Raw genomic sequence first — 57671 nt, 5'->3', positions numbered from 1 at the left:
GCGAAGGATATTTCAAATGATTATTGCCTCAAACGCCTGCGGACCGGATTATCCAACACGAACGGCTGATGTTTCATAATGACCGGCATGCCTCGTCTTTATGACATGCGCCGTCAGACGAATTTAAGACAAGCCGTGACACACAAGGACATCACCTCGCCCCGTCATGATAATTGTGCATGATTATATATGGGGTAGATTCACGAAAATTGAAACGCCCATTAATGTTCAGACCTTTCTGCCGATACCCACAAGGCATCCGACCTGATCCGGATCGATGCCCAAATACCGGTCATGGACAGGATGAGGACAGAACAACCGAACCAAAGCCCATGCAAAAAGCCGACATATGTCAGCAGGGTTTGCGGCCTGTCTTTCCAAACAGATACGCCGAAAAACCCTAAAGACCGCAATCACGCCATTGCAATTTTAAGCGCCCGGACACATTCGATATCGGTTGCAACCCGCCCGGCAGCATATCCCCGTCCGGTCACGACGATTTTACAAGACGCATGCAGCCCGCCTGCCCCGGTTTGGTTTAAAATCTGCACCGCATTATCCGCAGTAACACCTGCACCGGGCAAGATTTCCAGCCGCCCGGCGGATTTTTCAATCAATTCACCTATTAAACGGCTTCCCGCCAGGGCATCATCGCGCTGCCCCGATGTCAAAATACGATCAAAACCAAGATCTATTGCGGTGTCGAGTGCCTCAAAAGGATCAGGCGTTGCATCAAACACACGGTGCAACGTGGTTTGCACCCCGGCACAAACCGACAGCAAATCCGCCAAAGCATCCCGATCCAGCGTTCCATCGGGTTTCGCAGCCCCAATGACGATACCCGCAGCACCACAGTCGTGCGCAAATTCGATTTCGCGCTTCATGATTTCAATTTCGGTTCCGTCAAAAATAAAATGCCCCGGTCGCGGCCGGATCATCACCATACAAGGTGCCGATATTTCACGCAGGCGCATCAGCGCCCCCGGTGTTGGCGTTAATCCACCAACCGCCAATGCCGAACAATATTCAATGCGATCCGCCCCGCCTGCGATGGCCACCAAGGCATCGTCAAAGCTTTCAACACAAACTTCCAAAAGCGGTCGCGCACGAGATCGTGCAAGCGGTCGTGACCGGGCCGTCATACGCCAGCCCTGTCATCAAGCAGATGCAACATCGCCGCCCCGCGCAGGCCGCCATCGCGGTGATAGCGTCCTGGCATTACCAATGGCGCGTCATAGCGCCCCAGAACCCGGTCACGGACCTGATCATCAATCATTGTGATCAACCGCCCCTCGGATGCCAATCCCCCGCCAACCGGCACGCAATCAGGATCAAGCACATTGACCATCAACGCCAGTTCACCGGCAATCAGATCAACAAAGATTTCAACCGCGTGGGTTGCGATGGCATCACCATTTTGCCAGCCATCGGTAATGTCATAACTGGGGCGGCCCTGCCCCGATATCTGAGCATAAATGCGTTCAAGGCCACGTGCCCCGCCCCATGCGTCAAGGCACCCGGTCCGCCCGCAACCACATCGCACCGCCGCCAGCCCATGACGGATCAACGCGCCTGAAACATCATTACCATGGCCCCATTCACCGCGAATGCCGCTGCGCCCGCCAATGAATTGCCCATCAACCACAATGCCGCCGCCAACACCGGTCCCCAGAATAATCGCAAATACCGTGCGTGCATCCTTTGCCGCCCCGCTTCGGGCCTCGGCCAGGGCAAAGCAATCGGCATCATTGGCCACCCGGACCCGACGATTGAGGATTTTTGAAAGTTCGGGGGCAAACGGCCATCCCTTGATCGCCGGAATATTGGCCGAAATCACCGCCCCGGTTTGCGGATCAAGCCCCCCGGCAAAACTGATACCGATATCAGAAGCCGCACCAAACTCAGCATCGGCATCGCCAATCACCCCGGCAATGACCGCGACAAAAGCATCACGATCATCGGCCGGTGTCGGCACTTTGATGTGGGACTGGATATCACCCGCCGCGTCAAACGCCCCGAATTCGATTTTCGATCCGCCAATGTCAAATGCGTAATGCATGTCGTGATTTGCCTCACCTGATACCTGTCCTAACCGGATACACCAACGATTTCCTTCCGGCAAAAGAAACAACGCACGCCCTGTACAATGACCGCCCAACTTGGCGAACAAATATCGACCGACCATGCACCAAAATTCCCCCGTTCGATATGGCCGCAAACTCCGACTTTCATAGATCAGAATATACACAAAAAGCACGGATACCGGCCCCAAACGACCAATCTGACGCCCGACAAAGCTTGGCCAAGCCGGAAAACTGCAACCAAACTTTTATAAAACCGTCAGCTCAGTGACTTTTTAGGCGGTTAAAAACACATCAATTGCACACGTGTGCAAAACCACCGGCCTGCTTTTCCCATTGCCTGTCGCACCCGCCTAATCAAAGGAGATCCGCATGAACCGTACCCAGCTATACAGCTCGGCCATTGCAGCAGCCATGCTGTCGCTCGCCGCCGCCCCGGCCTTTGCTGAAGATTACACGATCAGCGTCTGGGCGGGTGGTACCAACCCACCTGATGCTTACCGCCTCGAGGCCATCGAAATGGCTGCCGACATGCTCGAACGCGAATACGCTCTTGAGGGTAAAGAACTGAACATCCAGGTGGAAAAACGCCGGGACTTTGGTGGATGGGATCAGTTCAAGCAGGCCTTCACACTGGCCGCCGAGGCCGGTAAAGCCCCGAATATTGCCGTAACCAGTCATCTCGACATCGCGCCCTGGGCCCAAGCTGGTTATATCGTGCCAATCGAGGATTATATCGACATCGATTCCTGGCCGACCAACAATATATACCCCAACCTTATCAGCATCGCCCGTCTGGGAAATGTGCAGTGGGGCATCCCACAGGATTCAGAAAGCCGCCCGATGTTTTTCTGGCGCGATACGATGCGCAAAATCGGATATAGCGACGCGCAAATTGATGCCCTGCCAGAACGGGTTGCAACTGGTGACTACACCCTTCACGACGTTCTGGAAGACGCCAAAAAAGCCGTTAACGCAGGCATTGTCGAAAAAGGCTATGGCTTCTATCCCCGTGTTTCCAATGGGCCGGATTATGCCCAGTTCTATCAATCCTTTGGCGGCAAACTGGTCGATCCCGAAACCGGCAAGCTGCTGCTTGACCGCAAAAGCATGACTGATTTCTACCAGTTCTTTGTTGATTGTGTGAATGCCGGGGTAACCCGCAGGAACCACATCGGAACAGAATGGAACCAATGGTACAATGAAGTCTCCCACGGCAAGGCCGCTATCTGGCACGGGGGAACTTGGCATTACGCGCGCTATATAAAGGAAGGCAACGAGGATTTCTTTGGCACGATCCAGTTCTCCTTAATACCCAAGGGTAACAAGGATGAAGGGCGTCCGAACACCATCACCCATCCGCTGGTATATCTGTTAGCCAAGCAGGGGGATGAAGATACACTGGAAATTGCTGCCAAACTTATCAAGATTGCCAGCGAACCCCGTATCAACGCATTGCATGCCATCAAATCCGCACATCTGGGCATCAGCCCGCTGGAGCAGGATATTGATTTCTATGCAAATGACCGCTGGGCCCGCGAAGCGACCGCACGCCTGCTGCCTTATGCCAACGCCCAACCGAACAATCAGAAATATGGTCAGTTCTCGCAGATCATGTGGAAGGGCCTTGAAGCCGCCTGGGGCGGTATCAAAAGTCCTGAAGACGCCGTTGCCGAGGTGGAACAGGAAATGAAAGCCGCACTTGGCGACGACCTGATCATCCGATAACGCCTATTCCGATTTTTACAGGGCAAGGGAAGTCTATTTCCTTTGCCCTGTTCCTCGGCATCAAAAAGTAAGATTGTCATGAAACATATCAGTTGGCTGGGCGTGGGATTTTTAACACCCGCACTGTTAATCGTCGGGTTCCTTTTTTTTGCCCCCGTCGTGATGACTGCCGTTTTTTCATTTACCAATATGAGTACCGCAACCGGTATTTCCGGGGGTGATTACCTATTATCGCCCAACAACCTTGACGAAATGCAGGCGCACGGTGTTTCCCAAAAAACGCTGGATGCCCTGGCCGATACCACCTATCAGGTCGACGACCACGGCCTGTTGCTGCTGGCACAGGAATTCGGCACCGAAATCGCCAATGAGCTAAAGGAACGCCACAACAACGACATCTTCAAAAATCGTGGCGAACTTGAACGTGCCCTAAAGGACATGAAACACCGCATTCGGTCCCCCCGTGATCGCAAAAAGGCCGCCGATCTTTTCGGCACCTCGATCCTGAATCAGCGTTTCACCAGCAAAGTCGATTTCATCACGGCTGTAATACAAACCGGCGCCGTACAGGCCGATATTCCTGCGGTAACCTCGGTCGCCTATACCGGCTGGCAATGGACAACCAATAATTTCAAACGCCTGTTTTCATTACCGGCCACTTGGCGCTACGCGCTGAATACGTTGGCTTATGTGACCTTAACGCTTGTATTCAATATTGGTTTTGGCTTGTTTCTGGCGATTTCAACGTTTTACATGCCAGAAGGATTTGCAAATACATTTCGCACCATCTGGTTCCTGCCACGGATACTGCCCCCCGTTCTCTATGTCCTGATGTGGAAATGGTTCACCTGGGATACGGGATTTCTATCCACTATCCTCGCCCCGCTGGGCATTCCGGCACAAAACTGGATGATGCAGACGTCAACCCACGCCTGGGTCACGATCATCCTGATCAACGGATCCGTCGGTGCATCTTTGGGCATGATCCTGTTTTCAAGCGCCATTCGATCAATCCCGGCATCAATGCTCCATGCCAGCGAAGTCGATGGCGCATCACGATTCCAACAGATCCGGCACATTATTTTACCGCAACTTCGATGGCCAATTCTGTTTCTTACCTCCTATGAAACACTGTCGTTACTGGCATCGTTTGAACACATCCTGCTGACCACGGATGGCGGACCGGGCAAAAGCACCGAAGTCTGGGCGCTGGCGGCCTTTCATACTGCACTGAGAAACTATAGCGGCAATTTGCAGTACGGCTATGGCGCAGCATTCGCCCTGATACTTGTCGCCATCGGGATCGCAGCAAGCCTTGTCTATATGAGGCTGTTCAATTTCCGCGACCTTGTAAGTAAACCGCGGATCGAACGATAGGAGGCAGGCATGCCAATACAAAGCAGAAATTTCAAAGCTGCGCCGATGATCATTCTGTTATCCCTGCTTTCGCTACCATTACTGATCATGTGTTTTTATCTGATCGTCGACACCATCACCAACACACAACCGGGAACTCTGATCCCCGACGAGATCACCTTCGAACACTGGCGTTTTCTATGGCAAACCACAGAAAACAGCAGCGCCAATATCTGGCGGGTTACGCTGAACACTTTTGTGTTCTCCATCACCACAGCCACGACCATTCTGGCGATCTCTCTGACGGCGGGTTATGCGCTTTCGCGGCTCAACATCCCGTTTCGCCGGTTTTTTCTTAGCGGGCTGATCATGCTGCATGCCTTTCCGACAATCACATTGATCATCGCCATTTTTCTGATCCTGCAAACGCTCGGCCTCTATGACAGCCTGATCGGCGTCATCATGGTTAAAAGCGCACTTGAGCTTCCCTTTGGGATCTGGATCATGAAGGGGTTTTACGACAATGTTCCCTGGGAAATCGAAATGGCCGGCGTACAGGACGGTGCCAGCCGATTTACCGTATGGCGCAAACTTGTCCTTCCACAGGTCCAACCCGGAATGATGGCGCTGCTGGTTTTTTCCTTCCTGACAGCATGGAGCGAGCTTGTCTTGCCGCTGGTTTTGGCACCGGGCAATAAGTCACAGGTACTGTCGGTCTATCTTGCCACAATGCTCGCGGACGAAAGCTCCATCGACTTCAACCTGATGAAATCGGTCGGCTTGTTCTATGTCATTCCGGTCATCATCACCTACATGATTTTCCAAAGAAAACTTATGAACATCTACGGCGGAGGCACGAAAGGCTGATGAAAATCGAGCTGCGCAATTTCACCAAACGTTTTGACGGACAAGCCGTTGTCGACAATGTCTCGCTGACAATAGAAAGCGGCGAAATGATCGCGCTTCTTGGCCCTTCGGGTTGCGGCAAATCAACCAGTCTTTTTTCAATTTGCGGCATCCACCGCATGGACGAAGGACAGTTGCTGTTCGGCGACAAGGACGTAACCAATCTGCCGTCGCAAAAACGCAATGTCGGCGTGGTGTTCCAAAACTACGCCTTGTACCCACACATGAGCATCTTTGAAAATATTGCCTTCCCCCTTGTCGTGCAAAAGGCCGACCGGGCAACAATTCGTCGCAAGGTTGCCGACATTGCCGAACTTGTGCAGATCAGTGATTTACTTGAACGCAAACCGGCCAATATTTCCGGGGGACAACAACAGCGCACGGCCCTTGCCCGGGCCTTAATCCGGCGCCCCGACGTTCTGCTGCTTGATGAACCGCTTGCTAATCTGGATGCCAAACTGCGGCTGGAAATGCGTTCGGAAATTCGGCGAATTCAGTCGGAAACCGGAATCACCGCCATCCTTGTTACCCATGATCAGGTCGAGGCAATGTCGATTTGTGATCGTATTGCCCTGATGCAAAAGGGCAAAGTTGTTCAGCTCGACAAACCCAGGGAAATGTATGCCAACCCGGCCAATATGTTTGTTGCTGAATTCTTGGGGAATCCCCCGATCCGTTTCATGCCTGCCGAACTTCACGAAAATCAAATGATTGCTGGCGGTGCGGCTTTACCACGCCCCCAACACCTGAAACAATCGAACCTGCCAGACAAAATAAACTTGGGCATACGCCCCGAGCATTTTGGCCCGCAATTTGGCAACGAAATTTCCGGACATATTCTGGCCATCGAAACTCAGGGGCGGGAAAATCTGTATGATGTCGCCTTGTCCGATGGCGGGGTTTTGTGCTCGATCCAGCCCGCAAATGATCATTTGAACCCTGGTGATACGATTCAGTGGGGAATAGCAAGCCAGCATCTTCTGGCCTTTGACGGACAGGGAGAACGCATTTGACCGGCTCCCGCAAAACCGTCCGCCCCTGGATGTCACCAGACCGGCCCTATTCCATCGCTCATCGTGGGGCCAGCGATTATGCACCGGACAACACGTTGGCATCTTTTGAACTGGCGCACGCATTGGGGGCCGATTTCTTTGAAGTCGACTTACGTCTCAGCCGGGATGGAATTGTCGTTGTCTGGCATGATCCCGAAATCATTGATGATGATGGTGGTAAACGGCAAATCGCCAATATGACTTTTGACGAAATCACCCTTGCCTCAAAGGATGCAGGCTATCCCATTGCGCGCTTTAGCGATGTTCTGGCCCTGGCACAACGGAACGATATCGGTATCTATGCTGATATAAAAGCATATGACGCTGCCCACCCTGTTCTGGAGCAGCTCCGTGCCGCGCATATCGAAAAAGCCATTCTCGGAGCATTTGATCGCGATATTCTTATCGATCTCGGAAAAACCGATTGTCCATATCCGCGGGCAACACTGATCCGGGCCGACGCGGACCCTTTCGAGGGAACCGAGAATTTCGACATCCTGCATTTATGCTGGGAAAATATGACATCCCGTCCCGACTGCCTTGTTACGCCCGACCTGATCGCCAAGGCGCAATCACAAGGACAGCAAATCGTTCTATGGCACGAAGAACGGCCCGACATCATGGCCCGACTTCGCGCATTGCCGGTTCTGGGCATTTGCAGCAACAAGCCAGAACTGGTCAATCCGTTTCGACCAAATGCCGACTGGCCGGTCAAAATCGTCTGTCATCGCGGGGCTGAGCGCCTTTTGCCCGAAAACACGACTGCCAGCATGCATTGTGCATTTGCGGCCGGTTTTTCGCATGTCGAATGCGATATTCGCAGCAGTAGCGATGAAATGCCGATCATCATGCATGATGCCGATCTGGCCCGAACCACCAACGGCCAGGGAATGGTCGCCACCAAAAGTCTGGCGGATCTGCGCAAACTTGATGCCGGCAAATGGTTCGCGCGGGCTTTTGCCGGGTTAGCCATTCCGCAAATCGACGACGTTCTCGATATTGCACGGATATATGACGGTCATCTGTATCTGGAACTCAAAACCGGGCCTGTCGAACCTATTCTGAAAGCCGTAGATATCGCAGACTGCCTTGACAGGTGTTTCTTCTGGTCCTTTGACCGTCAGATTCTCGGCAACTTGCGTCAGCTTTGCAAAACAGCCAAAATCATGACACGCCGACAGGATTACAGCAGCCTTGACGAGGCAATTGCCGATCTTGGTGCGGCGATCATTGAATTCACACCTGACGAAGATATGGATGACATAGCACAATGCCAAAAACACGGCGTTGCCAGCATGATTGCCTATATGGGAACGGACATTGCCACATTCGAGAAAATCATTCTTCACCGCCCCGATTACGTAAATCTATCCGATGCCTTCGGGTTTCGGCGTTGCTATGAACGGTTTTTCGCATGACACCGCCTTTAGGCAAAGCGGCGACCTCCTATGATGTTGCAATCCTCGCCGGGGTTTCACGTTCGGCCGTATCACGCGCCTTTACTGACGGTGCCAGCATTTCCACCGAAACCCGAAAACGGGTCATGGCTGCGGCCAAAGAGCTGGGTTATCACGTCAATTTTCTGGCCCGCAGTCTGCAAAGCCGCAGATCCAGTCTGGTCGGGGTCGTGGCTTCTGCAGCGGAATCGCCGTTCCGCGCCAAGCAGATCAAAATCACCGCAGCCGAACTTGTTCGCCGAGGCTATTGCCCAATCCTTCTAAGTGCTGAAACCCCGGACGATATCGACAATCTGACATCCTCATTGTTCAGCTACAACGTAGCGGGCATGATCATTACCTCTGGCACACCACCGGAAAGCATCATTGCTGAATGTAATCGTCTGAGCATCCCCGTCGTCCTCGTCAATCGCGAGGCCAATGTGACGGGTGCCGACCAAGTCAGTATGGATATAAACCAAGGCGGACAACTTGCTTTCGACTTACTGAAATCGGCCGGTGTTCAGAAGTTTTGCGCAATATCCCCCCGAATACCGACATATTCGGTAAATGGCCGGATAGATGCATATGTAAGTCGCTGCCAAAAGGAAAATGTCCCTTTACAAATGGTCGAAATCGACGGTCAATCCTATGCATCGGGCTTGCATGCCGCCGATCAGATTGCCGCACATCTTGACAAGATCGACGGTGTATTTTGCGGTACCGACCTGATCGGACTGGGTGTGATGGATGGTTTGCGCTACCGGCATGGATTGCGCATCCCCGAAGATATTCAAATACTCGGATTTGACGATATCGATCAGACCGGATGGCTGTCCTACAACCTCTCAACCATTCGCCAGAACGCGGGCAAACTGGTCAAGGCGGCGGTCGATGCCATGCAACAGCGTCTCGAAGCCCCGGCCTCTGCATATCAGCAACACATCATTGCCGTAGAACCGGTGTTGCGTGCAACGACACGCAAATAAAAAAGGCCACGTCAAATTTTTGACGTGGCCTTAAAAAACAAATCCTAAATCAGACGCGCAAGCGTGCTGACAGATCATCATAACCCGGCATGTCTTTTACCGGGCCAAGGGCGGTAATCGTCGGCGTCCCGGTTAGCAATGCCTTGCCGGCCTCGCGGACGCGTTCCAAATCAACCGCTTCGACCCTGGCGATGATTTCTTCCATGGTTTGCGGACCACCGAAAATCTGAATCTGTCGCGCCAGTGATTCACAACGCCCGGAATTGCTTTCCATCGCCATCACAACCGATGCCTTAAGCTGGGCACGGGCACGCATGACTTCTTCTTCGCTCAGATCAACCGTTGCCCGAACCAGTTCGTCACACATCACGGGCATCAATTCGCCAATGTCATTCGGGCCGGTCCCGGCATAGATCGAAAACAGCCCGCCATCGACATAATGCGACGAGAAACTGTACACCGAATACACCAGACCGCGCTTTTCACGAATTTCCTGGAACAAACGCGACGACATGCCGCCACCCAAAAGCGTGTTGAACACCTGAAGATCATAGAAACTGTCATGGGTGTAAGACACCGTCGGCAGGCCAAAAATCACATGAACCTGTTCAAGGTCACGCTGTTCGATGCGGCTGCCGCCCTCATAACGAAGGGCTTCCATTTCATGGTCTTCGTGGTTCGGAAGGTTATCGAACTTTTCGGCAACCATATCGACCACGCGTTGATGTTCGACTTTACCCGACGCCGAAAACACCATGCGTTTCGGGCTGTAACGCCGCGACATAAAATCAAACAGATCATCACGCGACAGCGACGATACATTTTCCGGACTGCCCAGGATCGACCGACCCAATGCCTGATTTGGCAGGGCCGTTTCCTGAAAATAGTCAAAAACAATATCGTCGGGCGTATCATTGGCCTGACCGATTTCCTGCAAAATCACCTGACGTTCGCGTTCAAGTTCTTTCTCGTCAAGGGTCGAGTTCTGCAAAATATCGGCAATCACATCAATCGCCAGTTCCTGATCTTCGTGCAGGACCTTGCAATAATAGGCCGTATTCTCGCGCGAGGTATAGGCATTCATCTGCCCGCCAACATTTTCAATTTCTTCGGAAATCTGCAATGCGGTGCGACGTTTTGTGCCCTTAAAGGCCATATGTTCAAGCATATGGGAGATGCCGTTGATATCGGGCGTCTCGTTGCGTGCGCCAACATCGACCCACGCCCCAAGCGCCACCGACTGCACATGATCAAGGCGGTCAGTTGCGACAATCATCCCATTGTCAAGCTGGGTGAGCTCGACTGTCATATAGATATACTCCTGTGTTTCAATTCATATCCTGACGTCATATGCATCTCAGGCCGCACGCCGATTATTGCGGACATGCGCCATCAAGGCGCTCACATCATTGGACATGGGTTCGACCTTCTCAGGCCGGTCATATAGATCAGACAGGCGCGGGGGCAAGTCCGGATAAATACCCGATGCCTGTTTAACAGCGTCCGGGAACTTCGCCGGATGGGCCGTCGCCAAGGCAATCATCGGCACCGATGTATCACGGTTGCATTTGCGCCCGGCCACAATGCCAATCACCGAATGCGGATCAACCAGTTCACCCGTGGTCGCCAGCACATCCTTGATCGCCGCCCGGGTTTCATCGTCGCTCAGGCGGTACCCGTCAAAATGTTCCCGTGCGCGGGCAAACTGGCCCTGCGACATTTCCATAACCCCGGTTTCACGGAATTTGGTCAGCATCTCGGCGATTGCAAGGCCATTGCGGTCATAAAGGTCAAACATCAACCGTTCAAAATTCGAACTGACCTGAATATCCATCGATGGGCTGATCGACGGCTCAACGCCTTCCATCTTCATCACGCCGGTTTCGAAAAAGCGGGCCAGAATGTCATTGCGATTGGCCCCGACAACAAACTGTTTGATCGGAAGCCCCATCTGCATCGCGGCGTAACCGGCATAGACATTGCCAAAGTTCCCCGACGGCACCGAGAACGATATTTCACGATCTGGCGATCCCATCTGCGCCCCGGCCCAGAAATAATAGGCGATCTGGCACATGATGCGCGCCCAGTTGATCGAATTGACCGCCGACAGATTAACATCGTCACGGAACCCATGATCGTTAAACAGCGCCTTGACCAGATCCTGACAATCATCAAACGATCCTTCGACCGCAAGGTTATGCACATTGTCTGACAGGATGGTCGTCATCTGACGACGCTGAACTTCGGAAACGCGGCCTTTCGGATGCAGGATGAAAATATCGATATTGTCCCGATCGCGGCAGGCCTCAATCGCGGCCGACCCGGTATCACCCGACGTCGCGCCGACAATCGTGATGCGTTCCCCGCGTTTGGCCAAAACATGATCAAACAAGCGGCCAACCACCTGAAGCGCATAGTCCTTAAACGCCAGCGTCGGACCATGGAAAAGTTCCATCACCCAATCATTGGCACCAAGCTGTTTAAGCGGCGCCACCGCTTTGTGATCAAACCCGGCATAGGTATCTTCAAGGATGGCTTTAAGCGCATCATCATCAACCGATCCGGTGGTAAACGGCTGAATTACTTTATAAGCAACTTCGGCATAGGTCAGCGTTCGCAGCGCACGAATGTCATCCGCGGTGAACGTCGGCCAGGATTCAGGCACATACAATCCACCATCGCGGGCCAGGCCAGCTAAAAGGACATCATCAAACTGCAAAACGGGGGCGGTTCCCCGCGTGCTGACATAACGCACGACGCTTGCTCCTGAATTGGGCTTTATCACAACATTCAGGCAACTTTATCCCCTACGGACAAAGTCATCCAAACCCCGAGTTTTTGAGGGGAACAGCCGCCATAGTCAAGGGCCAATCGGACAGATCAAATATGCCTTGCCCAATATCACGCAAAGCCATGCGATCCATGCCTAATCGTCAAGCTCGATCCCATGTTCCTTAAGCTTGGCCTCGGCGCGGGCCGCCCGACGAACCACCGTGCGATAGTTGTTAAGCAGAATCCGCAGAATCGCCTTGATGAAACGATCCGATGCCGCCATCTTTTTTTCGAACGTCTGGCGATTGATCGCAATTAAAACAGTACGTTCGCATGCACGCGCCGATGCCATACGCGGCTGATTATCAACAAGCGCCAGCTCGCCAAAAAGGCCCCCGGCCTCGATCGAGCCAAGAACGACTTCTTCATCGCCATTTATGGTCTTATAGATTTCGACCCGGCCTTCCTGCACGACATAGGCCGCACTTCCCGGTTTTCCTTCCCGAAAAATGACCTGATCGGCGATATAAACCTGCCGATCCATGACTTTCTTGTTGCCGTCGGTTATTCCCATGACACATCCGGGAAAAAGGAAAAGAAAATCAGGCTGTATGCCTTTGCCTAACCGCGCCTATCTACGCGCAAAGCAGCATGAATGCTAGCAGATAAGCCCGGCCATTCAATCAGTTTTAGCCAATCAGTTTCAGCGGCCATACCTGTCTTGCACATGCGCCTTAAACGCCGCCACACCCAAAGGTTTGCCGGTTGCCTCGATCAAAATTTCGTCGGTTGATTTGCTTGATGCCTTGGCGTGAATATTCTTGCCAAGCCAGGTCATCAACGGTGCGAAATCACCCTGCGCCAACGCCCCCGGAATTTCCGGCTGCGCCTTTTTGGCAGCGGCAAAAATCTGGGCTGCGGCCATCGCCCCCATTGTATAGGTCGGGAAATACCCCCACGACCCTGATGGCCAGTGGATATCCTGCAAACAGCCGTTCGCGTCATCTGGCGGCGTAATGCCCAAAAGTTTCCCCATCATCTCGTTCCAGGCGCCTGGCAGATCGGCAAGCTTCATATCGCCTTCGATCAAGGCCCGTTCCAGACGATAGCGCAAGATCACATGCGCCGGATAGGTCACCTCGTCGGCGTCAACGCGAATAAGCCCCGGTTCGACACGGGTATAAAGACGATGCAGGTTCTGCGCGTTCCATGCACTGTCATCACCGCCAAAGGCCGCCTTGAAAACCGGCCCGGCATAGGTCAGAAATTCTTCCGAACGGCTGGCCTGCATTTCCACCAGCAAGGACTGGCTTTCATGCATTGTCATACCGCGCGCCTTGCCGACCGGCTGATTACGCCAATCCGTCGGCAGCCCGCGTTCATACATGGCATGTCCGGTTTCATGCAGAACCCCCATGATCGCCGAGGTAAAATCAGCCTCGTCATAACGCGTCGTGATGCGCACATCATCGGGGATACCGCCACAGAACGGATGGTGCGAGATATCCAGACGGCCATGGTTAAAATCAAAACCAACCGCCTTCATCAGATCAAGGCCAACCTTGTTCTGAACCGAAATCGGAAACGGTCCATTTGGCGCGACCGGGGCCTTTTCGGCCTTTTGGCGTTCGATCACATCGCGGGTAAAGGACGGCAGGAAAGCTTCAAGTTCCGCAAACAAACTATCAACCCGCTCTGATCGCATCATCGGATCATATTGATCCAGCAACGCATCATAAACCGATGTGCCCAATGCGTCGGCTTTGGCCTTGCCGGTCTCGATCGACAAATCAAGCACGGTCTGAAGTTTGGGCAAAAGACCGGCAAAATCATTATCAGCCCGCGCACCACGCCAGGCCACCTCGCACGAGGTCGCGGCAAGCGACATCTTTTCCACCAGATCGGATGGCACCGCCGTGCCATGCACCCAGTTGCGTTTCATTTCCGCCAGATTGGCCGCCTGCCAGTCATCCAGGCTTTCGCCTTCGGCCGCTTTGATCAGATCGCCGATATCAGGCGCATTGACCAATTCATTGGCCATAACGTCAAGGGCGGCAAGCTGTTCTGACCGCGCATTTGCCCCGCCATTTGGCATCATCGACGCCATGTCCCAATGCAACATCTCGCCAATACCGGACAATGTGTTGATCCGGCGAAAACGGGATTCAAGTGATTTATAGGCGTCGGTCATGGGAACTCCTGTTCGATGGAACCGGAAAACGGGGAAACACGAAACGCGCGCCATCCGGCAAGGTTTCGAAAAGGAAAAATATCATCGCACCGCATCCCCCAACACATCGGGAGTGCGATGATCAGCTATGAGCTGGCGACATCGTCCTTCGGGCGGCGATGATAAAGAACAAAGATCACAATCAGCGACAGCGCCAAGCTGTACCATGTGATCGCATATTGAAGATGGCTGTTGGGCAAATCAACTTTTGCCTGCCCGCCAATCGGCAATCCGCCGGGTACTGGGGTCTCGTCAAGTTCAAGATAGTACCGGGTGGCAAGTTCGGTGCCGCTGTCTTCGGCCATGGCATCGACATCGACAAAGAACCACTGGTTTTTCAACGGCTCGTTTTCAGGCTGCACCCAATGTTTAACCTGTGGCAGGCGCAACACACCGGTAACACGCACGACATCTTCAATCACGCTTTCGGGGCGGGTGGCCGGATCACGATAATCCTGGGGCACCCAACCACGATTGATCAAAATGACACTGCCATCCGCCTGTTCAAGCGGGGTGATCAAATGAAAACCAACATTGCCACGCCGTGTGCGCGCCATCAGATGCATTTCCTGATCGTTCAGGAAGCGCCCCTCGGCAAAGGCCGAACGAAACGCCATCGCCGGGTCCGGGGTCTGTGTTAACGGCACCGCAATCGGCGGCTTTTCTGCCTGGGTATGACGTTCATTGATCAGGTTCTGTTTCCAGAACAATCGGTCAACCTGCCAGGATCCAAGCCCAATAAGAATAACAAGGGCAAGGCTAACAGAGATTTTCATCGCGATACTGGGGCGTGTCGTCAGAAGGGGCATCTTAATCAGTTCAATCCTGTTCGGAGGTCGGCCGGTGGCGATATTGCAGCGCCACCATGAGGCCTTTTAGCGGCCGCAGCAAGGCAAGTGTTACCCCCATGATGGTCGGAAACCACAGCACAGCATGCAGCCATAAAGGCGGCATATAGGTCATTTCGACCCACAAGGCCAGCGGCACCACCACAAAACCAAGAATGAAGATGATGAAAATAGCCGGACCATCACCCGCGTCATGACCGCGCAGCTCAAGTCCGCAATGATCGCAGGTCTCACGCACGGTAAGAAAGCCTGAAAACAGCTTTCCCCCGCCGCAACGGGGGCATTTGCATGCCAACCCGGTGCGGATGGGGGAAAGTGCTGGATAGTAATCCATGGTCATTGGTTGACCGGGTCCTTTTTATTCGCCGCCCCAGATATAAACGGCAAAGAACAGGAACAACCAGACAACGTCAACAAAGTGCCAATACCAGGCTGCCGCTTCGAGGCCAAAGTGATGATCCGGTTTGAAACCGCCCTTGATCGCCCGCCCAAGGCAAACAGCCAGGAACACCGTACCGACAAAAACATGGAAGCCGTGGAAACCGGTCGCCATATAGAAAGTCGATGAATAGATGCCATCGGCAAAACCGAATGCAGCGTGGCTGTATTCATAAGCCTGCAGGCACAGGAAGATGACGCCAAGACCAACCGTGATGGCAAGCCCCAGAACCAGATCCTTTTTCTTGCCTTCGATGCAGGCATGATGCGCCCAGGTAAGGGTACAGCCCGACAACAGCAAGATCAGGGTATTGATAAACGGCAAATCCCACGGATCAAGAACTTCAACACCGGCTGGCGGCCATTCGGTCACCCCCGGGCTAAAGACCACAAACGCGTTGTGGAAAAACGCCCAGAAGAAGGCGACAAAGAACATCACCTCTGATGCGATGAACAACGACATGCCATAGCGCAATCCGATCTGCACAACCTTGTTGTGATAGATACTGGACTCACTGATAACGTTGCTCCACCAACGGAACATCACAAACAGGATCCCCGCCAGGCCAAGTCCGGCCAGCCAGAAATCCGTCGGCGCACGATCCGAATGCATGAACATAACCATGCCACCGGTAAACAGACCTGCCGACGTCGCAGCCACCAACGGCCACGGGCTCGGGTCTACCAGATGGAATGGATGTTTCTGAGCGTGATCACTCATTCCTCGCCCCCCTCAATCCTCACAAATGAAACCTTTAAAGCTCTCTTCATTAGAAACACGGGAAAAATCCCTAGCCTCCCTGTCTTTCGTCGCTGTCCGGACCTTCGACCGATGCTTCAGCCCGATAGAAGGTATAGGACAGGGTAATGGTCTTAACGTCCTGGGTATTCAAATCCTCGGCAATCGCCGGATCGACATAGAAACTGACCGGCATATCAACACGCTGACCGGGTTGCAGTGTCTGTTCATCAAAACAGAAACAGGCAATTTTACTAAAATACTGCCCGGCTTTCAGCGGCGTAACATTGTAAACCGCCTGACCGGTGATCGGTTTAACCGACATGTTTTCAGCCGTATAATGCGCAAGGTTATCCTGCCCCAGATGCACCGTCATTTCGCGCTGTTCAGGCTTGAACTGCCAGGGAAGCTTGGAATTCACATCGGCATTGAACCGAATTTTGATGGTTTTCTCAGACACATCCACCGGGGCCTCGGTTGCCACCTGTGTGGTGCCGCCATATCCGGTCACCTGACAAAACAATGCGTAAAGCGGAACCGACGCATAAGACAAACCAATCATGCCGCCCACAACGGCGACACAGCCCAGCAACACACGCGTGTTACGTACCTTGGTTTTGTCCGTATGCTTCTGATCAGCCATATGTGCCCTAGCTCATCTTAAGAATGGTGATGGCAAAAAACAGAACCGACAAACCGCCAAGAATAACCAGAAACACCCAGTTCTTTTTGCGGCGTTTGGCGTAAAATACGTCAAGTTCGGCTTTGGTCATTTTAGGATCGCTCATACCAGATACCCCTTGATCCAGATATCGGCGACCATCGCGCCAAACAGGACAAACAGATATAAGATCGAATAGCCAAACATCTTCTGCGGGGCTTTTTCCTCGGCATTGCGCAGCACGCGAATGGCATGGCGCAAGAACCAAAGCCCGGTCAAAACGGCGGTAACACCATAAAAAACACCCAGCAATCCGGTCGCAACCGGCACCAGGGTGATCGGCACCAGCAAAACCGTATAGATCAGCATCTGTTTTTTAGTGGCCGCTTCACCGGCCACAACCGGCATCATCGGCACGCCGACCTTGGCATAATCACCACAGCGGAACAAAGCCAGCGCCCAGAAATGCGGCGGCGTCCACATAAAGATAATCAAAAACAGCGCAATCGAATTGATATCAATCCCGCCGGTTACCGACGCCCAGCCGATCATCGGGGGAAATGCCCCGGCGGCACCGCCAATAACAATATTCTGTGGTGTGCTGCGTTTAAGCCACATCGTGTAAACGAAAACGTAAAACGCAATCGACAGTGCCAAAAGGGCCGCTGCCGCAAAATTGATGGCAACCGCCATCACGGTCACGGAAACGATGGATAACGCAATCCCCAGCGAAAGCGCCTCGTCGGCGGGCACTCGGCCTGCCGGGATCGGGCGGTTCTGGGTGCGTTTCATGTGGATATCAATATCGCGGTCGTACCACATATTGATCGATGCCGCGGCACCACTGGCCACCGCAATACAGGCAATCGCAACCAGCGCCAAAAACGGGTGAATATACCCCGGTGCGATCAAAAGACCCACTGCACCAGTAAAGACCACAAGGGACATCACACCGGGTTTAAGCAATGCAATATAGTCGCGCACTTCCGATACCGGCAATGCAGCAACACGATCAATTGCAAGAGTCTGTTGGGCGGCCTGCTTGGTCATAAAATTCTGGTCTTCTCTCTCTCGGGGCGGTCGTATGTTCCCCGCCGGAAATACCGGCGGGGAACGCAAGATCAGATCAATTACTTGATGCGCGGCAGTTCGTCAAAGGTATGGAACGGCGGCGGCGAGCTGACGGTCCATTCCAACGTATCCGCACCTTCCCCATATGGGTTTGCTTCGGCCTTCTTGCCACGGATAAAGGCATGCGCCACTACCCCGATAAAGAAGATCGTTGCTGCGAAGGAAAGATACGCACCATAGGATGAAACCAGGTTCCAGCCTGCAAACGCATCCGGGTAATCGGCATACCGACGCGGCATACCGGCCAAGCCCAGGAAGTGTTGCGGGAAGAACGTCAGGTTCACACCGATAAAGAACAGCCAAAAGTGAATTTTGGCGCCAAGATCGGAAATCTCGTAACCCGACATTTTGCCAAACCAGTAATAGAACCCGGCAAAGATCGAGAACAAGGCCCCCAGCGACAGAACATAGTGGAAATGCGCGACGACAAAATAGGTATCGTGCAACGGCAAATCCATGCCCGAATTGGCCAAAATCACACCGGTCACACCACCAACGGTGAACAGGAAGATAAAGCCAATCGCCCAAAGCATCGGTGCGCGCAGGGTGATGGAACCACCCCACATGGTCGCAATCCACGAAAAGATTTTAACCCCGGTCGGCACCGCAATCACCATCGTCGCCGCGGTGAAATACGCCCGGGTGTCAACATCAAGACCAACGGTATACATGTGATGTGCCCACACGATGAAACCGACAACACCAATCGCAACCATCGCATAGGCCATGCCCAGATAACCAAACACCGGCTTGCGCGAGAAGGTCGAAATAATGTGGCTGACGATGCCAAAGCCCGGCAAAATCATGATGTAAACTTCTGGATGACCAAAGAACCAGAACAGATGCTGATACAGGATCGGGTCCCCACCGCCAGCCGGATTAAAGAAATCCGTGCCAAAATTACGGTCGGTCAGCAGCATGGTGATCGCGCCACCAAGAACCGGCACCGCCAGCAAAAGCAGGAACGCCGTTACCAGCATTGACCAGGCAAACAACGGCATTTTGTGCAGGGTCATCCCCGGCGCACGCATGTTGAAGATGGTGGTGATAAAGTTCACCGCGCCCAGGATCGAACTGGCACCGGCAAGGTGCAGCGCAAAGATGGCCATATCAACAGATGCATCCGGATGCCCGATCACGCTCGAAAGCGGCGGATAAACCGTCCAGCCGGTCCCAGCACCACTGCCGACAACCGCCGACAGCAACAACAGGATGAACGCCGGAACGAGCAGCCAGAAAGAAATGTTATTCAGACGCGGGAACGCCATATCCGGCGCACCGATCATGATCGGCACGAACCAGTTGCCAAAACCGCCGATCATCGCGGGCATCACCACGAAGAACACCATGATCATGCCATGCGCGGTGACAAGCACGTTAAAGAACTGGTGATCCTCGATGATCTGGGTCCCCGGATGGGCCAGTTCCATACGGAACCAAACCGAAAACGCCCCCCCGATCAAACCGGCAAATATCGAAAAGATCAGATACAGCGTACCGATATCCTTGTGGTTGGTAGAAAGGAACCAACGCGCAAAGAAACCGGGCATGTGATCATCATGCGAATGGGTGTCAGCGTGAGCCATAAATCTCTCCCTCACTCTGCCGAAGCTACGGAAACCGACGACGGCAAATCAACCGACGCAAATTTCTCCTGGGCCGTGGCGACCCATGCTTCATATTCTTCCATGGTTACGGCCTTGACCGATATCGGCATGTAGGCGTGATTAACACCGCACAATTCCGAACACTGACCATAGAAAGTGGTGCCTGCATACTCACCTGGAATGCGGGTCCAGGTTTCGTTCAGGCGGCCGGGCACTGCATCAAGCTTGATAAACAGCGACGGCATGGCCCAGTTATGGATCACATCGTCTGATGTCATGATCAGGCGGATATTGGTGTCAACCGGCAATACAACAGGGTTGTCCACATCCAAAAGGCGCATCTTGCCTTCGGCAACGGCGGTTTCCTCGTCGATCATAAGAGAATCGAACGTGAAATTGCCACTGTCGGGATATTCATAGGTCCAATACCACTGCTTGCCGATGATTTTAAGCGTCATATCGGCATCTTCGACGCGGTCTGCAAAATAAAGCAAACGGAACGACGGAATCGCGATAATCAACAGAATCAGCACCGGCGCCACAGTCCATACGATTTCAAGAAGCGTATGGTGGGTGGTTTTGGACGGGGTTGGATTCCGTTTCCGGCTAAAGCGGAAAAGAACATAAAGCAACAATAGCAGGACGATCACCGTAACGATGGTCATCAGCCATGTCAGAAGAATAAAGAAATCATGGCCCTGCACAGCCACAGGCGATACCGGGTCTTGAAGACCCAGTTGCCATGGCTCAGGCTGACCAACCGCGGCAACCGCGGTACTATCCAGTCCGGTCAGGACTGCCAATCCCAGCAAAAGAATGGGAAACAGCATCTTGATCGACATGCGAATCTGCCCCCTCGCAATACATCTCAAGGCAATTTGCCTGCAGGAAAGTTACATCGTAACCATCACCATATACGAACATAGCGGAGAGTTCGTTTACCGAAAAGGCATGCCGTGATGATTCAACCATAAATCGGTATCACCATCAGGGTCGCGACATAACATCAGACAAACCTAATTTTAAACCCTCATGCACTGCGGCACAACGGTATGTGCAGGCAAATAGCCTATCTTCACGACCTGTTCCAGAAAAAACCTCGCTGCGTTGCACAAAAATATTACTTGTCCTTTCAGGAATTTAGCGCCGTGGTTCAAATCTTTTATAAGTCCAAACGCCTATCCCTGCGATAGAAATCCTGCCATTATTGATCGCGCAGCGCCATCATACCTTCGTTTGCTGCCACGCAGCAGATGACCGTAAAATATCCATCGCGCGACGATAACCGCAGGTAAAATCATCATTTTAATACGCGTTTATCGCCGTCTTCGAAACGACGCGACAATCGCCCCCCCGGCCAAGGGCAAAATTCAGCCCTTATCGACAGGTAAAATCATCCCGATCAAGGATTTACCAATTCCGAGTCGGCGCACCTGCTGTCATCCATTTAGAGACGCCGATCCTTTTTACAATTCCGAGCATCAATTTCATCGGCCGCACCGCACAAAGGTTGATAATCCCTGTAATCTCTGAGATTGTCACCACAAGGGGCCTGCCGGATCTGTTGTGCACCGGCTTCCCGTTTCCGGGACACAAAGACAACATAAAAACGCACATACGCCTTTAATTGCGGGATTTTCCCCCCAATATTCAGGATAATGGAATCAATCGACTATTCGTTTGGTCGCAGATAATCTATGCTAAAGTATTGTTTATTCTGTCTTTTTGTAGGGTAATCTCTATCATCTGGGCAGAATTACCGTGACGTTTCAGATCGAGGTTCGCTCTATGTCCCGCCAAGAAAGCAAAAAGCTTTTCACCGCAGAGCTCCGGCTGCTTAACAAGCTGGAAACGATGAGTGATATCGTCTCCATGCCATTCCCCACAGCGATCCCCGATAGTGGTGGTGAAGGTGGCGGCGGGCAGGATTTATCGACGCTCCACAGCGCCATCGAGGATTTGAAACTCGAGCTTCTTTCCGACATCCGCACCATGATGGCAGAACAAAAGAAGCTTCATGCTGAGCAAATCGGCGATGATGATCAGCAGGATGCGCGCAAAGAGCTTCGGATGCTCAAAACTGAAATTCGCGCGCTGGCCAATTCGATTCAGGAAACCAAGCGCGAAATCGCCGCCCTTTATACCGCGCCTGACGATGACGGCGGCACACGCCTGAACATTGTCAAAGGCGAGCTTGATTCTGTTGTCGCCGCCACCGAGGATGCCACAGCAAACATCCTTGAAACCGTCGAAAAAATCGATGCCGTGGCCCATAACATCCGCTCCGCAGCCCCTGATGACTATACGCAAGGACTGGCCGACGACATTGTCGATCTGGTCGTTAAGGTCTTCGAGTCTTGTAACTTCCAGGATTTGACCGGCCAACGCATCACCAAAGTCGTCAACACCATGAAATATATCGAGGAACGCGTCACCCGCGTGATCGAAATTTGGGGCGATGACGATTTTGCTGAATTCGAAGTACCTGCCGATCCAAAAGGCTTGGACAATCTCGACAAAACGGTGACCCGCGCACCGGAAAATGTCCAACGCGTCAATCAGGACGAAGTCGATCAGATTTTCTCGCAAGACGAAATCGACGCTTTGTTCGACTGATCACCAACCGATTGCGCAGCGATCCCAGAACAACAAAGCCTGCCGGTTTCGGCAGGCTTTTTCTGTGGAAAAGTGTAACCACAATCCGGATCAGGCGTGACCGGCTTCACCCGACAAAAGTTCCGGCGCGAAACCAAGCTTGCCAAAGGCGCGTTCCCATTTGTCTTCGCAATCCGTATCGAACAACAAATCGGCATCCGCATCAACATGCAGCCAGCCATTGGCCAGAATTTCGTTTTCAAGCTGCCCACTGCGCCATCCGGCATAGCCCAGCGCAAGGATGCTGCTTTTCGGGCCTTCGCCAAGTGCGATCTGTTCAAGAATATCAACCGTTGCCGTCACCGAAACACCCGGATCGACATGAAGGGTCGCATCATTTGAAAAATCGGTGCTGTGCAAAACAAACCCGCGCCCGCTTTCAACCGGTCCCCCGAAATGGACCTGAATATCGGCAATGGTCGGTGCCGGGCGAACAATGCCAAGCTGTTCAATCAATTCAGGAAACGTGATGCTGTCGATCAGGCGGTTAACCACCAATCCCATCGCACCATCTTCGTTATGGGCACAGATATAGACCACGCTTTGCGAGAAACGGGGGTCGCGCATGCCCGGCATCGCGATCAGCAGCTTCCCTTCCAGATATTCGCCCGTGTGATCAAGAATTCCCATTTTCAAACTTTTCCTGTTTCATTCACGCAAAGCCTAACGCGATCCGTCGCATATTACCATCGAAAGCCCGCCCCGATTGCCACCGTCATAAAATGATATTGATCAACGACGCAAGCTGTCACTGCTTTACATATAGGATCATGACAGGCAATCGACAGGCAAAAACCGAGAAAAATAACGCCCCCTTGCATCACCTCTGCCCGATCAAGGATCATGACACGCCCCGGTAACGCAGTCGTGCCTTGCATCAATCATCATCCGGGATTAGCCATCGACACATGGCACAAGACCCGGTTTTGTGCCATATCCACAAATAACAAAACGTGCCTGAATACCAATAAGGACCTCGCCCGTGTTTCGATCCCTGATTATCGCCCTTGGCCTGTTTATGATCGCCCTTGTTGCGCCGGGCGCAAACGCGCAAACCGCCGCCAGCACCTGGGTGAACGAAGATTTTGCCTCGGTCCGGCTGATCAGCGCGCGCAAAACCATTGGCGGTCAAAACGAACTGCGGCTTGGGCTTGAATTTGAACTGCAGCCAGATTGGAAAATCTATTGGCGCAGTGCCGGTGATGCCGGTTTCCCGCCCCAACTTGACTGGTCCGGATCCACCAATATTACGGACGGTGAAATCCGCTGGCCTGCGCCGCATCGCTTTTCGATCTTCGGGCTCGAAACATTTGGCTACAAAGATCACATCATCCTGCCGATTGATGTTCCGATCGCCGACCCGGCACAAACCGTACAGATCAAACTCGATATTGACTATCTGGTCTGTAGCGACGTCTGCATCCCGGCATCCGCGCATTTCGATCTTGATATTCCGGCCAGCACGCCGGGCAATGCAACCGATATTGGTGCTGGCACCGGTATCAGCCCTTACGCCCACGACATCGAAAAATTCGCATCCCAAGTGCCGCTTCGCGGTGCCAACCTGCCAATGTCGGTTACCGATATCTGGCAATCAGCCGGTGACAATGGCCCGGCCTTGAATGTGGCTGTATCGGGCCTGGACACTGCGTCGGATGCCCCCGTCGAAATCCTGATCGAAGGCAACACCCGGCTTGGTTTTGGCGTACCAACCCCGATGGGAATATCGGGCGCACAAGACGCCGCAACACAATTTCAAATACCGATCTATGGCCTAAAAGATGATCAAACCACGATTGGCGATGATGTCATCGTCACCGTCATTCAGGGCCCGCTGGCAATCGAACAGGATCGCAGCATCGCCGCGTCCCCGACCAGTATTGCCAATGACAGCGCCCCCCCCAGCCAAAGCGCAATAGCGCAAAATGCCACAACCAGCCTTTGGCTTTTGGGCGGGTTGGCACTTTTGGGCGGGTTCATCCTGAATTTCATGCCCTGCGTTTTGCCGGTCCTGTCGATCAAGGTCATGTCGGCAATGAAAGCACAGGCCGCCGAACGCAGCGCCACCCGGCGGGGTTTCCTTGCCAGTGCGGCCGGGATCATCACGTCTTTCTGGCTGATTGCGGCCGTCCTGATCGCGATCAAACTGGCAGGCGGCACGATTGGCTGGGGCATTCAGTTCCAACAACCGCTTTTCCTGACCGTCATGACGATCATTGTCGCCCTGTTTGCGTTCAATATGTGGGGCTTGTTCGAAATTGGTGGCGCATCCGAACTTGGCAATGCTGCCAATGATGCCATCACAACACAGGAACGCGGTGGAAATCATCTCGGCGGGCATTTCCTGACCGGGATGTTTGCCACCCTGCTTGCCACCCCCTGCTCGGCACCGTTTCTGGGCACGGCTGTCGGCTTTGCCTTGGCGGGCAGCACTTTTGACATCCTGTGGATCTTTAGCCTGCTGGGTGTTGGCCTTGCCACCCCCTACCTTGTCATTGCCGCCCGGCCGGAACTTGCCCGCCTGCTGCCCAAGCCGGGGCGCTGGATGGGCCTTGTAAAGGCCGTACTTGGCCTTGCACTGGCGGCAACGGCTGTTTGGCTCCTGTCGGTGCTGGCGGTTCAAATTGGCATGGGTGGGGCGATTACCGTTGGTATGATGCTTGTCGTTGCCGGTATCCTGTTATGGGCACGCCACCGCACCACTGTTCCGAAACGCAAACTGACCTTTGGCATGCTTGCATCCCTTGGCGTTCTGGCGGCCCTGTTCGCACCGGGGTTTTCAACCGTCCCGGCCCGGGATAAACCATCCGATATCGCACAATCAGGGGGGCTTGCCTGGCAGCCCTTTGAACCGACCGAAATTGCGCAATATGTCGCGGATGGCAAAACAGTTCTGGTCGATATCACGGCACAATGGTGCGTCAGTTGTCAGGTGAACAAAAAACTGGTTCTTGAAACCACTGAAATAGGCGACGCCTTAAATCAGGATAACATCATCCTGATGCAAGGCGACTGGACCCGCCCCGACCCGGTCATTGCCAATTATCTGGCCGGTTACGGGCGCTATGGCATCCCGTTTAATGCCGTCTTTGGCCCGGGGGCTGACACCGGAATTTTGCTGTCTGAACTACTTGGCACACAGGAAGTTCTGAATGCGCTGGCAACCGCGACGGGCAACACCGACCTTGCCAAAAAGTGATTTGATCCTCATCTCTGCGGGAAGACATAAACGGTGACAATGATTTGAAACCTTCGAAACAGTTGCGGATGTGTTTGTAGATCGATCCGATTTACTGTTTGATGGCGTTATCAATCCACCACAAAAAGGGCAGCAATCAAGCCGCCCGTATGACGGAGAAAACCCCAATGACCATCGAAGTCGGCAGTAAACTTCCCGAAGTAACCCTTTTCCGTGCCACCGCTGACGGCCCCGAAGCCGTTAACACCAAAGAATTTTTCGCCGGTCGCAAGGTTGTTGTCTTTGCTGTTCCGGGCGCTTTTACGCCGACCTGTTCAGCCAAACATCTGCCGGGCTTCGTCGCCAATGCCGAAGCCATCAAGGCAAAGGGTGTTGATGAAATCGTCTGCCTGGCATCGAATGACGCATTCGTCATGAATGCTTGGGCCAAAGCCGAAAATGCCGGTGATAACATCACCATGCTGTCAGATGGCGATCTGGCCTTTGTCAGCAAAACCGGCCTTGAACTTGATCTGACCGGCCGTGGCCTTGGCAAACGCGCCAACCGTTTTGCCATGATCGTCGATGATGGCAAAGTCACCGATCTTGCCGTTGAAGAACCGGGTGCATTTGACGTTTCCAACGCCGAAACGGTCCTTGCTAAACTCTGATCTGCTTGCAGGCTGACCCTAAGACTGTAAAACCCAAAAAGCTCCGCAGGATTCTGCGGAGCTTTTTATTTTGGCATTCAGCGATTTGCGATTATCGCGGCAACAAAATCGGAATTGGATCCGACCGTTTGTCATAATCGCATTCGAATGTCGGGTTGGTATGTTTGGCAATGAAATGCACAACACCTTCCCTGAAATCCGACTTGATCGGGGACCAGCTCATGAAGACGCCGCCGCGATTATCATATTCGCGAATGTCGCGATCGCGGAACAATTCACTAAAACTGTGACCTAAATCTTCGGTCGCCCCCGCGACCAGCCAGGATGGCTTCATCCCGCCATGCCAAAGCAAATACACACCCCCGACACCATCAAGTTTCAGCTCGCTGAAATCATCGATCATGAACAGGCGATAATAATCACCACGCGGGCTTTTTCGCCATTTAATATCTTGTGCTTTCGGTTGGCGGAGACCGCCAAGTGACCAGAGTCCCATCTCTTCCTCCAAGCATGCCAAAATGCGCGCAACTGGCTGTTACACGCATCCCAACGCAGCTCTTATTCTTATGGGTATTACGATACCATACAAACTGTAAACGTAAGGTTGACAGCCATCGTTCTAACGGAATGCGTAAAACCTTATTCTTATGCAAGGCTTTGTCCGAGTTTCCAACCTAGATGCATGATTTATTTGTCATTTTTGAACAATTAGTCAAACAATTTATCAATATCATCCTGGCTAATTCCAGCACCTTCAAGCTGTGGCCCGTTCAAAAGATCGTCGTCTTCGTGTTTTTGGGGGGCATCCTCGCCTTCAGGAACCGGCAGATCGGCAAAGGCATCTTCGCCCCAAATCGAAATCATGTTGTGGACGCGTTCCTCAACGAAGGCAAGTGTCGCGACAACCTTGTTGATCCGTTGCCCGGTGATGTCTTGAAAGTTACAGGATTCAAAAATCTTGGTCACAATGAACGCAATCTGTTCGACGTGATCCGTCACAAACTCGCTTTGTGACGAGTTTTTCAGCGTCATCGCCAAATCATCAATCTGTTCTGCGGATTCAAGGATCGTATGGGTTGCCATTTCCGTATCCTTGACGATCGCGTCAAGTTCGGTCGTAGCACTGACAAGGCGGTCATCCTCTACTTTGGGATGGCGCAATGATGCGATTTGCATCTTGGCCTTATGAATATGATCATTCATTTCCGCGATCTGCGTTCGGATCAATTCAAGATCATCATGATCAGGTTCCGACGCACCGGGACGATTGGCGTGCGTAAAATTACTGCTAACCGGCTCTGGCAAGACATCAAGCGGCGCGTCGTCGGATGCGGATGGCACCTCGGCCGGGGCCGCAACAACCGTGCCGCCCGACTGCACAGCATTGCGCAACTGTGCGACTTCGGAACGAAGCGCACGAATTTCGTCAAGAACGGCCTGACTGATCCCCGCCACCTCGGCAACCGGCGCGGGTGATGCTTCTCCGGCACCGATGCCGCTTTCCAGCGTCGGGTCAAAAAATGACTCTGACCAATCCTCGACCACACCACCCGAACGCTCTTTTAAACGACGTTCTGCGGTGAAAACCTTCTGCACGCAACGTGACATAGTTGACTTCAACCCTCCGGCAACGGGCATAAACCCGATCCCCTTACCTCGAACCATCTACCCCCGTGGTGCGATGATCTCTTTTAAATGAGTATAAGGGGCCAAATTGCAACAAGTCCAATGCGTTTCATGTCCAAGTCTTTGAAAAAGAACACCCCGATCATATGACCGGGGTGTCTTCAACTGAAATGTTGCACAAAAAATCAGACCGTTTCAGGCATCCAGCGCAAAACCGGCTTTCTCGCCGCCGCCGTTTCATCAAGACGACGACGCGGGGTCAAATACGGCGCATTCTTAAAGAATTCCGCATCCCCGGCTTGGGCCTTGGCAACCAATGACAGAACCGCATCACAGAACTGATCAATCGATTCTTTGGTTTCCGTCTCGGTCGGCTCAATCAGCAACGCCCCATGAACGACCAGCGGGAAATACATGGTCATCGGGTGGAAACCCTCGTCGATAATCGCCTTGGCAAGATCAAGTGTCGAAACACCGGTATCTTTCAGGAAGCGATCGTCAAACAGGGCTTCATGCATGCAATACCCCGGGAAGGCGACGCTGAGTTTGTCTTTCAAACGCGCCAACAGGTAATTGGCATTAAGCACCGCATCACCCGATACCTGACGCAAACCGTCGGCACCATGGCTTTTCATATAGGCAAGTGCGCGAATGAACATGCCCATCTGACCGTGGAAGCCCTTCAGACGGCCAAACGGCTTGGTGCCGTCTTTTTCGTCTGCGGTTTCCACCAGTTTGAAGCCGTCTGTGGTTTTGACCACATAGGGGATCGGGGCAAACGGTGCCAAGGCATCGGAAAACACAACCGGCCCGGAACCCGGTCCACCGCCGCCATGCGGGGTCGAAAAGGTTTTATGCAGGTTGATATGCATCGCATCAATGCCAAGATCGGCCGGGCGAACACGGCCGACAATGGCGTTGAAATTCGCACCATCGCAGTAAAAATAACCGCCTGCCGCATGGACCAGATCGGCAATCTTGCGTACATCGCGCTCAAACAAACCACAGGTATTCGGATTGGTCAGCATGATACCGGCAACATCATCGCCAAGCTTGGCTTCGAATGCGGCCAGATCAACACGGCCTTCTTCGGTGGCGGGGATCATGTCAACGGTAAAGCCACAGGCCGCTGCCGTTGCCGGGTTGGTCCCATGGGCCGATTCCGGCACCAGAACGCGACGGCGATTTTCACCCCGTGCGTCAAGGGCCGCACGGATCGCCATCATGCCACACAGCTCGCCCTGTGCGCCCGATGCGGGCGACATGGCAATGGCGGGCATGCCGGTCAAAACCAGCAACCAATGTGCGCATTGATCAATCAGTTCCAATGCGCCCTGAACCGTGCTTTCGGGTTGCATCGGATGCAGGTCGGCAAGACCTGAAAAACGGGCAACTTTTTCGTTCAGGCGCGGATTGTGTTTCATCGTACACGAACCCAGCGGGAAGAAACCGGAATCAATCCCGAAATTCTTCTGCGACAGGCGGGTGAAATGACGCACCACCTGCGGTTCGGACAGCCCCGGAAGACCGACATCGCTATCGCGATCAAGGCCACCAAGGCGTGATTTGATGCCAGCCGGTTTCGGAAGGTCAACACCGCAACGGCCGGCTTCACCCTGTTCGAAAATCAGCTTTTCTTCCAGCACGAGGCCGCGGTTACCGGTATGTGTGGTAAAGCTCATGCCAGCACCTCTTTCAAGGCAGACGCAAAGTCTGCGATATCTTCATCGGTGTTGGTTTCAGTTGCCGCCACCAAAAGGTAATGATCCAAATCGTCACGGTTCGGATACAAACGCGACAGCGGAACCCCGCCAAGAACACCCTTGGCGACCAAGGCTTCAACCACCTCGGCGGCGGGCTTGCTCAGCTTGACGGTGAACTCGTTAAAGAAGCTGTCATTAAGAACCTCTGCCCCGGCAACCGCGTCAATCGCATCGGCGGTTTTACACGCCGTTTCATGGTTCAATGTTGCAACACCACGATACCCGTCTTCACCCAGAAGGCTCATATGCACCGTAAAGGCCAATGAACACAGCCCCGAATTGGTACAGATGTTCGACGTCGCCTTTTCACGGCGAATATGCTGTTCACGGGTCGACAGTGTCAGAACAAAGCCGCGCTTGCCATCCTGATCAACGGTTTCACCACACAGACGACCGGGCATCTGGCGCACCAGTTTGCTGGTTGTGGCAAACAGGCCAACATACGGCCCGCCATAGTTCAGGTTATTGCCAATCGACTGGCCTTCGCCGCAAACGATGTCCGCCCCAAAACTGCCCGGTGATTTAACCGCACCAAACGCCATGGCCTCGGTAAAGACCACGATCAAAAGCGCACCTTTGGCGTGGCAGGCATCCGCCAGCTTGGTGTGATCCTGTATACGGCCGAAAACATCCGGATACTGAACAACCACACAGGCCGTCTGATCATCAATCAGATCATCAAGCTCGTTGGCCGTTGCCTGTTTTTCCGGGTGCCCGTCGCGACCGGCAACTTTGGTATCGCTGTACTGGCAATAGGTTTCGGTCACTTCGCGGTAATGCGGATGCAAACCACCCGACAGAACCGCTTTTTTACGACGCGTCGCCCGACAGGCCATCAAAACGGCCTCGGCACAGGACGTCGCCCCATCCCACATCGATGCATTGGCAACATCCATGCCGGTGATCGATGCCACCTGGGTCTGGAATTCGAACAGATACTGCAATGTACCCTGTGCGATTTCCGGCTGATACGGGGTATAGGCCGTCAGGAACTCACCGCGCTGGATGATGTAATCAACCGTCGCCGGAACATGGTGGGAATAGGCACCCGCCCCCAAAAAGCTTGGGACGCTGACCGTACCGATGTTTTTGGCCGCCAGTTTCGCCATCTCTCGTTCGACCTGCAATTCACCAAGGTGATGGGGCAGGTCAACCGGATCGGACAGCAACGCACCGTCGGGCACGTCGCTATATAGCGCGTCAACGGATGGGGCCCCGATGGTTTCAAGCATCGAAGCGCGATCCGCACGCGTCAGAGGAAGATAACGCATGCTTTTAAAGGCCTTCGACAAAGTCTTTATACGCCGCTTCGTCCATCAGCTCATCAAGCTGGGACGCATCGGAAAGTTCCATGCGGAAAAACCAGCCATCCGTTTCCGCAGATTCATTCACCAGCGCCGGATTAACATCAAGATCTTCATTGGCTTCGACAACCACACCATCCAGCGGGGCATAAACGTCGCTGGCGGCTTTAACCGATTCGACAACCGCCGCATCGCCATCCTTGACCAGTTTTTTGCCAACTTCCGGCAGCTCGACATAAACGATATCGCCAAGCGACTGCTGGGCGTAATCGGTAATGCCAACGGTCGCGATACCGTCTTCAAGTTCGACCCATTCATGTTCCTGCGAGAATTTTTTAGCCATCTTATTTGTCCCTGTTAGATCAATTATCTTTACCGGGCGGCATGTGGTGCCACCCAAAACCAAACCAGCCACAAGCTGTTCCGGGATCAACCCCGGAAATAGTGATGCGGCGTAAAAGGCAGATCAACAATTTCCGCCGGGCGGGCTTTGCCGCGCACCATAAGATCGACCTTGGTCCCCGCAGCGGCAAATTCGATTGCGACATACCCCATCGCAATCGGGCCATCCACGGTCGGGCCAAAACCACCGCTGGTGATTTCGCCAATTTCTTCGCCGTCACTGTTCAAAATCGGGGTATGTTCGCGGGCCGGTGCCTTGCCTTCGGGTTTAATCCCGACGCGTTTGCGATCCGCCCCATTGGCAAGCTGATCCAGGATGATGTCCGATCCCTTAAAGCCACCTTCTTCGCGACGCCGCTTGTTGATGATCCAGTTCAGATCACCTTCAACCGGGGTGGTCGTGGTGTCGATATCATTGCCATACAGGCAAAGACCGGCTTCCAGACGCAATGAATCACGCGCGCCAAGGCCAATCGCCTCGACCTCGTCCTCGGCCAAAAGCTTGCGCGCAAGTTCTGCGGCGCGATCATTTGGCACCGAAATTTCGTAACCATCTTCGCCGGTATAGCCCGACCGGGTCACAAAGCACGGGATGCCCGCAATATCAATTTCGGCAAAATCCATGAATTTCATAGCGGCAACCGACGGGGAAAAACGCACCAAAACATTGGCCGCTTCCGGTCCCTGAAGCGCCATCAACGCCCGGTCGTCAATTTCAATCAGCGCGACACCGTTATCAAGATTGGCCCGCATATGGACAATATCATCGTCCTTACACGCCGCATTAATCACCAAAAACAGGCTATCGCCCGCATTGGTGATCATCAGATCGTCCAAAATGGTGCCATTATCATTGGTAAAGGTGGAATAACGCGTCCGGCCGGGTTTGAGGATGGCGATATCACCGGGCACAAGCTTTTCCAACTCGGCCACTCGGTTTTCACCGGTCAGGCGCACCTGCCCCATATGCGACACATCAAAAAGACCAGCCTTGGCACGGGTATGAAGATGTTCGCCCTTAACGCCCAGCGGATATTGAACCGGCATGTCATATCCGGCAAAAGGCACCATTTTGGCACCCAGTTCGACATGAAGGTCATAAAGGGCCGTTTTAAGCAGTTCGGTTTGATGATCAGCCATCAAGGTCTCCGGGACAGTCGTTGCGAAACATAGCCGACCAATGGCCAACCACATCCCCCTCTGTCTCGGAGCCTGAAAGAATCACAGCCGATTCAAACCATCGGTCTGCTTACATCTTCGGCGAGACGCACATCAAATCACGATAAATCATGACCCTTCACGATGCCGCCTACTTTCCAGAGTCCCATCTCCCCGCGGTCCGGTTGCCTGAGAGTTTCCGGGGTGGTTGCTCCTTCGGCGTCCGCGTAATCCGTTCAACTTCTTGAACAGGACCGTGGCACTCTCCCACGGGGATCACTTGGGTATGCCCCCTTATACGGATTTGAATCCGACCCGACCAGCCCCAAAAATCAGAACCGTTCAAACGCATATATTTGTATGAGGATTTACGGCCCGTTTTCCGCCCCCACCCAAAAAATCGATTTAATCGTATGAGGATTATCCGAAATGGGCTTTTCGACCAAAAACGAAAATCCCGCCACGCGATGCGGGCGGGATCTGATTATTCACCAAAAATGAATAATAGGCCGGATTATCAATTTTTTCCGAAGCGACGATTATAATCAAGCTGATCCGCACTGAGCTGGAAACCAAGATAGATTTCATAGTCCGGACCGGCCCAAAGATCATCAAGCGACACATTCAATGTCACCTGTTCGTCGCGATACCGCGCAAGGTTCAAATTGTTCGGAAATGCCATTGAAACATCAAATACCGACTTCTGAATGAACTCACCCGTCGGGTCTTTAAGTGCCACAAAATACTGCAGTTTTGCAGCCCGCCCCTGTGCTGCCGGGCCCAGTTCCGCACGGATAACCGGACTGATAATGACATTAAGCACCTTGTCATCAAGGTCATAACCGCAATCGCCAAGATACCCGTCAAACTCGGCTTCCAGGATCACATCGGTCAAATCCTTGCCGTCCCCCCTAAACTGCACCAGCTTGGCAGTATCATTGGGCAGAAAGGCGCGCGGGCATGCCGGAATCGGTTTTTCTTCGAAGGGATTGCTGCTGCATGCTGCCAAAACACCGACAAGCAACAACATACCCAGTGCACAAACACGCCGCAGTCCGTTTGCAATCGTCATCCAAGCCTCTATAGAACGGGTCAAAATTCTGTCCGGACGGTTTCCCGTGCGGTGCGGCGCAGTCTATTCCGTCCGATATGCACACACAACCCGCTTCCGTTTCAAATCGTTGCACCATCGTGTAAAATCCAACCCATGACATGCATATCTGAACGGTGTCAGTCATTGCACCGTCGGGGCTGGCAGGTTATGTAACGAAGACATTTAAATAACGCTGCGCACCGCATCAGCGCATCATAAAACATTCGGACCCGTATCATGTCTGACAAAACCGACCTTCGGATCATCCTTGCCAACCCGCGCGGTTTTTGCGCAGGGGTTGATCGCGCGATCGAGATCGTCGAAAAGGCGCTCGAAAAATATGGCGCACCGGTCTATGTCCGCCATGAAATCGTGCATAACAAATTTGTCGTTGATCGCCTGCGCGATATGGGTGCGGTTTTTGTCAGTGAACTTGATGCCGTTCCCGATGGGGTTCCGGTGATTTTTTCGGCCCACGGCGTGCCAAAATCAGTTCCGGCCGCTGCCGACAGCCGCAACCTGCAATATCTTGATGCAACCTGCCCGCTGGTGTCCAAGGTTCATCGCGGTGCCGAACGCCACCATGCCGATGGCAAACACATCTTGCTTATCGGCCATGCCGGACATCCCGAAGTGATCGGCACCATGGGCCAGTTGCCACCCGGCAGCATGACCCTGATCGAAACCGAACAGGATGCCGCAAACCTTCAGGTCGAAAACCCGGAAAACCTTGCCTTTGTGACCCAGACCACCCTGTCACTTGATGACACGGCCAAGATCATTGCGATCTTGCAGGGCCGTTTCCCGGCAATCGAAGTCCCGAAAAAAGAAGACATCTGTTATGCCACCACCAATCGCCAGCACGCGGTCAAACTGATCGCAGCCGATGCGGATGCTATTCTGGTTCTGGGCGCCCCGAATTCATCAAACTCGAACCGCTTGGTCGAAGTTGCCAAGCGCGAAGGCTGTGACCGTTCGGTTCTGGTCGAGCGTGCAAAAGATATCGACTGGTCAAAACTTGAAGGTATCGCAACACTTGGCATCACCGCCGGGGCATCCGCCCCCGAAGTTCTGGTCGAGGAAGTCATCGACGCGTGCCGCCAACGTTACAACGTTACGGTCGAAACCCTGACCCTGACCGAAGAAAACGTGACATTTAAGCTGCCCCGCCAGCTTGCCAGCTAAATCAACCAATTTTGCCCTGACGCAGGAAGCCAATAAATCCCATGGCCGTCTATACCGACGTTTCAGACGAAGATATCGCCCGTTTTGTTGCCGAATATGACATCGGCAATGTGATTTCATTCAAGGGCATCGCCGAAGGTGTCGAAAACACCAATTTCCTGCTGCAGACAGATCAGGCCCCCTTCATCCTGACGCTTTATGAAAAGCGGGTGAACCCGGATGACCTGCCATTTTATCTGGGCCTGATGGATCACCTGTCGTCCAAGGGGCTGAATTGCCCGACCCCGATCCATGGCACCGACGGGGTGGCTTTGCGCCGTCTGTGCGGGCGTCCGGCGGCGATCACATCCTTCCTGAACGGCATGTCACCGCGTCGTATACAGCCCCATCATTGCGCCGGTCTGGGGACGGCAACGGCGCAATTGCATACCGCCGGTCAGGATTTCGACATATATCTTGGCAATGCGTTTGGCGTTAAAGGCTGGCGGCCGTTGTTTGAAAGCTGCCGCAGTGATGCCAATGGCGTTCAGCCCGGCCTTGAACAAATGATCGAAGTCGAGTTGGATTTTCTTGAAGCCAACTGGCCCCATCATTTGCCCGCAGGCGTGATCCATGCCGATCTGTTTCCTGACAATGTGTTCTTTTTCCCGGGACAGGATGATGTATCGGGCGTGATCGACTTTTATTTCGCCTGTAATGACCTGTTGGCCTATGACCTGGCGATCTGCATGAATGCCTGGTGTTTTGAACCCGATAACAGCTTCAACGTCACCAAGGCGCGCAATCTTTTATCAAGCTATGGCAAGGTCCGGCCCCTGTCGGGCGATGAACTGGCAGCTTTGCCGATCTTGGCCCGCGGGGCGTCGCTGCGGTTTCTGCTGACGCGGCTTTATGACTGGATCAACACGCCCAAGGATGCGTTGGTCACCCCGAAAAACCCGCGCGAATATATCAACAAGCTACGCTTCCACCAGCGTGTCGACAGCGCAAGCGCCTATGGCCTGAGCGAGGAATAGAATTAATGACCGAAGATCAGGACAACCTTGTCGAAATTTATACCGACGGCGCGTGTAGCGGTAATCCCGGCCCTGGCGGCTGGGGGGCAATCATGCGCTTTCGCGGGATGGAAAAGGAAATGTCGGGGGGCGATCCTGAAACCACCAACAACCGCATGGAAATGATGGCCGCGATCAGCGCGCTTGAAGCATTGAAGCGGCCCTGTATCGTCAACATCTATACCGATAGCAGTTATGTCTGCGACGGAATTACCAAATGGATTTTCGGCTGGCAAAAACGCGGCTGGAAAACCGCAGGCAAAAAACCGGTTAAAAATGTCGAACTATGGCAAAGGCTTTTGGAGGCGACAAAAATCCACAAAGTCGAATGGCATTGGGTCAAAGGACATGCCGGGCATCCTGAAAATGAACGCTGTGACGAACTTGCCCGACTAGCTGTTCCGAAATAAACTTAATAAACTTAATAAACAAGTGCTTGAAGCTGCTGAACTTCGTTCCAAAATAAATGGGTCGAATTGTTTTTTATGAACGCTATATGAAAAAAATGAAATCAAACTTGCTTTTAGACTGACTTCCAGATTGAGTAAGACGAGATAGAGCAAGAATAGTCTTAGGGGTATTGGGCCCCATCCGAAGGTCGAGTATGGTTGCTATTGACCAATCGAGAATGGGTGCCAAGGAGAATTACGGTTGTCGCGCGGATCATACGGCTTTTTACAACGGAAGTCGCTTAGCAGCCGATTGCTTTTTATCGCGCTGCCGCTCGTTTCCTTGTTCTCGCTTGCTCTGTTCGTTGTCTTCGGATACGTCAGCTACAAAGTGCTTCGTGATGATCTAAATGAAAAGATCGAACAAACTGCCGATATCAACGCCCGCGTTTTGGCGACGCCTTTCTGGTATCTTGACGTCGACAATATAGAATCAGCCCTTAACGCCATGAGCCGCGATCGCGATATTGTTGCCGTGCAGGCCCTTGGCGCCGATGGCACCGAATTCGCCCATACCGGCGTTTCCCAAACCCAACTCAATGATACGCTGCGCCTGTCGCGGCGCGTTTATTTTGAACGGAACAATGTGCGCCACGACGTCGGCGAACTTGTGATTTTCTTCACCGAAGAACGTGTTAAGGACTTGCTGTTCCGCCGGATGGTGATCGACATGATCCTGTTCGGCCTGCTGATCGCAGTTGTGGCGGCAAGCTTGCTGATCGCCAACAAACGTTCGATCAAGGAACCACTGAACCGGTTGCTGCATTCCATCCGCATGACCAAACATGGCCGCCTGCGGCGCCCGGTGGAATGGAACAGTGCGGACGAACTTGGCCTTTTGATCCGCGAATACAATGAAATGGTCACCCTGCAAGGCCAGTCACAGGAAGAAGCCCAGCGCAAACAGGCCCTTCTAGAGGCGACCCTTCACAATATCGGTCAGGGCATCTGCCTGTTCGATCAGGACCTTAACCTGATGGTCTGGAACGAACGCTATATTGAATTGCTGAACCTGCCGCGTGATCTGGTTAAGGAAGGCACCCCGCTTTCCGATATCCTGCGCTATAATGCTGAACGCGGCGAATATGGCGATGTCAGTATTCAGGCCCTGATTTCGGACCGGGTTGCCATTGCGCGTCGTCGCGAACCCTATCGCATGGAACGCACCCGCCCGAATGGCCGTGTGGTTCAGGTCGATCACAATCCGATGCCCGGTGGTGGGTATGTTGCGACCTATACCGACATTACCGAACGCAAACAAACCGAAGCCCGCATGCGCCATCTGGCGGTGCATGATGTGCTGACCAGCCTGCCGAACCGCACACTGTTCCTTGACCGCCTGCGTCAGGCATTGCTGTCAGCACGCCGGTTCCAGCGCGGTGTTACCGTCCTGTTTGTCGATCTTGACCGGTTCAAGGACATTAACGATCACTTTGGCCATGATGTTGGCGATCTGATGATTCAGGAAATGGGTCAGCGCCTGTCACGCATCATTCGCGATTCCGATACCGCTGCGCGCCTTGGCGGCGACGAATTCGCGATCATCCAGACCGACGTTCAAAATATCGAAGACACCATCGCACTGGCCCAGCGCATCATCGACGAACTGAGCCAGCCATTCGATTGCCGTGGCATCCGCCTGCATTCAACGGCCAGTGTCGGGATTACCCTGTTCCCGGAAGACGGCGAAAACCCGGAACAGCTGGTCAAAAATGCCGATATGGCGATGTATGCCGCCAAGGCCGAAGGCCGCAACAATTATCGCTTCTTCCTGCCGTCGATGCATGAACGGGTCAAGGAACGCAAAACAATCGAAGAAGACCTGCGTAACGCGCTCGAACAGGATCAGCTTGAACTCTACTACCAGCCAAAAATTGACTGCCGCACCGAAAGGGTCGTTGGCGCAGAGGCCTTGGTCCGTTGGCATCACCCGGATCGCGGTCTGATCCTGCCGGGTGAATTTATTTCCGTCGCCGAGGAATGCGGTCTGATCAATCGATTGGGTGCATGGGTTTTGGACCGGGCCTGCCGACAGACGCAAATCTGGCGCGAAACCACCCTTCCGGGCCTGCGCATTGCCGTCAACCTTTCCCCGGCCCAGTTCCAGGATGCCGAATTGGTCACCTCGGTGACCCAAATCATGGATCAGACTCTGTTGCCGGATGGCACGCTTGAACTGGAAATCACCGAATCGATCCTGATGAACAATCCGGAAAAAGCCGTTTCAACCTTGAACGAGCTTAAGGGACTTGGTGTGCGCATCGCGATTGATGATTTTGGCACCGGTTATTCGTCACTCAACTATCTGAAACGGTTCCCGGTTTCGTCGATCAAGATTGACCGGTCATTTGTCAACGACATCCATGTCGATATGGATGACAAGGCGATTGTTGATGCGGTCATCGGGCTGGGTCACAGCCTTAACCTTGAAGTCGTCGCCGAAGGCGTGGAAGAAATCGAACAGCACGAATATCTGCGCGACAAGGGCTGTGACTTCATCCAGGGCTTCTTGTTTGCCAAGCCACTGCCCGCAGACGTCTTTGAAAAATGGGTGACGGAACGTCACGCCACTGTCCCCGCACGTATCACTGTCGAAAGCTGATAAGGCATCAAGGATTGCGGCATGGCGTTACGTTGATGCCATTGATCAGTGACACGCCAAAACGGCCCGCCTCTCTGAGCCAGATCAGTCAGATATTGACGTTATCAGCCAATTAAATTGCACAAAACGTCACGGCCAAGGCGTTGCCTTTCGCCGTGACGTTTTCCAGATCGCTTAGGATGCCTGATCAGGCATTGACGCCGCTATCAACTGTGAACTCAGCGCCGGTAACCGTGCGGGCCTCGTCACTGGCCAGCCAGGAAACCAATCCGGCGGTATCTTCAGCACGGCTGAATTGCTTGATTGCCATCAAGCTGCGCATGGCATCCCCGTTCTCACCATTTTCCGGGTTCATGTCGGTATTTGTTGGCCCCGGATGCAGCAAATTGACCGTGATGCCGCGTGGCCCCAGATCACGGGCCACCCCGCGGGTGAAACCGATCAGCGCCGATTTGGTCATCGAATAAAGGCTGATCCCCGGGAACGATACCTTATGCGCAAGGCAACTGCCGGTCGTGATGATGCGCCCGCCATCCGGTATGTATTTCAGGGCAGCCTGAACCGCGACAAACACCCCGCGGATATTGACATCAACAATGCGATCAAACGATTCAAGCGTCTCGTCCTGAATTCCGGCACTGCTGAGTATGCCTGCATTGTTAACCAGAATGTCAATCGCCCCGAATGTAGTTGCGACTTCCTCGACAGCCGCACGCACGGCATCAGGATCACGATTATCCGCCTTGATCGCAACAGCCTTTCCCCCGGCAGCCTTGATTTCAGCAACAACCTCGCCGGCCTTGTCTGCCGCATTGCTGTAAGTAATCGCAACAGTAGCCCCGTCACGGGCCAGACGTTTTGCAATGGCGGCACCAATGCCACGGCTGCCGCCGGTAACCAGTGCCGTTTTACCATCGAGTTGGGTCATTTTTGGAAACTCCAATAATTATGTAGTGATTGATACAAAAATAAATGCGCCGCTTGCAATTAATCGTCAAGCAATTTATTTATCGATCACTATATAATTCACCAAACCCGAGGTTTTCTTATATGGCTGGACGTGGACGCCCCCGGAACTTTGACCGGGATACAGCACTGGAACAGGCAATGGCGGTCTTCTGGGCCAAAGGATATGAAAGTACCTCGATCTCAGATTTGACATCCGCAATGAACATGAAGCCGCCAAGCCTGTATGCTGCCTTTGGCGATAAGGAAACGCTGTTTGATGAGGTCATCGAACGCTATAGCAAACAGTATGGCGCAATGATGTGGGGTGATCTGGAACGCTTCCGCCACCCAAAGGACGCCACGCATCATGTCCTGACCACAACGGCATGTTTGTACGCGCAGGATGATACACCGCATGGCTGCATGGTGGTGCTTGCCGCACCACAAGCAGATTCAAATCATGCAACCGTCAACCAGACCCTGCGCGACCTTCGGCGCGCTAATATCACCATCCTGAAGGACTTCTATGCCAAAGCGCAACGCAGTGGCAGTATCCCGAGCGGTGCAAATATCGACACCATGGCGAACTATTACACGACCGTGCATTATGGCATGTCGATCCAAGCACGCGACGGTGCGACCCGCGATGAACTGATCGCCATTGCCGAAGCCGCAATGGCAACCTGGCCAAGCCTGACCAGCACATCATTGGCCAAACGTTAAAAGAGCCGGGAGACGGGAGACGAGAGACGCCACGATCAATAGATCGTGGTTCCAGCCCCTTCCGACTTGTCGTCGGCAACGCGTGCAACCGGATGTTCTGTTGATTTGCGATCCACCAGATCGACAATTTCGGAAATCACCCGGACCAGTTGATAATCCTTGGGCGTATAGACCGCCGACACCCCCATCTGACGCAGGATCAACATATCCGCATCGGGGATGATGCCGCCAACAACAACCGGGATATGCCCCGCCCCTTGGGCACGCAGACCATTGACCACCTCGCGGACCAGCGGCACATGCGACCCCGACAGGATCGATAGGCCGATCACATGCGCGCCTTCGTCAATCGCATTGCGAACCAGTTCATCCGGCGTCCAGCGAATACCGTCATAAAGCACGTCAATCCCGGCATCACCGGCCTTGACCGCAATTTGTTCGGCACCGTTGGAATGACCATCCAGCCCCGGTTTTCCGACCAGCATTTTCATGCGTTCGCCAAGCTTTTTTGAAACCTCGTCAACGCGCCCGCGCAGGGCCTTGATGTCGTCGTCTTCGCCGGTCACAATTATCGATGTGATGCCGGTCGGGGCGCGGTATTCGCCAAACACTTGGCGCAGGGTTTCCGACCATTCCCCGGTCGTCACCCCGGCATGGGCACAGGCAATCGAACTTTCCATAATGTTGCGTTCTTCACGGGCGGCACTTTCCAGTTCGTCAAGTGCCGCCGCAACCACACCCTGATCACGGGCGGATCGCCATGCTTTCAGTTTTTCGATCTGATCCTGTTCGGCCATATCATCAACTGTCAGGATCGATTTATCCCCCGAAGTCAGGGGCGATTGCTCGGTTTCGGTAAAGGCATTAACCCCGATCACCTTGGTCAGACCGGTTTCGATATCTGCCAACCGGCGGGCATTAGATCGCACCAGCTCCTGTTTCATATAGCCCAAATCAACCGCGGCAATCGCACCGCCCATGGCATCGATTTTGGCCAATTCCGCGCGCGCGCCGTCTTTTAACAAGCCGACCTTGCGCTCAATCGCCGGATTGCCATCAAACAGATCATCATATTCCAAAAGGTCGGTTTCAAAGGCCATGATCTGTTGCAGGCGCAGCGACCATTGCTGATCCCAGGGGCGCGGCAGGCCAAGGGCCTCGTTCCAAGCCGGAAGCTGCACCGCACGGGCACGGGCATTTTTTGACAGCACCACCGCCAGCATTTCGATCAAGATACGGTAAACGTTGTTTTCCGGTTGCTGTTCGGTCAGGCCCAGCGAATTGACCTGAACGCCATAACGGAAACGGCGGTATTTATCTTCGGTGATACCGTATCGATCCCGGGTGATTTCATCCCACAATTCGCAAAAAGCCCGCATTTTGCAAATCTCGGTCACGAACCGAATTCCGGCATTTACGAAAAATGAAATCCGCCCGACAACTTTGGCAAAGTCTTCTTCGGGGACCTGACCGGATGCCTTGATCGAATCGAGTACCGCAATCGCGGTTGCCAAGGCAAAGGCCAGTTCCTGTTCCGCCGTCGCCCCGGCTTCTTGCAGATGGTACGAACACACATTCATCGGATTCCATTTCGGAACCTCGCGATAGGTAAAGGCCGCAACGTCGGTAATCAGTTTCAGGCTGGGCGCTGGCGGAAAGATATACGTCCCGCGAGATAGGTATTCCTTGATGATGTCGTTCTGGGTTGTCCCCTGCAGGCTGGCGCGCGGCGTCCCCTGTTTTTCGGCCACAGCAATATAAAGCGATAAAAGCCATGCCGCGGGCGCATTGATCGTCATCGATGTGTTCATCTGATCCAGCGGAATGCCGTCAAACAGGGCCATCATATCGCCCAGATGCGAAACCGGCACACCAACCTTGCCGACTTCACCACGTGCCAGAACATGATCCGAATCGTAGCCGGTCTGGGTTGGCAAATCGAACGCCACCGAAAGCCCCGTCTGGCCCTTTGCCAAGTTCTGCCGATACAGCGCATTCGACGCACTGGCCGAACTGTGCCCGGCATAAGTGCGGATCAGCCAAGGCCGATCGCGTTCCGGCTTTGCTGCACTGCGTTGATTTTCCATCGACATACCGACCTCGCGTATTTTTATTACCCAAACGCTTTTTGTTTATTACAACAAAACGTTATTAAATTACCCACTGGACATCACTTGGATAATTATATAACAATTTGTGCAACGCGATAAAAGCGAAAACTAAAATTGCGCTGGCCACCCCGACAAGGAAACCAAGGGAAACTGGCGCATATCAGGGAAAACACCACAAAATCCGTGGCTTGGAGGATTCGTCGACCGCAGCGCAGCATCAGGTAATTTTATTACAACCCGATTGAAGCGCGAATCGGATCGACCCCGAACAAGGAGTGAAGGTCATGAATACGACTGCTGAAGTTCTGCCGTTCCGTGGTGGTCAGGAAAAGAAAGATCTTTACGAAATCGGCGAAATTCCGCCGCTTGGCCATGTGCCGAAACAAATGTATGCCTGGGCCATCCGCCGCGAACGTCATGGCGATCCTGACACCGCAATGCTGTGCGAAACCGTCGATGTGCCCCAACCTGACAGCCACGAGGTCCTTGTCCTCGTGATGGCGGCGGGCGTGAACTATAACGGCGTATGGGCGGCCCTTGGCAAACCGATTTCGGTCTTTGACGTTCATAAAGAACCGTTCCACATTGCCGGTTCCGATGCATCGGGCATTGTTTGGGCTGTCGGATCAAAAGTGACCCGCTGGAAAGTTGGCGACGAAGTTGTCATCCATTGTAATCAGGATGATGGCGACGACGAGGAATGCAACGGTGGTGATCCGATGCTGTCACCGACCCAGCGGATTTGGGGCTATGAAACCCCCGATGGGTCATTTGCCCAGTTCACCAATGTTCAATCACAGCAATTAATGCCGCGCCCCAAGCACCTGACCTGGGAAGAAAGTGCGTGTTACACCCTGACACTGGCGACCGCCTATCGCATGTTATTTGGCCACCGCCCGCATATTTTGCGCCCGGGACATAACGTCTTGGTCTGGGGAGCGTCGGGTGGTCTGGGATCCATGGCGATCCAACTGATCACCACAGCAGGTGCCAACGCAATCGGTGTCATTTCCGATGAAAGCAAGCGCGAGTTTGTTCTGGGCCTTGGGGCCAAAGCGGTTATCAACCGCAAGGATTTCAATTGCTGGGGTCAGTTGCCAACCGTCAATGGACCGGAATTTGGCGACTATATGAAAGAAGTCCGTAAATTCGGCAAGGCCATCTGGGACATCACCGGCAAAGGCACGGATGTTGATACTGTGTTTGAACATCCGGGCGAACAGACCTTTCCGGTATCATGCAACGTGGTTAAACGCGGCGGCATGGTTGTGTTTTGTGCCGGCACCACGGGTTTCAACCTGACATTTGATGCACGCTTTGTCTGGATGCGCCAAAAACGTATTCAGGGCAGCCACTTTGCCAACCTGAAACAGGCGGCACAGGCCAACAAGCTGATGATCGAACGTCGTATTGATCCGAGCATGTCCGAAGTCTTTAGTTGGGATGATATTCCGCGCGCCCATATGAAAATGATGCGCAACGAACACAAGCCCGGAAATATGGCGGTTCTTGTCCAGGCCAAACGCCCTGGCATGAGAACGCTTGAAGAAGCAGTCGACGCCTAATCCCACATAAAACGTCGACTGACCGTTGGTGGCGCCGATGCGTTTTCGCCCGATCCACATCGGGGCCACCACTTTCCAAATTGCCCGCCCACCCGGCAGGCCACAAATGATAGTTTGGTTCAGGCGCACCCCGCCTTGAACACCGACCCAAGGACCAGACAGATGACGGATACCGCCCTGCTGCCCGAACTGCCCCGGCTTTGCGACGATGCGCTTGTCGCCCTTGCCCCCGTGCATCACGCCGCCGATACCGCGATGCGTGAAATCGTCACAGTTGATGGCAAGATCAACGCAAGTTCCCTTGATGATAATCAGTTCGCAGCCCATGGCTTTGCATGGTTTTCGACCTATGTCACGGCGCTAAAGCAGATGAAAGCATGGTCCGAACGCCTGGAATCGCAGGGCAAATTCGGATTGCTGGAACAGCTGATCCTGCAGGCGGCCTTTGGGGAATATCTGGCGCAGATTGCCGGTGGCATTCCGATGTCACAGGGCGAAATCATCCGCCTTTCGACCCTTGGCGTCCCATCCGACACCATTGCAACCTTTGCCGGTTCGCGCGCCGTCGTAACACTTTCGACCTTGGGCAACAGTGACGCCGCCCGCCGCGCCATTGCAGATCAGATCAAGGACAGCCTGAATACCGGCCAGTTCGGTGAAACCGGGCTTGAGGACGAAACCCTTGATCTGGTACGCGACCAGTTCCGCCGTTTTGTTGACGAAAAGGTCAGCCCGCACGCCCATGGCTGGCACGAACGCGACGAATTGATCCCGATTGAAATCGTCGATGAAATGTCCGAACTCGGCGTTTTCGGCCTGACCATACCCGAAGAATTCGGGGGCCTTGGCATGGGCAAAACCGCGATGTGCGTTGTGACCGAAGAATTATCACGGGGCTATATCGGGGTTGGGTCGCTTGGCACGCGGTCCGAAATTGCCGCCGAATTGATACGACTTGGTGGCACAGAGGCGCAAAAACAGCATTACCTGCCCAAACTGGCATCGGGTGAAATCCTGCCGACCGCCGTCTTTACCGAACCCAATAACGGATCGGACCTTGCCCATCTGCGCACGCGTGCGACCAAGGATGGTGATGATTATAGCGTTATCGGCAACAAGACATGGATCACCCATGCGGCACGATCCGACCTGATGACGCTTTTGGCGCGCACCAACCCCGATGAGGCCGGTTATCGCGGATTGTCGATGTTACTCGCCGAAAAACCGCGCGGTACAGATAAGGATCCATTTCCGGCCAAGGGCATGTCCGGTGGCGAGATCGAGGTTCTGGGTTATCGCGGTATGAAGGAATACGAATTGTCGTTTGACGGGTTCAAGGTTCCGACCGAAAACCTTTTGGGCGGCGAAGAGGGCCAAGGCTTTAAGCAATTGATGGCAACCTTTGAATCGGCCCGCATCCAGACCGCCGCCCGTGCGGTCGGTGTTGCGCAAAATGCGCTTGAAATCGGTATGCGCTATGCGCAGGAACGCGTGCAGTTTTCCAAACCGCTTTATGCCTTTCCGAGGGTTTATGGCAAAATCGCCTGGATGGTGGTCGAAACCATGATCGCGCGACAATTGACCTATTTTTCCGCTTTTGAAAAAGATCAGGATATCCGCTGTGATATCGAAGCTGGCATGGCAAAACTTTTGGGCGCGCGGGTTGCGTGGTCGAATGCCGATAATGCGCTTCAGATCCATGGCGGCAATGGCTATGCGCTTGAATATCAAATCAGCCGCGTGCTCTGTGACGCCCGTATCCTCAATATCTTTGAAGGGGCGGCGGAAATTCAGGCACAGGTGGTCACACGCGGCCTTTTGGGGCGTTAGGGTCACGGCCCTACAATAAGGCCCTACGACAAGGCCAAGTCACGCCTTACAGCATCATTTTCCCGTTCCGTTTCAGCGAACCGTGGCCCCGGTGACAACCAGGGTAAACTTGGCCCGTCATCCTTGACGGGCCTCTTTCTTATATCAACCTAAAGTATGATATCTCTAGACCTACCATCCGATGGTAACATTACCTTAATCGGTGCAAAAAAACGCAACCATAATAGCGCTTGCAAGGCCAACGAGCCTGTGGGGAGACAAGGGAGAAACTCTTTATGAATCACGCCTCTGCATTACCGGAAAATACAATTTTTGCGCGTGCAAGCTCAGCGCGTGGCATCTTTGACAAACATGCCGACAAGCTCGCCGAAGGCCTTTTGGCCGAGCTGTTTGGTATAGGGCAAAACAGTAACGCCCCCCGTGATCCAAAAACATTTGTGATCCCGCTGGCGCAACGTCTGCGCAAATTGATCGCTGCGGCAAATAGTTCAGAATTCGATGCCTGCTTTGACGATCACGTGCTGGCCGAGGCGGCGGTGGGCATCCCCGCCAGCCAAATTGTTCAGGCCTACCACAAGACCGTCGAAAATTTTGCCCGGTTGATTGCGTCCGAAGGACGAGGACGACGTGATGCCGATCTGGTCGATATTTGCCGGTCAATCCTGATGGGCGATATGGCCTGCCTGATGGCAAGGGTCGAACGCAAATCGGCACAGGAACGGTCCGCATCAGAAATCCAGTCGATGTCCGAAATCATCGAACGTGAAACCGATAATATTATCGCCGAAGTCGGGTTTCAGGCCGGTCGCACCAATGACGTCGCCCAGACAATGGAAATCGACGCCCATGACCTGTCGGGGCTGGTTGAACGCATTACATCAACCACGGCAATCGCCAGTAGCAATGTTTCTACTGTTGCCTCTGCGACCGAGGAATTGCAGGCATCCAGCCAGGAAATCGCCGAACGCATTCACAAGACCAACGACATCGCCAGTGACGCCGTAACCCGCGCACGCGAAACATCGGTCACGATGAACAGCCTGTCCGACACAGCAAGCGAGATCGGCAAGGTCGTTGACATCGTCAAACGCATTTCCGATCAAACCAAAATGCTGTCCCTGAACGCCACAATCGAGGCCGCACGTGCCGGCGATGCGGGCAAGGGTTTTGCCGTTGTCGCCAACGAGGTCAAAAACCTTGCATCCCAAACGGAAAAGGCGATTTCCGACATCAACGCCCAAATCAGCGCCATCCAGAATGCAACCTCCGAGGCCGTCGGGGCCATCGAAGGCATTGGCGGGGCAATTGACGAAGTCAGTCAGCTTTCGTCTCATATCGCATCATCGGTTCAGCAACAAACTGCCGCCATCAGCGAAATTTCAAACAGCGCACAAGAAGTATCAACCCATATGCAGGGTATTTCCGGCGACATCGCGCAGGCCCGCGAAAAATCGCATAACGCCAGCCAGACCGCCGAAAGCCTGCGCATTCTGTCATCGAATATCCGCGATGATATCAATGAAATGGAAAGCCGGTTCCGTGTTGTCCTGCGCAGTACGGATACCGGTGATCGTCATAACGAGGAACGCGTTCCGATTGCGGTCGATATCGAAATTGATTTTGGCAATGGCGACAAACGCAAAGGTGTTACCGCTGATATGTCCGTCGCCGGGTTACTGGCCCGGATCAATGCCAGTGACAAGGACAACGGCAAACCGATTTCAATTCTGCTTGATGGCAGCACCCGCCTGCATGGTGTCTTAAAAGCCGTTTCCAATCTTGGTTCCCATGTCCAGTTCACCGAACTGAACGAAGACGCCAACCAGACGATCCTTGGTCTTTTGAAAAAAACCCGCGATCACGACAACAAAATTGCCGAACTTGGCGCACCACTGGCCGCGAAATTGGCCAAAACACTGGAAAACGGTCTGCGCAGTGGCGAAATCATCAAAGACGACCTGTTCCATCCGCGTTACGAGCCAATAGCAGACACCGATCCACAACAATTCATGACGCCCTATATCGCGTTTACGGATCGTAACTTCACCCCGCTTCAGGAAGAAATTCTGGCAAAAGACAAACATATTGTGTTTGCCGCCGGGGTGGATTTCAACGGCTTCCTGCCGACCCACAACAAGGTTTATAGCCAGCCACAGCGCCCGGGTGAACCCGCGTGGAATATGGGTAATTGCCGCAATCGGCGCATCTTTGACGACCGGGCTGGCCTGATGGCGGCACGCAACACCAAGTCAAAACTGTTGCAAACCTATTTCCGCGATATGGGGTCCGAAGTCGTCTTTATGAAGGAATGCGACATTCCGATTGTTGTGAATGGCGAACAATGGGGCAATTTGCGCATTGGGTATCGCGCCTGATCAACGGCAACAAACAGCATTGGCATTGGCATTGGATCGGTATCGGCCCGCCATTACCACCACGCCATATCGCCATAAAACAAACGGGCGACCTTAAAAACAGATCGCCCGTTTGTTTTTCAATTGTCTGTCATCATTGCCGCTTTGGCTTTAGCGGAAAGAAAATAGCTCCTGATGATATGCGTGTGCAGGCAAACCCGCCCCAATCAGGTCGCGTTTTACAGCATCGCCGAAACCGCTTGGACCACAGAACCAAACACTGGCTGATTTCCAATCGGGCACATCTTGGCGCAATTTTTCACCGCTCAGGAAACCATCTCGACCATCACGCCAAACATGCAGTTTTACGCCAGCCTTCCTGGCCAAGGCTTCGAGGCGAACCATCAGCGTCTCATCGCAAACCGGCGCGGCTTGATAAAAATCGATTTGTTGTTCTGTCGGGTTTTGTCCCAATTGCTCCAACCGGGCGAGGAAAGGTGTCAAACCGATCCCTCCCGAAATCCAGATCTGCCGGGGACGTCCCTCGTCAAACGTAAACGTCCCATATGGGCCTTCCAGTCGAACCGGATCACCTTCCTTTAATGCCTTGGGCAAGGTCTGGGTATAATCGCCAAGTGCCTTGGAAATCAGGGTTAACTGCGGGGTATCGCGTTGCCATGCGGACGATATGGTAAAAGGATGCGCCCCGTCATTCCCCGGGAAAGTGACAAATGCAAATTGTCCGGCTTTGTGCCCCGTCCAATGATCATCAGGACGAATGACAATTTCAAGCGACTTCATTTGCGGCAGATATTCAAGTGCCTCGATCTTTCCCGTTGCTTGACGGTTTTTACCAATCTTCCCGGTGAGCACGATCACCGCCGATACCGTCCCGACCAACAGCATCGCAGCCATCAAATAACCAATCGGCTGCGACCAGCTTGCGAAATCGAATAACATGAGCCCATGGAAAACCAGGACCAGATAAAGCCCTGCAAGAATGGTGTGGGTCTTGGCAAACCAGTGATAGGGAAACCATTTCACTAGCGCCAAAACCATAAGCAGCGCCGCGCCATAAAACGCCCATTCACCCAGATTTTCCGCGAAACCGCGCTGGGATGCGAATGCCGCCTGGATCACACCAAAATCGGAATGATCCGGCCTCGGACCACGTTTACCCGCAATCAAACCAAGCCCCGATGCCCATTTTGGCCCCACCGACCACAACCAATGCATCGTCGATGTCACAAGCACCGTAATCCCGAGCCACTTATGCAAACGATAGATTTTGTCGAGCCCGCCAAGCGGCCTTTCAAGCCAGACAGGACGGGTGGCCAGCAGCATGATCAGGCTCATGATCCCGATAGATATGGTCCCCAAATACTGCACGATGAAATTGCGCAGCCCGATGAAGCTTTCGACCTGGAAAATATCGGGATTGGTCCAGAACCACAGCCCGGTCAAAATGGCGATAAAACCGACATAAGTTATCTTGATATTTTTCATCGCCTGGCTCCCTTGGCATGGTGTTTGCCACAAGAACGGCGGCCCCTGCAGCACAGGGATTTAAGCAAAAATCCGTCGCAAATTTATACCAAGATGGCATCTAATTTGTATTGATTTGTATCAGGGATGGAATGTTCACAATCCCATCCCTGATACCTGTTTTCGCCCATCAAACGGAACTAACTGTGTGACCGCAAAACAGACTCGGCAATTTCGCGTTCAACATCGGCCGGATAGGCATAAAATCCCGGCTTAAATGCCGCGGCCCCGCCTGATGCCAGCCAATCAATCCCCCGGATCAAAATGGCCGAGAACGGATCAAACAGATCCTTGCCCGATCCCCCCATACCCGGTGCCAAATTCAAAAGGCTGCCCCGGTTCAAAAGGTAAACTTCCTTATCGTTATCTAGCGTGAAACGTTCGATGTAACGCCGCATCCGGGTCGATTTCTGGGTATCAAGCCATTTAACGTCGATCTCGGTATTGGAATGCCCGACATTGACCAAAATGGTACCGCGACGCGTCTGCTTGATTTGTTCCGCCCCCAAAATGCCCGAAAAACCGGTGGCGGTAATGACAATCGCGCATTCTTTTAACCCATCTTCAAGGCTGACAACGCGGCACCCGTGATGCTGGGCTTCAAGGGCGCGAACCGGATCGCGTTCGGCAACCGAAACCACTGCGCCCAGATTGCGCGCCCGTTCAGCAACCCCGCGCCCAACCGGGCCAAAGCCAATCACCAGCACAGAGCGTCCATAAAGCGCCAAACCCGTAACATTGGAAAAGACCGGCCACATTTCCTGTGCCACGTGATGACGGTTATGCAGACGGTCCTTGATTGCAATATCGTTCCAGTTAAACACCGGGAATATCAGATCAAGCTTTTCAACGCGATGAACGCCGGTGGTGGTGGCTTCCAGCGCGCCGTCGACCTTATGGCCCTTTTGAACGAAGGCCTCGATCAGTTCCCCGCCCATATCAGCAATAATATCGGCCGGGCTGTCAGACAGAATATCGATGCTTTTGGCGTATTGCGCGGGTGTCATGCCGGAAAAGGCATGGACCTCGACCCCATTGGCGGCCAAATAGGCCGCGGCAACGTCATCGGTACTGTCGGGATTGCAGGCGCCAACCTTGACCGTCGCCCCGGCCTTTACGAAAGGCAACAAGGTTGGGATCGTGTCTTCCAGAACATGCTGAAAACTGACGATGGTTTTATCGCGCAAGTCGCGTTTGGCAACGTAATTGCCGTATTTGGCCGTGACGGGGCAAATCACCTCGCGCCAGGCAAGGGTTTCATCGGTGATGTTGGCGGCAAGGGCCGGATCCTTGATGCGGCTGGTCATGGGCTGGCTCACTTAAAACGTGGGACGAAGATCATATTGTCTTTTGTGTTAATCGCCACTCGACCGGATGGAAAGTATTTCTGACCATTTAGTCAGATTTTTCATCTAACGGACCAAATTACCGCCCTTGTCTGCATTGCGAAATTGACGTGCCCGAAAAACACGACCATCCCCGCAACCAAAGCCACATCCGCATCCCAACCGGACCACGACAGCACATCACAGGATGCCCGCACCACCGGGTATTCCACATTAAAAACTGGCAAATTGGCCACAAACATTTCGTATCACCCTGCCAGCCATCGGAAATCATAAAGATTTTTCGATTTGTGGCCTTGCCCCGGCAATCAGTTTGACGCAGCATGTCGCCCCATCCGCCGCATCATGATCCGTGGCGGACGGCAGAATGGAGTAGTCTGATATGGCTGCATTTTTACAAATCGGTGTTTTGGTCGCGATGGCCGCTGTGGCCGTCATTTTGGTATTGGGCATCATCACCATGGCGCGCGGCAAAAGTGCCAAAACGTCCAACAAACTGATGCAGTTTCGCGTGCTTGCACAGGCAATTGCCCTGCTGCTTTTGGTGATCTTGTCCTTTATGGCAATTGGTAAATAAACCGCCCATAGTCGTACAGACCGCGCAACGCATATGCGTTAATCCGAAACATGGCACCTCAGGACAACGGAAACACACATGGTTCAGTTGACCCGCATTTACACCAAATCCGGCGACAAGGGTAAAACCGCCCTTGGTAATGGCACCCGTGTGCCCAAAAACGATATTCGCGTTGCCGCCTATGGCACGGTTGATGAAACCAATGCCGTGATTGGGGTTGCCCGCTTGCATTCCGATGGTGATATCGACGATATGCTGGCGCGCATCCAAAACGATCTGTTTGATCTGGGGGCCGATCTTTGCACCCCCGGCGATGGCAGCAACGACGACCCCGAACGCCCGGCGCTTCGGATTACGGCCAAACAAACCGAACGGCTTGAAGCCGAAATCGATGCCATCAATATTCACCTTGATCCGCTGAAATCATTTGTCTTGCCCGGTGGCTCTGCACTTTCGGCACACCTGCATGTCGTGCGCACCGTATCGCGCCGCGCAGAACGGCTGATTGTCGAACTGGCGGGAATCGATGCGATCAATCCCGAGGCTGTCCGCTATATCAACCGCCTTTCCGACCATATGTTTGTTCTGGCCCGCCATGCCAATAACGGCGGCAAAGACGATATTTTGTGGAAACCCGGCCTGACCCGATAAAGAAAAATATCGGATAAAATCCTGTTATTTCAGGGTTTGGTTGCGTATCAAGGCAACCCAAGACATCAAAATTTTAGTAAAGAAGCTGTCGTTAACGTTAACCTCTTTACGTAAATTGACAAGCTCCGCAGCACTCCCTATTGTGCATCGCGGGGAAAACAGTAACATCGGGCCCCGCCGTGCGCTGCCTTGGCAGCACGCAGCAAGCCCATAGCTTCGACAACAAAAACGAACAGGTCTGTCCATGAAGGTTCTTGTCGCCGTTAAGCGCGTTGTGGATTACAACGTCAAGATCCGTGTCAAACAGGACCAATCTGGCGTTGAATTAAACAACGTCAAAATGTCCATGAACCCGTTTGACGAAATCGCCGTTGAAGAGGCCGTCCGCCTCAAGGAAGCCGGTACTGCGACCGAAGTGGTCGCTGTATCGCTGGGTGTGAAACAGTGTCAGGAGACGCTGCGTACCGCCCTTGCCATGGGTGCCGATCGCGGCATTCTGGTTGAAACCGAGGACGAGCTTCAGCCACTGGCCGTTGCCAAACTCCTTAAAGAAGTGGTCGCCAAAGAAAGCCCGGATCTTGTAATCCTTGGCAAACAGGCGATTGATGATGATGCCAATCAGACCGGTCAAATGCTGGCCGCCCTTTTGGATTGGCCGCAGGGGACCTTTGCCTCCAAAATCGTCACTGTGGATGGCAAACTTGACGTCACCCGCGAAGTCGATGGTGGCCTTGAAACCATCAAAATCGATCTTCCGGCAATCGTCACCACCGACCTGCGCTTAAACGAGCCGCGCTATGCCTCGCTGCCCAATATCATGAAGGCCAAGAAAAAGCCGCTTGATATCCTAAGCCCGGCCGAGCTTGGTGTGGATACCGCGCCGCGCCTGAAAACCCTGAAAGTGATGGAACCACCATCACGTCAGGCAGGTGTAAAAGTTGCTGATGTTGCCGAGCTTGTTGACAAGCTTCGCAACGAAGCAAAAGTGATTTAAGCGGGGGCCGATCAAATGAGCATTCTTGTTATTGCCGAACACGACAATACCGAACTAAAGGTCGCAACCCTTAACACCGTTGCTGCGGCACAGAAAATCGGGGGCGACATCACCATTCTGGTCGCCGGTGAAAACTGCCGTGCTGTTGCCGATGCGGCGGCAAAGGTTGCCGGTGTTTCCAAGGTTCTGGTTGCCGATAACGCGGCCTATGGTCATTTTCTGGCTGAAAATATGGCCGGTCTGGTTACTGAACTGGCTGGCGATTACAGCCACGTTCTGGTGGCGGCTTCGACCACGGGCAAAAACTTTATGCCCCGCGTTGCAGCATTAAAAGACGTCGCACAGATTTCCGACATTACCGATGTCGAAAGTGCCGATACTTTCGTCCGTCCGATCTATGCCGGTAATGCCATGGCGACGGTGCAGTCAACTGATGCCCTGAAACTGATTACGGTCCGTACCACGGGCTTTGATCCGGTTGCTGCCGAGGGTGGCTCTGCATCCATCGAAGACGTTGCAATTGCTTCGGATTCTGGCAAATCAAGCTTTGTCGGTCAGGAACTGACCGAGTCGGAACGCCCGGAACTGACCGCCGCGTCGGTTGTCATTTCTGGCGGTCGTGGCATGGGTTCTGGTGAAAACTTCCACCTGATTGAACCGATTGCCGATAAACTGGGTGCAGCCATTGGCGCATCTCGCGCTGCGGTTGATGCGGGTTACGCCCCGAACGACTGGCAGGTAGGGCAGACCGGCAAAGTTGTTGCACCGCAGCTATACATTGCTGTAGGCATTTCAGGTGCTATCCAGCACCTTGCCGGCATGAAGGACAGTAAGGTCATTGTCGCGATCAACAAGGACGAAGAAGCACCGATCTTCTCGGTTGCCGATTACGGCCTTGTCGCGGACCTGTTCGAGGCCCTTCCCGCATTGGCGAGCGAACTCGACAAATAATCAGATCCCATCTAGGGTCAAAACAGTCAAAGAGGATTGCTCTGACCTTGTTTTGACCCTGGGGGAGAAGTGGGGAACAAATGGCTTCGCTTGAAGATATCAAGACCATTGGCGTAATCGGTGCCGGTCAGATGGGCAATGGCATTGCTCATGTAATTGCGCTTGCCGACTACGACGTCCGACTGCTTGACGTATCAGCTGAGGCGCTTGAAAAAGCGCTTGGCCTGATCGGAAAGAATATGGACCGTCAGGTCAAAAAAGACCTGATTACTGAAGCACAGAAAAAAGCGGCCCTTGCCCGGATTACCACGGGCACGGAATATAGCTTCCTGTCTGAATGCGATCTGGTGATCGAAGCGGCCACCGAAAATGAAGAGACCAAGAAACAGATCTTCAAATTGTTGTGCCCGGTTCTTGGCCCGGACGCCATCATCGCGACCAATACATCATCGATTTCGGTGACGCGCCTGGCATCCTATACCGACCGTCCCGCGAAATTCATGGGTATGCACTTCATGAATCCGGTGCCGCTGATGAAGCTGGTCGAATTGATCCGGGGCATTGCCACGGACGAGCCGACCTATCGCACCATTCATGAACTGACCAATAAACTGGGCAAAGACACGGCAAGCGCCGAAGATTTCCCGGCCTTTATCGTCAACCGTATCCTGTTACCGATGATCAATGAAGCGATCTATACGCTTTATGAAGGTGTCGGCAATGTCCGGTCCATTGACGATGCGATGCGCCTTGGCGCGAACCATCCGATGGGCCCGTTGCAACTGGCCGATTTCATTGGTCTGGATACCTGCCTGTCGATCATGCATGTCCTGCATGACGGTCTGGCCGATACCAAGTATCGCCCTTGCCCGTTGCTGGTCAAATATGTCGAAGCCGGTTGGCTTGGCCGCAAGGCCGGTCGTGGTTTCTATGATTACAGCGGTGACGAGCCGGTTCCGACCCGCTAATCGTCCCGAAACAGATTTCAAAGAAAGCCATCGCAGCAATGCGGTGGCTTTTTTGCATTTGAATTCTGATTTAACCGACGTGCAAAACTTTTGATCTTTCGATCAGAAATTGCCCTGCTATGATAAAGACAACAAACAAAGACCAAAAAGAATTCAGGAGGCCGCCCTACATGTTTCTTGGAATAGATGTCGGCACATCTGCCGTTAAGGCGCTTCTGATAGATGAAAAATCGATCACTGTCGCCGAAGCTGATGTTCCTTTGACATTAAGCAACCCAAAACCATTCTGGAGCGAACAGCACCCGGATGACTGGTGGACTGCGACTTGTACGGCAATGGACCAGTTAAAGGCATCCAATTCAAGCGCCCTTGCCGCCGTGCGTGCCATCGGGCTTTCAGGGCAAATGCACGGTGCCGTGATCCTGGGTGCTGATGATAAACCGCTGCGCCCGGCGATCCTGTGGAATGATGGCCGCGCCACCGCCGAATGTGCTGAGCTTCAGGCCGCCCTGCCCGACCTTCCGATACGGGCAGGCGTTGTTGCCATGCCCGGCATGACCGCGCCGAAACTGATTTGGCTGCGCAAACATGAACCGGAAACCTTTGCCAAGATCAAAACCGTCCTGCTGCCCAAGGATTATATCCGTTTCTGCCTGACGGGTGAAAAAGTCACCGAAATGTCGGATGCCGCCGGGACGCTTTGGCTTGATGAAGAAAGCCGAAGCTGGAACTATGACGCCATTGCTGCAACCGGCATGGATATCGCCCAATTGCCACACCTTGTCGAAGGCAGCGATGCCACCGGGCATCTGTGCGGCGAACTGGCTGTGCGCTGGGATATGAAACCAACCGTCGTTGTTGCCGGTGGCGGTGGTGATGCCGCAACGGGGGGCATCGGTGTTGGTGCTGTCAGCCATGGCGACGGGTTCATTTCGCTTGGCACATCATCACAGATTTTTGTCGCATCGGATCGGTATCGCCCCAAACCCGAAGAACTCCTGCACAGTTTTGCCCATGCAATTCCACAGCACTGGTTCCAGATGGCCGTGTTGTTAAACGGGGCAAGTTGCCTGTTATGGGCGGCGAACCTTTTGGGTGAAAAGGATATCGGCGCCCTTCTAAACCGTACCGAGGCCGCCGACAAAGCACCGTCAGATGTGCTTTTTCTGCCTTACCTCAACGGTGAACGCACCCCGCATAATGATCCCTATGCACGTGGCGTGTTCTTTGGCCTTGGCAGCGATACGGGGCGTGAAACGCTGGTGCAATCGGTTCTTGAAGGCGTTGGTTTTGCCCTGTCAGACGGGCAGTCGCGCCTGCATGCTGCCGGAACGCGGTGTGAACTTCCCGGTGTGATTGGCGGCGGCGCACGCAGCCGATACTGGATCCAGATGATTGCCGACATCATGGGCAGCCCGCTTGCCCGATATGAAGGTGCTGCCAAAGGCCCGGCATTTGGCGCGGCACGTCTGGGTCGCCTCGCCCTTGACCATGAAACGGTCGAAGATGTCTGTTTAAAACCCGCTATTCAGGAGGTCGTCATGCCTGATATGGCCCGACACGATGCCTATCAACCACGATTTGCCAAATTCAAACGGATTTATTCCGCCCTGCGCGAAGAATTCCACCCCGCCTGATCCCTTCCCCAATTCAAAACCTTTTTCCCCACCTGATCGGTATTTTGTCCTGCAACATTGTTTCGTGCCAAATGTTGCCGCCAAGGTCCTTTAAAGACCTGAAAAGATGCCAATATCAGTAAAAGTGATTGAATTAATTCTATTTGGATAAGCCATGACCATTGCCATCGTTGGAAGTTCCAATATCGATTTTTCCGCCCGCGTTGCCGAACTGCCCAAACCCGGCCAGACCGTTGCCGCCACCGGTTACACGACCGGCCCCGGTGGCAAGGGATGCAATCAGGCAATTGCCGTTGCCCGTTTGGGTCAAAAACCTGTTTTCATATCCAAGATTGGGAATGACCTTTTGGGGCGCA

General features: G+C 53.5%; 50 protein-coding genes, 1 pseudogene and 2 riboswitches (1 of these 53 running past the window's edge). Of the genes and pseudogenes, 25 read left to right on the top strand and 26 right to left on the bottom strand.

The features are described from left to right. Nucleotides 1-413: 413 nt before the first annotated feature. Together TALK_RS06560 and TALK_RS06555 are read right to left on the bottom strand one after the other, a co-directional pair. On the bottom strand, nt 414-1142 hold the full coding sequence (locus tag TALK_RS06560; protein WP_085617066.1) for a copper homeostasis protein CutC: 729 nt from the start codon (nt 1140-1142) through the stop codon (nt 414-416). Beyond that, entirely contained in the window at nt 1139-2059 is a 921-nt protein-coding gene (locus TALK_RS06555) for an ROK family protein (protein ID WP_085617161.1), read from the bottom strand. Before TALK_RS06555 ends, TALK_RS06560 begins: the two co-directional genes overlap by 4 nt. Before the next feature lie 394 nt (nt 2060-2453). Here TALK_RS06555 and TALK_RS06550 point away from each other — a divergent pair, with 394 nt between their 5' ends. From TALK_RS06550 to TALK_RS06525, 7 genes and pseudogenes are all read left to right on the top strand, one after another. Beyond that, nucleotides 2454-3809, top strand: coding sequence for an extracellular solute-binding protein (locus TALK_RS06550; protein WP_085617064.1), 1356 nt, complete (start codon nt 2454-2456; stop codon nt 3807-3809). 78 nt (nt 3810-3887) lie between these two features. After that, nucleotides 3888-5186: a carbohydrate ABC transporter permease gene (locus TALK_RS06545; RefSeq protein WP_085617063.1), complete on the top strand. Its 1299-nt coding sequence runs from the start codon at nt 3888-3890 to the stop codon at nt 5184-5186. Nucleotides 5187-5195: 9 nt separating this feature from the next. After that, complete coding sequence (locus TALK_RS06540) at nt 5196-6032, top strand: carbohydrate ABC transporter permease (protein WP_085617061.1); 837 nt, start codon at nt 5196-5198, stop codon at nt 6030-6032. Beyond that, nucleotides 6032-7084 (top strand): ABC transporter ATP-binding protein, encoded by a 1053-nt coding sequence (locus TALK_RS06535; RefSeq protein ID WP_085617059.1) that lies wholly within the window; start codon nt 6032-6034, stop codon nt 7082-7084. Before TALK_RS06540 ends, TALK_RS06535 begins: the two co-directional genes overlap by 1 nt. A 29-nt stretch (nt 7085-7113) precedes the next feature. Next, a pseudogene (locus tag TALK_RS22430) lies at nt 7114-7737 on the top strand (glycerophosphodiester phosphodiesterase); the annotation flags it as partial. A gap of 33 nt (nt 7738-7770) precedes the next feature. Continuing rightward, nucleotides 7771-8541, top strand: a complete 771-nt coding sequence (locus TALK_RS22425) for a glycerophosphodiester phosphodiesterase (protein WP_417519774.1) — start codon at nt 7771-7773, stop codon at nt 8539-8541. After that, entirely contained in the window at nt 8538-9548 is a 1011-nt protein-coding gene (locus tag TALK_RS06525) for a LacI family DNA-binding transcriptional regulator (protein ID WP_085617055.1), read from the top strand. The genes TALK_RS22425 and TALK_RS06525 overlap by 4 nt, the downstream gene beginning before the upstream one ends. Nucleotides 9549-9597: 49 nt before the next feature. On the opposite strand, the gene TALK_RS06520 is transcribed toward TALK_RS06525, so the two are convergent. From TALK_RS06520 to coxB, 12 genes are all read right to left on the bottom strand, one after another. Continuing rightward, a complete protein-coding gene (locus TALK_RS06520; RefSeq protein WP_085617053.1) occupies nt 9598-10857 on the bottom strand; it encodes a M16 family metallopeptidase in 1260 nt (419 codons plus the stop codon). A 48-nt stretch (nt 10858-10905) separates the two neighbouring features. Continuing rightward, nucleotides 10906-12303: a threonine synthase gene (gene thrC / locus TALK_RS06515; protein WP_085617051.1), complete on the bottom strand. Its 1398-nt coding sequence runs from the start codon at nt 12301-12303 to the stop codon at nt 10906-10908. A gap of 171 nt (nt 12304-12474) precedes the next feature. Continuing rightward, the gene (locus TALK_RS06510; protein ID WP_085617049.1) at nt 12475-12894 is read right to left on the bottom strand and encodes a cyclic nucleotide-binding domain-containing protein; all 420 of its coding nucleotides are present in this window, start codon (nt 12892-12894) and stop codon (nt 12475-12477) included. Nucleotides 12895-13023: 129 nt separating this feature from the next. After that, the gene (locus tag TALK_RS06505) at nt 13024-14511 is read right to left on the bottom strand and encodes a carboxypeptidase M32 (protein WP_085617047.1); all 1488 of its coding nucleotides are present in this window, start codon (nt 14509-14511) and stop codon (nt 13024-13026) included. Between the two features lie 125 nt (nt 14512-14636). Beyond that, on the bottom strand, nt 14637-15359 hold the full coding sequence (locus tag TALK_RS06500) for an SURF1 family protein (RefSeq protein ID WP_085617046.1): 723 nt from the start codon (nt 15357-15359) through the stop codon (nt 14637-14639). A 10-nt stretch (nt 15360-15369) separates the two neighbouring features. Further along, complete coding sequence (locus tag TALK_RS06495) at nt 15370-15732, bottom strand: DUF983 domain-containing protein (RefSeq protein WP_339862045.1); 363 nt, start codon at nt 15730-15732, stop codon at nt 15370-15372. A gap of 24 nt (nt 15733-15756) precedes the next feature. Further along, nucleotides 15757-16557 carry a cytochrome c oxidase subunit 3 gene (locus TALK_RS06490; RefSeq protein WP_085617042.1) on the bottom strand — a complete coding sequence of 267 codons (801 nt, stop codon included), beginning with the start codon at nt 16555-16557 and terminating at the stop codon, nt 15757-15759. Nucleotides 16558-16627: 70 nt separating this feature from the next. Next, nucleotides 16628-17218 carry a cytochrome c oxidase assembly protein gene (locus tag TALK_RS06485; RefSeq protein WP_085617040.1) on the bottom strand — a complete coding sequence of 197 codons (591 nt, stop codon included), beginning with the start codon at nt 17216-17218 and terminating at the stop codon, nt 16628-16630. Between the two features lie 7 nt (nt 17219-17225). Beyond that, nucleotides 17226-17363 carry a hypothetical protein gene (locus TALK_RS22095; protein WP_169714965.1) on the bottom strand — a complete coding sequence of 46 codons (138 nt, stop codon included), beginning with the start codon at nt 17361-17363 and terminating at the stop codon, nt 17226-17228. Beyond that, a complete protein-coding gene (locus TALK_RS06480; protein ID WP_211274776.1) occupies nt 17360-18286 on the bottom strand; it encodes a heme o synthase in 927 nt (308 codons plus the stop codon). The genes TALK_RS22095 and TALK_RS06480 overlap by 4 nt, the downstream gene beginning before the upstream one ends. 80 nt (nt 18287-18366) lie before the next feature. Next, a complete protein-coding gene (gene ctaD, locus TALK_RS06475; protein ID WP_085617039.1) occupies nt 18367-19953 on the bottom strand; it encodes a cytochrome c oxidase subunit I in 1587 nt (528 codons plus the stop codon). 11 nt (nt 19954-19964) lie between these two features. Further along, a complete protein-coding gene (gene coxB, locus TALK_RS06470; protein ID WP_085617037.1) occupies nt 19965-20816 on the bottom strand; it encodes a cytochrome c oxidase subunit II in 852 nt (283 codons plus the stop codon). 946 nt (nt 20817-21762) lie between these two features. Between coxB and TALK_RS06465 the strand changes: the two genes are divergently transcribed. Further along, complete coding sequence (locus TALK_RS06465) at nt 21763-22590, top strand: hypothetical protein (protein WP_085617035.1); 828 nt, start codon at nt 21763-21765, stop codon at nt 22588-22590. 90 nt (nt 22591-22680) lie between these two features. On the opposite strand, the gene TALK_RS06460 is transcribed toward TALK_RS06465, so the two are convergent. Beyond that, nucleotides 22681-23259, bottom strand: coding sequence for a YqgE/AlgH family protein (locus TALK_RS06460; protein ID WP_085617033.1), 579 nt, complete (start codon nt 23257-23259; stop codon nt 22681-22683). A 352-nt stretch (nt 23260-23611) separates the two neighbouring features. Here TALK_RS06460 and TALK_RS06450 point away from each other — a divergent pair, with 352 nt between their 5' ends. Both TALK_RS06450 and TALK_RS06445 read left to right on the top strand, forming a co-directional pair. Continuing rightward, nucleotides 23612-25828 (top strand): protein-disulfide reductase DsbD family protein, encoded by a 2217-nt coding sequence (locus TALK_RS06450; protein WP_085617029.1) that lies wholly within the window; start codon nt 23612-23614, stop codon nt 25826-25828. A gap of 167 nt (nt 25829-25995) precedes the next feature. Next, a complete protein-coding gene (locus TALK_RS06445) occupies nt 25996-26478 on the top strand; it encodes a peroxiredoxin (protein ID WP_085617158.1) in 483 nt (160 codons plus the stop codon). Nucleotides 26479-26569: 91 nt separating this feature from the next. Here TALK_RS06445 and TALK_RS06440 read toward each other — a convergent pair whose 3' ends face one another. The 7 genes from TALK_RS06440 to TALK_RS06410 form a co-directional block, all read right to left on the bottom strand. Then, complete coding sequence (locus TALK_RS06440; RefSeq protein ID WP_085617027.1) at nt 26570-26974, bottom strand: hypothetical protein; 405 nt, start codon at nt 26972-26974, stop codon at nt 26570-26572. A 212-nt stretch (nt 26975-27186) separates the two neighbouring features. Beyond that, complete coding sequence (locus TALK_RS06435; protein WP_085617025.1) at nt 27187-28086, bottom strand: protein phosphatase CheZ; 900 nt, start codon at nt 28084-28086, stop codon at nt 27187-27189. A 203-nt stretch (nt 28087-28289) separates the two neighbouring features. Beyond that, on the bottom strand, nt 28290-29786 hold the full coding sequence (gene gcvPB / locus TALK_RS06430) for an aminomethyl-transferring glycine dehydrogenase subunit GcvPB (protein ID WP_085617023.1): 1497 nt from the start codon (nt 29784-29786) through the stop codon (nt 28290-28292). Beyond that, on the bottom strand, nt 29783-31138 hold the full coding sequence (gcvPA, locus tag TALK_RS06425; RefSeq protein ID WP_085617021.1) for an aminomethyl-transferring glycine dehydrogenase subunit GcvPA: 1356 nt from the start codon (nt 31136-31138) through the stop codon (nt 29783-29785). The genes gcvPB and gcvPA overlap by 4 nt, the downstream gene beginning before the upstream one ends. 4 nt (nt 31139-31142) lie before the next feature. Next, the gene (gcvH, locus tag TALK_RS06420) at nt 31143-31514 is read right to left on the bottom strand and encodes a glycine cleavage system protein GcvH (RefSeq protein ID WP_085617157.1); all 372 of its coding nucleotides are present in this window, start codon (nt 31512-31514) and stop codon (nt 31143-31145) included. A gap of 86 nt (nt 31515-31600) precedes the next feature. Continuing rightward, nucleotides 31601-32713: a glycine cleavage system aminomethyltransferase GcvT gene (gene gcvT / locus TALK_RS06415; protein ID WP_085617020.1), complete on the bottom strand. Its 1113-nt coding sequence runs from the start codon at nt 32711-32713 to the stop codon at nt 31601-31603. Nucleotides 32714-32771: 58 nt separating this feature from the next. Beyond that, nucleotides 32772-32895: riboswitch (glycine riboswitch) on the bottom strand. Between the two features lie 3 nt (nt 32896-32898). Further along, a riboswitch (glycine riboswitch) is annotated at nt 32899-33011 on the bottom strand. A gap of 237 nt (nt 33012-33248) precedes the next feature. Beyond that, on the bottom strand, nt 33249-33803 hold the full coding sequence (locus TALK_RS06410) for a hypothetical protein (protein ID WP_085617018.1): 555 nt from the start codon (nt 33801-33803) through the stop codon (nt 33249-33251). A 258-nt stretch (nt 33804-34061) separates the two neighbouring features. Between TALK_RS06410 and ispH the strand changes: the two genes are divergently transcribed. The 4 genes from ispH (at nt 34062) to TALK_RS06390 (ending at nt 39115) form a co-directional block, all read left to right on the top strand. After that, nucleotides 34062-35009: a 4-hydroxy-3-methylbut-2-enyl diphosphate reductase gene (ispH, locus tag TALK_RS06405; protein WP_085617016.1), complete on the top strand. Its 948-nt coding sequence runs from the start codon at nt 34062-34064 to the stop codon at nt 35007-35009. Nucleotides 35010-35050: 41 nt separating this feature from the next. After that, complete coding sequence (locus TALK_RS06400; protein ID WP_085617014.1) at nt 35051-36025, top strand: homoserine kinase; 975 nt, start codon at nt 35051-35053, stop codon at nt 36023-36025. A gap of 5 nt (nt 36026-36030) precedes the next feature. Continuing rightward, nucleotides 36031-36474, top strand: coding sequence for a ribonuclease HI (gene rnhA / locus TALK_RS06395; RefSeq protein ID WP_085617012.1), 444 nt, complete (start codon nt 36031-36033; stop codon nt 36472-36474). Nucleotides 36475-36715: 241 nt separating this feature from the next. After that, nucleotides 36716-39115, top strand: coding sequence for a putative bifunctional diguanylate cyclase/phosphodiesterase (locus TALK_RS06390; RefSeq protein ID WP_245829721.1), 2400 nt, complete (start codon nt 36716-36718; stop codon nt 39113-39115). Between the two features lie 187 nt (nt 39116-39302). Here the strand turns inward: TALK_RS06390 and TALK_RS06385 are convergent, their stop codons facing one another. Continuing rightward, complete coding sequence (locus tag TALK_RS06385; RefSeq protein WP_085617010.1) at nt 39303-40043, bottom strand: SDR family NAD(P)-dependent oxidoreductase; 741 nt, start codon at nt 40041-40043, stop codon at nt 39303-39305. 122 nt (nt 40044-40165) lie between these two features. Between TALK_RS06385 and TALK_RS06380 the strand changes: the two genes are divergently transcribed. Then, nucleotides 40166-40786, top strand: a complete 621-nt coding sequence (locus TALK_RS06380; protein WP_169714964.1) for a TetR/AcrR family transcriptional regulator — start codon at nt 40166-40168, stop codon at nt 40784-40786. Between the two features lie 35 nt (nt 40787-40821). On the opposite strand, the gene TALK_RS06375 is transcribed toward TALK_RS06380, so the two are convergent. Then, a complete protein-coding gene (locus TALK_RS06375; protein ID WP_085617006.1) occupies nt 40822-42879 on the bottom strand; it encodes a protein meaA in 2058 nt (685 codons plus the stop codon). Between the two features lie 302 nt (nt 42880-43181). Between TALK_RS06375 and ccrA the strand changes: the two genes are divergently transcribed. The 3 genes from ccrA (at nt 43182) to TALK_RS06360 (ending at nt 48667) form a co-directional block, all read left to right on the top strand. Further along, complete coding sequence (ccrA, locus tag TALK_RS06370) at nt 43182-44462, top strand: crotonyl-CoA carboxylase/reductase (RefSeq protein ID WP_085617004.1); 1281 nt, start codon at nt 43182-43184, stop codon at nt 44460-44462. 162 nt (nt 44463-44624) lie between these two features. Beyond that, nucleotides 44625-46292: an acyl-CoA dehydrogenase family protein gene (locus tag TALK_RS06365; RefSeq protein ID WP_085617002.1), complete on the top strand. Its 1668-nt coding sequence runs from the start codon at nt 44625-44627 to the stop codon at nt 46290-46292. Nucleotides 46293-46567: 275 nt separating this feature from the next. Beyond that, on the top strand, nt 46568-48667 hold the full coding sequence (locus TALK_RS06360) for a methyl-accepting chemotaxis protein (protein WP_085617000.1): 2100 nt from the start codon (nt 46568-46570) through the stop codon (nt 48665-48667). Nucleotides 48668-48817: 150 nt separating this feature from the next. Here the strand turns inward: TALK_RS06360 and TALK_RS06355 are convergent, their stop codons facing one another. Then, nucleotides 48818-50152, bottom strand: a complete 1335-nt coding sequence (locus tag TALK_RS06355) for a ferredoxin reductase family protein (protein ID WP_085616998.1) — start codon at nt 50150-50152, stop codon at nt 48818-48820. Between the two features lie 179 nt (nt 50153-50331). Then, nucleotides 50332-51498, bottom strand: a complete 1167-nt coding sequence (locus tag TALK_RS06350; protein ID WP_085616996.1) for an adenosylhomocysteinase — start codon at nt 51496-51498, stop codon at nt 50332-50334. A gap of 421 nt (nt 51499-51919) precedes the next feature. Between TALK_RS06350 and TALK_RS06340 the strand changes: the two genes are divergently transcribed. The 7 genes from TALK_RS06340 to rbsK all read left to right on the top strand — a co-directional run. Then, nucleotides 51920-52114: a twin transmembrane helix small protein gene (locus TALK_RS06340; RefSeq protein WP_085616992.1), complete on the top strand. Its 195-nt coding sequence runs from the start codon at nt 51920-51922 to the stop codon at nt 52112-52114. Nucleotides 52115-52192: 78 nt separating this feature from the next. Then, entirely contained in the window at nt 52193-52765 is a 573-nt protein-coding gene (locus tag TALK_RS06335) for a cob(I)yrinic acid a,c-diamide adenosyltransferase (protein WP_085616990.1), read from the top strand. Between the two features lie 244 nt (nt 52766-53009). Next, nucleotides 53010-53759, top strand: coding sequence for an electron transfer flavoprotein subunit beta/FixA family protein (locus TALK_RS06330; RefSeq protein WP_085616988.1), 750 nt, complete (start codon nt 53010-53012; stop codon nt 53757-53759). A 15-nt stretch (nt 53760-53774) separates the two neighbouring features. Continuing rightward, complete coding sequence (locus TALK_RS06325; RefSeq protein WP_085616986.1) at nt 53775-54710, top strand: electron transfer flavoprotein subunit alpha/FixB family protein; 936 nt, start codon at nt 53775-53777, stop codon at nt 54708-54710. 80 nt (nt 54711-54790) lie between these two features. Next, on the top strand, nt 54791-55678 hold the full coding sequence (locus TALK_RS06320) for a 3-hydroxybutyryl-CoA dehydrogenase (RefSeq protein WP_085616984.1): 888 nt from the start codon (nt 54791-54793) through the stop codon (nt 55676-55678). A 170-nt stretch (nt 55679-55848) separates the two neighbouring features. Further along, entirely contained in the window at nt 55849-57315 is a 1467-nt protein-coding gene (xylB, locus tag TALK_RS06315; RefSeq protein ID WP_085616982.1) for a xylulokinase, read from the top strand. Between the two features lie 154 nt (nt 57316-57469). Next, nucleotides 57470-57671: the beginning of a ribokinase gene (rbsK, locus tag TALK_RS06310; protein ID WP_085616980.1), read on the top strand. 722 nt of this gene lie beyond the right edge of the window; 202 of the gene's 924 nt are visible here — the first part of the coding sequence; the start codon lies at nt 57470-57472; its stop codon lies beyond the right edge, outside the window.

Origin of the sequence: Thalassospira alkalitolerans (assembly GCF_002115745.1) — a bacterium.
GTDB lineage: Bacteria > Pseudomonadota > Alphaproteobacteria > Rhodospirillales > Thalassospiraceae > Thalassospira > Thalassospira alkalitolerans.
The sequence above is the reverse complement of the archived record's forward strand: the minus strand, read 5'-3'. Positions and strand labels throughout refer to the sequence as shown.

Bases quoted from the DNA above. Each gene is read 5' to 3' on its own strand.
- TALK_RS06360 (WP_085617000.1), top strand. From the start codon at position 46,568: ATGAATCACGCCTCTGCATTACCGGAAAATACAATTTTTGCGCGTGCA.
- TALK_RS06510 (WP_085617049.1), bottom strand. From the start codon at position 12,894: ATGGGAATAACCGACGGCAACAAGAAAGTCATGGATCGGCAGGTTTAT.
- TALK_RS06505 (WP_085617047.1), bottom strand. From the start codon at position 14,511: ATGACCGACGCCTATAAATCACTTGAATCCCGTTTTCGCCGGATCAAC.
- TALK_RS06335 (WP_085616990.1), top strand. From the start codon at position 52,193: ATGGTTCAGTTGACCCGCATTTACACCAAATCCGGCGACAAGGGTAAA.
- TALK_RS06465 (WP_085617035.1), top strand. From the start codon at position 21,763: ATGTCCCGCCAAGAAAGCAAAAAGCTTTTCACCGCAGAGCTCCGGCTG.
- TALK_RS06380 (WP_169714964.1), top strand. From the start codon at position 40,166: ATGGCTGGACGTGGACGCCCCCGGAACTTTGACCGGGATACAGCACTG.
- TALK_RS06365 (WP_085617002.1), top strand. From the start codon at position 44,625: ATGACGGATACCGCCCTGCTGCCCGAACTGCCCCGGCTTTGCGACGAT.
- TALK_RS06520 (WP_085617053.1), bottom strand. From the start codon at position 10,857: ATGACAGTCGAGCTCACCCAGCTTGACAATGGGATGATTGTCGCAACT.
- TALK_RS06540 (WP_085617061.1), top strand. From the start codon at position 5,196: ATGCCAATACAAAGCAGAAATTTCAAAGCTGCGCCGATGATCATTCTG.
- TALK_RS06485 (WP_085617040.1), bottom strand. From the start codon at position 17,218: ATGGCTGATCAGAAGCATACGGACAAAACCAAGGTACGTAACACGCGT.
- gcvPA (WP_085617021.1), bottom strand. From the start codon at position 31,138: ATGCGTTATCTTCCTCTGACGCGTGCGGATCGCGCTTCGATGCTTGAA.
- rnhA (WP_085617012.1), top strand. From the start codon at position 36,031: ATGACCGAAGATCAGGACAACCTTGTCGAAATTTATACCGACGGCGCG.
- gcvH (WP_085617157.1), bottom strand. From the start codon at position 31,514: ATGGCTAAAAAATTCTCGCAGGAACATGAATGGGTCGAACTTGAAGAC.
- TALK_RS06400 (WP_085617014.1), top strand. From the start codon at position 35,051: ATGGCCGTCTATACCGACGTTTCAGACGAAGATATCGCCCGTTTTGTT.
- TALK_RS06495 (WP_339862045.1), bottom strand. From the start codon at position 15,732: ATGGATTACTATCCAGCACTTTCCCCCATCCGCACCGGGTTGGCATGC.
- TALK_RS22095 (WP_169714965.1), bottom strand. From the start codon at position 17,363: ATGAGCGATCCTAAAATGACCAAAGCCGAACTTGACGTATTTTACGCC.
- gcvT (WP_085617020.1), bottom strand. From the start codon at position 32,713: ATGGCTGATCATCAAACCGAACTGCTTAAAACGGCCCTTTATGACCTT.
- TALK_RS06445 (WP_085617158.1), top strand. From the start codon at position 25,996: ATGACCATCGAAGTCGGCAGTAAACTTCCCGAAGTAACCCTTTTCCGT.
- TALK_RS06555 (WP_085617161.1), bottom strand. From the start codon at position 2,059: ATGCATTACGCATTTGACATTGGCGGATCGAAAATCGAATTCGGGGCG.
- TALK_RS06330 (WP_085616988.1), top strand. From the start codon at position 53,010: ATGAAGGTTCTTGTCGCCGTTAAGCGCGTTGTGGATTACAACGTCAAG.
- TALK_RS06325 (WP_085616986.1), top strand. From the start codon at position 53,775: ATGAGCATTCTTGTTATTGCCGAACACGACAATACCGAACTAAAGGTC.
- TALK_RS06535 (WP_085617059.1), top strand. From the start codon at position 6,032: ATGAAAATCGAGCTGCGCAATTTCACCAAACGTTTTGACGGACAAGCC.
- gcvPB (WP_085617023.1), bottom strand. From the start codon at position 29,786: ATGAGCTTTACCACACATACCGGTAACCGCGGCCTCGTGCTGGAAGAA.
- TALK_RS06460 (WP_085617033.1), bottom strand. From the start codon at position 23,259: ATGGGAATTCTTGATCACACGGGCGAATATCTGGAAGGGAAGCTGCTG.
- ctaD (WP_085617039.1), bottom strand. From the start codon at position 19,953: ATGGCTCACGCTGACACCCATTCGCATGATGATCACATGCCCGGTTTC.
- TALK_RS06560 (WP_085617066.1), bottom strand. From the start codon at position 1,142: ATGACGGCCCGGTCACGACCGCTTGCACGATCTCGTGCGCGACCGCTT.
- TALK_RS06480 (WP_211274776.1), bottom strand. From the start codon at position 18,286: ATGACCAAGCAGGCCGCCCAACAGACTCTTGCAATTGATCGTGTTGCT.
- TALK_RS06550 (WP_085617064.1), top strand. From the start codon at position 2,454: ATGAACCGTACCCAGCTATACAGCTCGGCCATTGCAGCAGCCATGCTG.
- coxB (WP_085617037.1), bottom strand. From the start codon at position 20,816: ATGTCGATCAAGATGCTGTTTCCCATTCTTTTGCTGGGATTGGCAGTC.
- TALK_RS06320 (WP_085616984.1), top strand. From the start codon at position 54,791: ATGGCTTCGCTTGAAGATATCAAGACCATTGGCGTAATCGGTGCCGGT.
- ccrA (WP_085617004.1), top strand. From the start codon at position 43,182: ATGAATACGACTGCTGAAGTTCTGCCGTTCCGTGGTGGTCAGGAAAAG.
- TALK_RS06355 (WP_085616998.1), bottom strand. From the start codon at position 50,152: ATGAAAAATATCAAGATAACTTATGTCGGTTTTATCGCCATTTTGACC.
- xylB (WP_085616982.1), top strand. From the start codon at position 55,849: ATGTTTCTTGGAATAGATGTCGGCACATCTGCCGTTAAGGCGCTTCTG.
- TALK_RS06375 (WP_085617006.1), bottom strand. From the start codon at position 42,879: ATGTCGATGGAAAATCAACGCAGTGCAGCAAAGCCGGAACGCGATCGG.
- TALK_RS06435 (WP_085617025.1), bottom strand. From the start codon at position 28,086: ATGTCACGTTGCGTGCAGAAGGTTTTCACCGCAGAACGTCGTTTAAAA.
- TALK_RS06340 (WP_085616992.1), top strand. From the start codon at position 51,920: ATGGCTGCATTTTTACAAATCGGTGTTTTGGTCGCGATGGCCGCTGTG.
- TALK_RS06410 (WP_085617018.1), bottom strand. From the start codon at position 33,803: ATGACGATTGCAAACGGACTGCGGCGTGTTTGTGCACTGGGTATGTTG.
- TALK_RS06490 (WP_085617042.1), bottom strand. From the start codon at position 16,557: ATGAGTGATCACGCTCAGAAACATCCATTCCATCTGGTAGACCCGAGC.
- TALK_RS06525 (WP_085617055.1), top strand. From the start codon at position 8,538: ATGACACCGCCTTTAGGCAAAGCGGCGACCTCCTATGATGTTGCAATC.
- TALK_RS06350 (WP_085616996.1), bottom strand. From the start codon at position 51,498: ATGACCAGCCGCATCAAGGATCCGGCCCTTGCCGCCAACATCACCGAT.
- TALK_RS06440 (WP_085617027.1), bottom strand. From the start codon at position 26,974: ATGGGACTCTGGTCACTTGGCGGTCTCCGCCAACCGAAAGCACAAGAT.
- TALK_RS06500 (WP_085617046.1), bottom strand. From the start codon at position 15,359: ATGCCCCTTCTGACGACACGCCCCAGTATCGCGATGAAAATCTCTGTT.
- TALK_RS06545 (WP_085617063.1), top strand. From the start codon at position 3,888: ATGAAACATATCAGTTGGCTGGGCGTGGGATTTTTAACACCCGCACTG.
- TALK_RS06385 (WP_085617010.1), bottom strand. From the start codon at position 40,043: ATGACCCAACTCGATGGTAAAACGGCACTGGTTACCGGCGGCAGCCGT.
- ispH (WP_085617016.1), top strand. From the start codon at position 34,062: ATGTCTGACAAAACCGACCTTCGGATCATCCTTGCCAACCCGCGCGGT.